The organism is Brevundimonas sp. (assembly GCF_003248455.1).
Classification (GTDB): domain Bacteria; phylum Pseudomonadota; class Alphaproteobacteria; order Caulobacterales; family Caulobacteraceae; genus Brevundimonas.
Genome location: NZ_QFNM01000003.1, coordinates 53428 through 110039 on the forward strand (window position 1 = coordinate 53428; position 56612 = coordinate 110039).

General features: G+C 66.6%; 54 protein-coding genes, 1 tRNA gene and 2 pseudogenes (2 of these 57 only partly in view). 25 read left to right on the forward strand and 32 right to left on the reverse strand.

Annotation, left to right across the window (positions count from 1 at the left end; genetic code table 11):
* Positions 1-264: the 3' portion of a PIN domain-containing protein gene (locus DI624_RS01540; RefSeq protein ID WP_291535609.1), read on the forward strand. Its footprint begins 108 nt before the window's first position; the window shows 264 of its 372 coding nt (coding positions 109-372); the start codon falls outside the window, past its left edge; it ends in the stop codon at positions 262-264.
* A gap of 6 nt (positions 265-270) precedes the next feature.
* On the opposite strand, the gene uvrC is transcribed toward DI624_RS01540, so the two are convergent.
* A complete protein-coding gene (gene uvrC, locus DI624_RS01545) occupies positions 271-2136 on the reverse strand; it encodes an excinuclease ABC subunit UvrC (RefSeq protein WP_291535610.1) in 1866 nt (621 codons plus the stop codon).
* Positions 2137-2371: 235 nt separating this feature from the next.
* Between uvrC and ligD the strand changes: the two genes are divergently transcribed.
* Positions 2372-4945 carry a DNA ligase D gene (ligD, locus tag DI624_RS01550; protein ID WP_367142068.1) on the forward strand — a complete coding sequence of 858 codons (2574 nt, stop codon included), beginning with the start codon at positions 2372-2374 and terminating at the stop codon, positions 4943-4945.
* Here ligD and DI624_RS01555 read toward each other — a convergent pair.
* Positions 4942-5790, reverse strand: coding sequence for a Ku protein (locus DI624_RS01555; protein WP_291535611.1), 849 nt, complete (start codon positions 5788-5790; stop codon positions 4942-4944). The genes ligD and DI624_RS01555 overlap by 4 nt on opposite strands.
* Before the next feature lie 15 nt (positions 5791-5805).
* Here DI624_RS01555 and DI624_RS01560 point away from each other — a divergent pair, with 15 nt between their 5' ends.
* The 6 genes from DI624_RS01560 (at position 5806) to DI624_RS01585 (ending at position 8694) form a co-directional block, all read left to right on the forward strand.
* A complete protein-coding gene (locus tag DI624_RS01560; RefSeq protein ID WP_291535612.1) occupies positions 5806-6024 on the forward strand; it encodes a hypothetical protein in 219 nt (72 codons plus the stop codon).
* Entirely contained in the window at positions 6017-6790 is a 774-nt protein-coding gene (locus DI624_RS01565) for an SDR family oxidoreductase (protein WP_291535613.1), read from the forward strand. The genes DI624_RS01560 and DI624_RS01565 overlap by 8 nt, the downstream gene beginning before the upstream one ends.
* A gap of 5 nt (positions 6791-6795) precedes the next feature.
* Positions 6796-7191 (forward strand): dihydroneopterin aldolase, encoded by a 396-nt coding sequence (gene folB, locus DI624_RS01570; protein ID WP_291535614.1) that lies wholly within the window; start codon positions 6796-6798, stop codon positions 7189-7191.
* Positions 7192-7282: 91 nt separating this feature from the next.
* Positions 7283-7936, forward strand: a complete 654-nt coding sequence (locus tag DI624_RS01575) for a hypothetical protein (protein ID WP_291535615.1) — start codon at positions 7283-7285, stop codon at positions 7934-7936.
* A gap of 11 nt (positions 7937-7947) precedes the next feature.
* Complete coding sequence (locus DI624_RS01580; protein WP_291535616.1) at positions 7948-8331, forward strand: hypothetical protein; 384 nt, start codon at positions 7948-7950, stop codon at positions 8329-8331.
* A gap of 78 nt (positions 8332-8409) precedes the next feature.
* Positions 8410-8694 carry a GNAT family N-acetyltransferase gene (locus tag DI624_RS01585; RefSeq protein WP_291535617.1) on the forward strand — a complete coding sequence of 95 codons (285 nt, stop codon included), beginning with the start codon at positions 8410-8412 and terminating at the stop codon, positions 8692-8694.
* A gap of 138 nt (positions 8695-8832) precedes the next feature.
* Here the strand turns inward: DI624_RS01585 and DI624_RS01590 are convergent, their stop codons facing one another.
* The 8 genes from DI624_RS01590 to msrA all read right to left on the reverse strand — a co-directional run bounded on the left by DI624_RS01590 (position 8833) and on the right by msrA (position 17052).
* On the reverse strand, positions 8833-9813 hold the full coding sequence (locus tag DI624_RS01590) for an SDR family oxidoreductase (RefSeq protein ID WP_291535618.1): 981 nt from the start codon (positions 9811-9813) through the stop codon (positions 8833-8835).
* Positions 9814-9878: 65 nt separating this feature from the next.
* A complete protein-coding gene (locus DI624_RS01595; protein ID WP_291535619.1) occupies positions 9879-10196 on the reverse strand; it encodes a hypothetical protein in 318 nt (105 codons plus the stop codon).
* A gap of 111 nt (positions 10197-10307) precedes the next feature.
* Positions 10308-12269 (reverse strand): glucans biosynthesis glucosyltransferase MdoH, encoded by a 1962-nt coding sequence (gene mdoH / locus DI624_RS01600; protein WP_291535620.1) that lies wholly within the window; start codon positions 12267-12269, stop codon positions 10308-10310.
* A gap of 151 nt (positions 12270-12420) precedes the next feature.
* A complete protein-coding gene (locus DI624_RS01605; protein ID WP_291535621.1) occupies positions 12421-14268 on the reverse strand; it encodes an acyltransferase family protein in 1848 nt (615 codons plus the stop codon).
* Positions 14269-14346: 78 nt separating this feature from the next.
* Complete coding sequence (locus tag DI624_RS01610; RefSeq protein ID WP_291535622.1) at positions 14347-14646, reverse strand: HigA family addiction module antitoxin; 300 nt, start codon at positions 14644-14646, stop codon at positions 14347-14349.
* Positions 14646-14933 (reverse strand): type II toxin-antitoxin system RelE/ParE family toxin, encoded by a 288-nt coding sequence (locus DI624_RS01615; protein WP_291535623.1) that lies wholly within the window; start codon positions 14931-14933, stop codon positions 14646-14648. Before DI624_RS01615 ends, DI624_RS01610 begins: the two co-directional genes overlap by 1 nt.
* A 71-nt stretch (positions 14934-15004) precedes the next feature.
* Positions 15005-16327: a VOC family protein gene (locus DI624_RS01620; RefSeq protein ID WP_291535624.1), complete on the reverse strand. Its 1323-nt coding sequence runs from the start codon at positions 16325-16327 to the stop codon at positions 15005-15007.
* A gap of 74 nt (positions 16328-16401) precedes the next feature.
* Entirely contained in the window at positions 16402-17052 is a 651-nt protein-coding gene (msrA, locus tag DI624_RS01625) for a peptide-methionine (S)-S-oxide reductase MsrA (protein ID WP_291535625.1), read from the reverse strand.
* Positions 17053-17192: 140 nt separating this feature from the next.
* On the opposite strand from msrA, the gene DI624_RS01630 reads away from it, so the two are divergent.
* The 8 genes from DI624_RS01630 (at position 17193) to DI624_RS01665 (ending at position 21108) form a co-directional block, all read left to right on the forward strand.
* Positions 17193-17282, forward strand: a tRNA-Ser gene (locus DI624_RS01630).
* A 184-nt stretch (positions 17283-17466) separates the two neighbouring features.
* On the forward strand, positions 17467-18657 hold the full coding sequence (locus DI624_RS01635) for a site-specific integrase (RefSeq protein ID WP_291535627.1): 1191 nt from the start codon (positions 17467-17469) through the stop codon (positions 18655-18657).
* Positions 18658-18659: 2 nt separating this feature from the next.
* The gene (locus DI624_RS01640) at positions 18660-18923 is read left to right on the forward strand and encodes a hypothetical protein (RefSeq protein ID WP_291535628.1); all 264 of its coding nucleotides are present in this window, start codon (positions 18660-18662) and stop codon (positions 18921-18923) included.
* 3 nt (positions 18924-18926) lie between these two features.
* Complete coding sequence (locus DI624_RS01645; RefSeq protein WP_291535629.1) at positions 18927-19292, forward strand: hypothetical protein; 366 nt, start codon at positions 18927-18929, stop codon at positions 19290-19292.
* A gap of 83 nt (positions 19293-19375) precedes the next feature.
* Positions 19376-19612, forward strand: a complete 237-nt coding sequence (locus DI624_RS01650) for a hypothetical protein (RefSeq protein WP_291535630.1) — start codon at positions 19376-19378, stop codon at positions 19610-19612.
* 2 nt (positions 19613-19614) lie between these two features.
* Positions 19615-20193 carry an SOS response-associated peptidase gene (locus DI624_RS01655; protein ID WP_291535632.1) on the forward strand — a complete coding sequence of 193 codons (579 nt, stop codon included), beginning with the start codon at positions 19615-19617 and terminating at the stop codon, positions 20191-20193.
* A gap of 89 nt (positions 20194-20282) precedes the next feature.
* Entirely contained in the window at positions 20283-20621 is a 339-nt protein-coding gene (locus tag DI624_RS01660) for a DUF4258 domain-containing protein (protein ID WP_291535634.1), read from the forward strand.
* A 1-nt stretch (position 20622) separates the two neighbouring features.
* The gene (locus tag DI624_RS01665; protein ID WP_291535635.1) at positions 20623-21108 is read left to right on the forward strand and encodes a helix-turn-helix domain-containing protein; all 486 of its coding nucleotides are present in this window, start codon (positions 20623-20625) and stop codon (positions 21106-21108) included.
* An 85-nt stretch (positions 21109-21193) separates the two neighbouring features.
* Here the strand turns inward: DI624_RS01665 and DI624_RS01670 are convergent, their stop codons facing one another.
* From DI624_RS01670 to DI624_RS01680, 3 genes are read right to left on the reverse strand one after another with little or no spacing between them, the layout of a single operon-like run.
* Positions 21194-21391, reverse strand: a complete 198-nt coding sequence (locus DI624_RS01670; RefSeq protein WP_291535636.1) for a hypothetical protein — start codon at positions 21389-21391, stop codon at positions 21194-21196.
* The gene (locus tag DI624_RS01675; protein ID WP_291535637.1) at positions 21375-21737 is read right to left on the reverse strand and encodes a hypothetical protein; all 363 of its coding nucleotides are present in this window, start codon (positions 21735-21737) and stop codon (positions 21375-21377) included. The genes DI624_RS01670 and DI624_RS01675 overlap by 17 nt, the downstream gene beginning before the upstream one ends.
* On the reverse strand, positions 21734-22180 hold the full coding sequence (locus DI624_RS01680; protein ID WP_291535638.1) for a lysozyme: 447 nt from the start codon (positions 22178-22180) through the stop codon (positions 21734-21736). The genes DI624_RS01675 and DI624_RS01680 overlap by 4 nt, the downstream gene beginning before the upstream one ends.
* Before the next feature lie 62 nt (positions 22181-22242).
* Here DI624_RS01680 and DI624_RS01685 point away from each other — a divergent pair, with 62 nt between their 5' ends.
* Together DI624_RS01685 and DI624_RS01690 are read left to right on the forward strand one after the other, a co-directional pair.
* On the forward strand, positions 22243-22401 hold the full coding sequence (locus tag DI624_RS01685; RefSeq protein ID WP_291535639.1) for a hypothetical protein: 159 nt from the start codon (positions 22243-22245) through the stop codon (positions 22399-22401).
* A gap of 11 nt (positions 22402-22412) precedes the next feature.
* The gene (locus DI624_RS01690) at positions 22413-22574 is read left to right on the forward strand and encodes a hypothetical protein (protein ID WP_291535641.1); all 162 of its coding nucleotides are present in this window, start codon (positions 22413-22415) and stop codon (positions 22572-22574) included.
* A 15-nt stretch (positions 22575-22589) separates the two neighbouring features.
* Here the strand turns inward: DI624_RS01690 and DI624_RS01695 are convergent, their stop codons facing one another.
* From DI624_RS01695 to DI624_RS01710, 4 genes are all read right to left on the reverse strand, one after another.
* On the reverse strand, positions 22590-22892 hold the full coding sequence (locus DI624_RS01695) for a hypothetical protein (protein WP_291535642.1): 303 nt from the start codon (positions 22890-22892) through the stop codon (positions 22590-22592).
* On the reverse strand, positions 22816-23832 hold the full coding sequence (locus tag DI624_RS01700) for a hypothetical protein (RefSeq protein WP_291535643.1): 1017 nt from the start codon (positions 23830-23832) through the stop codon (positions 22816-22818). Before DI624_RS01700 ends, DI624_RS01695 begins: the two co-directional genes overlap by 77 nt.
* Positions 23807-24382, reverse strand: a complete 576-nt coding sequence (locus DI624_RS01705) for a hypothetical protein (RefSeq protein ID WP_291535644.1) — start codon at positions 24380-24382, stop codon at positions 23807-23809. Before DI624_RS01705 ends, DI624_RS01700 begins: the two co-directional genes overlap by 26 nt.
* A gap of 144 nt (positions 24383-24526) precedes the next feature.
* Positions 24527-24889 (reverse strand): hypothetical protein, encoded by a 363-nt coding sequence (locus DI624_RS01710; protein ID WP_291535645.1) that lies wholly within the window; start codon positions 24887-24889, stop codon positions 24527-24529.
* A 535-nt stretch (positions 24890-25424) separates the two neighbouring features.
* On the opposite strand from DI624_RS01710, the gene DI624_RS01715 reads away from it, so the two are divergent.
* The 3 genes from DI624_RS01715 to DI624_RS01725 all read left to right on the forward strand — a co-directional run bounded on the left by DI624_RS01715 (position 25425) and on the right by DI624_RS01725 (position 27726).
* Positions 25425-25682, forward strand: a complete 258-nt coding sequence (locus DI624_RS01715) for a DUF3489 domain-containing protein (RefSeq protein WP_291535646.1) — start codon at positions 25425-25427, stop codon at positions 25680-25682.
* A gap of 154 nt (positions 25683-25836) precedes the next feature.
* Positions 25837-26154: a hypothetical protein gene (locus tag DI624_RS01720; RefSeq protein WP_291535648.1), complete on the forward strand. Its 318-nt coding sequence runs from the start codon at positions 25837-25839 to the stop codon at positions 26152-26154.
* 93 nt (positions 26155-26247) lie between these two features.
* Complete coding sequence (locus DI624_RS01725) at positions 26248-27726, forward strand: alginate export family protein (protein WP_291535650.1); 1479 nt, start codon at positions 26248-26250, stop codon at positions 27724-27726.
* Between the two features lie 155 nt (positions 27727-27881).
* On the opposite strand, the pseudogene DI624_RS01730 reads toward DI624_RS01725, so the two are convergent.
* Positions 27882-28010 (reverse strand): annotated as a pseudogene (locus DI624_RS01730) (IS6 family transposase); the annotation flags it as partial.
* A 71-nt stretch (positions 28011-28081) separates the two neighbouring features.
* Positions 28082-28774: an IS6 family transposase gene (locus DI624_RS01735; protein ID WP_291535651.1), complete on the reverse strand. Its 693-nt coding sequence runs from the start codon at positions 28772-28774 to the stop codon at positions 28082-28084.
* A gap of 82 nt (positions 28775-28856) precedes the next feature.
* Here DI624_RS01735 and DI624_RS16065 point away from each other — a divergent pair.
* A pseudogene (locus DI624_RS16065) lies at positions 28857-28916 on the forward strand (winged helix-turn-helix transcriptional regulator); the annotation flags it as partial.
* A 9-nt stretch (positions 28917-28925) separates the two neighbouring features.
* Positions 28926-29243 (forward strand): Lrp/AsnC family transcriptional regulator, encoded by a 318-nt coding sequence (locus DI624_RS01740; protein WP_291535652.1) that lies wholly within the window; start codon positions 28926-28928, stop codon positions 29241-29243.
* 48 nt (positions 29244-29291) lie between these two features.
* On the opposite strand, the gene DI624_RS01745 is transcribed toward DI624_RS01740, so the two are convergent.
* From DI624_RS01745 to DI624_RS01805, 13 genes are all read right to left on the reverse strand, one after another.
* The gene (locus DI624_RS01745; protein WP_291535654.1) at positions 29292-32282 is read right to left on the reverse strand and encodes a TonB-dependent receptor; all 2991 of its coding nucleotides are present in this window, start codon (positions 32280-32282) and stop codon (positions 29292-29294) included.
* A 72-nt stretch (positions 32283-32354) separates the two neighbouring features.
* Positions 32355-33347, reverse strand: a complete 993-nt coding sequence (locus tag DI624_RS01750; protein ID WP_291535656.1) for a FecR domain-containing protein — start codon at positions 33345-33347, stop codon at positions 32355-32357.
* 87 nt (positions 33348-33434) lie between these two features.
* Complete coding sequence (locus DI624_RS01755; protein ID WP_291535658.1) at positions 33435-33923, reverse strand: RNA polymerase sigma factor; 489 nt, start codon at positions 33921-33923, stop codon at positions 33435-33437.
* 135 nt (positions 33924-34058) lie between these two features.
* The gene (locus tag DI624_RS01760; protein ID WP_291535660.1) at positions 34059-36821 is read right to left on the reverse strand and encodes a TonB-dependent receptor; all 2763 of its coding nucleotides are present in this window, start codon (positions 36819-36821) and stop codon (positions 34059-34061) included.
* 140 nt (positions 36822-36961) lie between these two features.
* Positions 36962-38797 (reverse strand): Ca2+-dependent phosphoinositide-specific phospholipase C, encoded by a 1836-nt coding sequence (locus DI624_RS01765; protein ID WP_291535662.1) that lies wholly within the window; start codon positions 38795-38797, stop codon positions 36962-36964.
* A gap of 126 nt (positions 38798-38923) precedes the next feature.
* On the reverse strand, positions 38924-39694 hold the full coding sequence (locus DI624_RS01770) for a phosphatase PAP2 family protein (protein WP_291535663.1): 771 nt from the start codon (positions 39692-39694) through the stop codon (positions 38924-38926).
* Between the two features lie 23 nt (positions 39695-39717).
* A complete protein-coding gene (locus tag DI624_RS01775) occupies positions 39718-41289 on the reverse strand; it encodes an alkaline phosphatase D family protein (protein WP_291535664.1) in 1572 nt (523 codons plus the stop codon).
* Entirely contained in the window at positions 41286-42596 is a 1311-nt protein-coding gene (locus tag DI624_RS01780; protein ID WP_291535666.1) for a serine/threonine protein phosphatase, read from the reverse strand. Before DI624_RS01780 ends, DI624_RS01775 begins: the two co-directional genes overlap by 4 nt.
* Before the next feature lie 58 nt (positions 42597-42654).
* Complete coding sequence (locus tag DI624_RS01785) at positions 42655-44880, reverse strand: TonB-dependent receptor (protein WP_291535667.1); 2226 nt, start codon at positions 44878-44880, stop codon at positions 42655-42657.
* 268 nt (positions 44881-45148) lie between these two features.
* Positions 45149-46402 carry a TetR/AcrR family transcriptional regulator gene (locus DI624_RS01790; RefSeq protein WP_291535668.1) on the reverse strand — a complete coding sequence of 418 codons (1254 nt, stop codon included), beginning with the start codon at positions 46400-46402 and terminating at the stop codon, positions 45149-45151.
* Positions 46403-46669: 267 nt separating this feature from the next.
* On the reverse strand, positions 46670-49135 hold the full coding sequence (locus tag DI624_RS01795) for a TonB-dependent receptor (RefSeq protein WP_291535670.1): 2466 nt from the start codon (positions 49133-49135) through the stop codon (positions 46670-46672).
* Positions 49136-49890: 755 nt separating this feature from the next.
* A complete protein-coding gene (locus DI624_RS01800) occupies positions 49891-51777 on the reverse strand; it encodes a CocE/NonD family hydrolase (protein WP_291535672.1) in 1887 nt (628 codons plus the stop codon).
* A gap of 84 nt (positions 51778-51861) precedes the next feature.
* Entirely contained in the window at positions 51862-55056 is a 3195-nt protein-coding gene (locus tag DI624_RS01805) for a TonB-dependent receptor (protein WP_291535673.1), read from the reverse strand.
* 289 nt (positions 55057-55345) lie between these two features.
* Between DI624_RS01805 and DI624_RS01810 the strand changes: the two genes are divergently transcribed.
* On the forward strand, positions 55346-55858 hold the full coding sequence (locus DI624_RS01810; RefSeq protein WP_291535676.1) for a sigma-70 family RNA polymerase sigma factor: 513 nt from the start codon (positions 55346-55348) through the stop codon (positions 55856-55858).
* A protein-coding gene (locus DI624_RS01815; RefSeq protein ID WP_291535677.1) for a FecR domain-containing protein crosses the window boundary here: on the forward strand, positions 55855-56612 show its 5' portion. It continues 286 nt past the right edge of the window; 758 of the gene's 1044 nt are visible here — the first part of the coding sequence; it begins with the start codon at positions 55855-55857; its stop codon lies off the right edge, out of view. Before DI624_RS01810 ends, DI624_RS01815 begins: the two co-directional genes overlap by 4 nt.

A 56612-nucleotide genomic window follows, 5' to 3' on the forward strand; every position in this document is an offset into this window, starting at 1 on the left:
GAGCTCGAGGCGGGCTTTCTGGACGGAGAGGCCGAGCTGCGACGCGCGCGTCTGGCCGCTCTGCTTGCGACGATCAGCTACAGGGCGTTCGATGATCGGGACGCCGCCGCCTACGGGCGCATCATCGCGCACACCGGCTATTCCCGGCGCAAGGTGCTGGACCGGATGATCGCCGCCCAGGCTTTGGTCGACGAAGCGACCCTCGTGACGCGAAATGGCGAGGACTTCCGCGACATTCCGGGCCTGACGCTGTTGGAATGGTGACACGGCTCACGTCTTCCTGAAGAAGGCGTGGATGCGTTCGGCCAGGGGCTGGCTGACGCCGTCGACCTTGACCAGATCGGCGACGGAGGCGCGGCTGACGCCCTTTGCGGAGCCGAAGGCGTGCAGCAGGGCCTTCTTGCGGCCGGGGCCGACGCCTTCGATCTCGTCCAGGGGGTTCCGCCTGATGTCCATCGAGCGGCGCTTGGCGTGAGCGCCGTTGGCGAAGCGGTGGGCCTCGTCGCGCAGCCGCTGCAGATAGTAGAGGGCCGGCGATTTCAGCGGCAGCATGAAAGGCGGCTTGCCCGGCATGAAGAACTTCTCCATCCCCGCGTCCCGATCCGGTCCCTTGGCGACGCCGACCACGGCGATGTCGTCGACGCCCATCTCGGCCATGACGGCCAAGACCTCGGCCAGCTGACCCGCGCCGCCGTCGATAAGCAGCAGGTCGGGGCGGACGACATCTTCGCCCTCTTCCTCGTCCTTGACCAGACGGGCGAAGCGGCGGCGCATCACCTCGCGCATCATGCCGTAGTCGTCGCCGGGCGTCAGGTCCTCGCCCCGGATGTTGAACTTGCGATACTGCGACTTCTGGAAGCCTTCCGGCCCCGCCACGACCATGCCGCCGACCGCGTTCGTCCCCTGGATGTGGGCGTTGTCGTAGATCTCGATCCGTTCGGGCCGGGCCTCCAGGCCGAAGGCTTCGCACACTTCGTCCAGGATCTTCCCTTGCGCCGAGCTTTCGGCCAGGCGGCGGCCCAGGGCCTCCTTCGCATTGGTCAGGGCGTGGTCGACCAGGGCCAGTTTCTCGCCGCGCTGGGGACGGGCGATCTCGACCTTGCGGTCCGCCTTCATCGAAAAGGCCTCCTCCAGCAGTTCCAGCTCGTGCGGGCGGACGTTGGACAGGATCAAGCGCGGGATCGGCTTGTCCTCGTAGAACTGGCCCAGGAAGGCGGCCAGGATCTCGGGGTCCGTATCGGTCTTGTCCACGCGCGGGAAATAGGCGCGGCCGCCCCAGTTCTGGCCGGCGCGATAGAAGAAGACCTGGACGCAGGCCTGGCCGCCGTCGGAATGCAGGGCGAAGACGTCGCCTTCGGCCACGCTGTCGGCGCTGACGGAGTTCTCCATGGCGATGGCCGACAGGGCGCGGATGCGGTCGCGCACGCGGGCGGCCTGTTCGAAGTCCATCGCGTCGGACGCGGCCTGCATCTCCTTGGACAGGCGGCCGATGACCGCGCGCGACTTGCCGCGCAGGAACTGCTCGGCCTCGTTCACCAGTTCGCCATAGTCCTCGAGCGAGATCAGGCCCGTGCAGGGCGCCGAGCAGCGCTTGATCTGATGCAGCATGCAGGGGCGGGTGCGGGTCTCGTAGACGCTGTCCGAACAGGAGCGCAGCAGAAAGGCCTTCTGCAGCGTGTTCAGCGTGCGGTTGACCGCCCAGGTCGAGGCGAAGGGGCCGAAATACTGGCCGGGCGTCGTGTGGGCGCCGCGATGCTTGCGGATTTGGGGCGCGCGGTGGTCGCTGCGGATCATCAGTTCGGCGAAGGACTTGTCGTCGCGCAGCACGACATTGTAGCGCGGCTTCAGCTTCTTGATGAAGTTGGATTCCAGCAGCAGGGCCTCGGTCTCGGACGCCGTGACCACCAGCTCCATCGACCGGGTCTGGGCCACCATCAGGCCGATGCGCTGGGTGTGGAAGCGTCCTTGCGCATACTGGAGGATGCGCTTCTTCAGGCTGCGGGCCTTGCCGACATAGAGGCAGGTCCCGTCCTCGCCGTACATGCGATAGACGCCGGGCTTGTCGGGCGCCCGGCGCGCCTCGTCGGCGATCAGCGCGGCGGCCGTCAGTTTCGAATCGGGGGTCTCCGCGTTCATCGGTCGGGATATAGGGTCAGGAGCGCCGGACCAGAAGGAGGGTGCAAGGCGGTCGCCGCCAAGCGCCCTGCCGGGAAGCGGACTCCACGCCTTGGCGTGATCCAAGTCCCTGTGTGGATGTCGGCAATGCCTGGGCTGACGCCGAACGGTTCGGGCTGAGTCTCCGTCGAACGCAAGACAGGCCGTCGCGGATCGTCTTTCGTCGCATGACGTTTCGCTGGTTCAAGGGAGCGGGATGCGGATGCGCGGCGAACTGGAGACCTATCGGGGCAAGCGGCGGTTCGGGGAGACGCCGGAGCCGAAGGGGCGCAAGGGGGCGGCCAGGGCGGGGGGCGGGCGCTATCTGATCCAGCGGCACGCGGCGACGCGGCTGCACTACGATTTCCGCATCGAGGCGGACGGGGTGCTGAAGTCCTGGGCGGTGACAAAGGCGCCGTCGCGCGATCCCCATGTGAAGCGGCTGGCGGTCGAGGTCGAGGACCACCCGCTGGACTATGGCGACTTCGAAGGGACCATCCCCGCCGGCAACTATGGCGCGGGGACGGTGCAGATGTGGGACACGGGGACATGGGCCCCGCAAGAGCCGGACCTGGCCGCCGCCTTCGCCCGGGGCCAAATCAAGATGGTGCTGGACGGCGAGCGGCTGAAGGGCAAATGGGCGCTTATCCGGCTGAAGACCGACCGGGGCCGGCCGTCCAAGCGCAACAACTGGCTGCTGATCAAGGAGAAGGACGAATTCGCCGTCGAGGGCGAGGGGGACGCCAATATGGAGATCGACGCCTCGATCACGACCGGGCGGACGATGGCCCAGATCGCCGAGGGACGAAAACAGTGGACGTCGTCCAAGCCCACGGGGCGGAAGGCGCCGCCCAAACCCAAGGCGACGAAGGCCCAGAAGTCCGACGCCGAACGGCCGCGCGCCTTCGTGCCGATCCAGCTGTGCAAGACGGCCGACCATCCGCCTAGCGACGCCGGCTGGGCGCACGAGATCAAGTTCGACGGCTATCGCATCCAGATCGCCACGGGGGGCGGCCAGGCGACGCTGAGGACGCGCAAGGGTCTGGACTGGACCGAACGGTTCCCCGAACTGGCGGCCGACGCCGCGCGCTGGCCCGATGCGGTGATCGACGGCGAGGTGTGCGCCCTGGCCGAGGATTCCAGCCCGGACTTTTCTGCCCTGCAGACGGCCCTGTCGGACGGCGAGACCGAAGCCTTGGTCTATTTCGCGTTCGACCTGCTGTTCGAAGGAAGCGAGGACCTGCGCGACCTGCCGCTGTCGCATCGCAAGGCGCGGCTGGAAGCTTATGTTCAGCGGATCGCCAAGGGGGCGGCGAAACGGGTGCGCTATGTCGACCATTTCGCTTCCAGCGGCAGGGCGGTGCTGGAAAGCGCGTGCCGGATGGATCTGGAGGGGGTGATCTCCAAACGGCTGGACGCGCCCTATCGCGCCGGGCGCTCGACCACCTGGGTCAAGTCCAAGTGCCGGGGGCGCGATGAGGTGGTGATCGGGGGCTGGACCACGGACGGATCGCGGTTCCGCTCGCTGCTGGTGGGCATCAAGGAAGGGCAGGGGCTGCGGTCGCTGGGGCGGGTCGGGACCGGCTACGCCCAGCCGCTGGTCAAGACCCTGATCCCGGCGCTGGCGGCGGTGGAGACAGACCGCAGCCCCTTCGTCGGCAAGGATGCCCCCAAACGCGCCACCCGAGGCGAGACCATCCATTGGACCCGGCCCGTGCTGGTCGCCGAGATCGAGCACGGCGGCTATACCGACGGCGGATCGCTGCGCCAGGCGGCGTTCAAGGGGCTGCGCGAGGACAAGGCGGCCGCCGAGGTCGACGCCCCGCCCCAGCCGCCCAGCAGCACGATCAAGGCGGGGGCCAAGACGGGCGGCGCGAACGGCCGGTCCGGCAAGGTGGTGGTGGCCGGGGTGACGATCTCCAATCCCGACAAGGTGCTGTGGCCCGCCCACGACGGGGCCGACCCGATCACCAAGGCGGACCTGGCGCGCTATTACGAGGCGGCGGCCGAACGCATCCTGCCCCATGTGGCGGACCGGCCGCTGTCGATCATCCGCGCGCCGGAGGGGATAGGGGGCGAGCAGTTCTTCCAGCGCCACGCCATGCCGGGGTCGAACCCGCGGCTGAAGCTGATCGACGTGCACGAGCGCAAACCCTATGTCGCCGTGGTCGATGTCGGGGGACTGGTCGCGGTGGGGCAGTCAGGGGGGCTGGAGCTGCACCCGTGGGGCTGCGCTCCGGGCGATCCCGAGACGCCGGACCAGATCACCTTCGACCTGGACCCCGACGTGGGGCTGGACTTCGGGGACGTGATCGCCGCGTCCAAGGTGGTGAAGACGCGGCTGGAGGCGCTGGGTCTGAACCCCTTCGTCAAGACCACGGGGGGCAAGGGGCTGCACGTCGTGGTCCCGATCAAGGCCGACAAACGCAGCGCCGTGACCTGGGAGCAGAACAAGGCCTTCGCCAAGGCCGTGTCCGAGGCCGTTCGCGCCGAGGCCCCGGACCGGTTCACCACCACCCTGGCCAAGAAGGCGCGGGGCGGTAAGATCTTTCTGGACTATCTGCGCAACGGGCGGATGGCGACGGCGGCCGCCCCCTGGTCGCCGCGCGCCCGGCCCGGCGCGGGCGTGGCCTTTCCGCTGGCCTGGGGGCAGGTGAAGACGGGGCTGGACCCGCGCGCGTTCAACATGCTCACCGCGCCCGCCCTGCTGAGGAAGGCCGATCCCTGGGCGGATTTCCGCCAAGGCGCCGTCAGCCTGAAGCCGGCGCTGAAGACGATGGGGGTGAGTTAGGCCGCCTTCTTCTTGGCGGGCGTTTTCTTCTTGGGCGCGGCCTTCTTCGCCGGCGCCTTCTTGCCCCCGGCCGAGCCCTGCAGGCTGTTGCGCAGGGCCTGCATCAGGTCCACGACATTGGTGTCGTCCGGCTCTTCGACCTCGACCACCCCCTTGCCGCCCTTCTGCTTGGCCTTGATCAGGTCGCGCAGGGCGTCGTCGTAGCGGTCCTTGAACTGGGAGGGATCGAAGGGGGCTTCCTTCTGGGCGATGATGCGGGTGGCGATCTCGACCATGTCCTTGTCGGCCTTCACCGCCGGGATGTCGTCGAAATAGTCGTCGGCGTCGCGCACCTCGTCATGGGCGCGCAGGGACCAGGCGACCAGGCCTTTGCCCCGCACCTCCATGGCCAGCTGCCGCTCGCGCCCGCGCAGGACCAGGCTGCCGATGGCAACCTTGCCCGCCGCCTTCATGGCGTCGCGAATGACGGCGAAGGCTTCGACCCCCACCCCCTTCTCGGGCACGATGAAGAAGGGGTCGTCCCAGTACAGACGGTCGATGTCGGCCTCGTCCACGAAGCTGTCGATGGCGATGGTGTGGGTGGTCTCCAGCCTGACCTTGTCGAAGTCGGCGTCGTCGAACAGGACGTATTCGTCCTTGGACACCTCATAGCCCTTGACCAGATCGGACCGCTCGACCGGCCCGGTGTCGGGATCGGTCGGCACCATGCGGATGCGGTTGTTGGTCTCGGGATTGATCAGGTTGAAGCTGACATGGGCGTTCGACGCCGTAGCCGTGTAGAGCCCAACCGGGCAGGTCACGAGCGACAGCTTCAGATGTCCATGCCAGGTAGGGCGGGCGGCCACGGCGAGGTCTCCGTCATGCGTTTCGCCCTGCAGAACGACGGGCGCCGCGGAAATGTTGCAGCGGCCGCCGAACGGTCTTGCGCTCGACCGATGTATGCCCGCTTGAACCCCGCTTCGTCCCGCTCTAACCAAGGGACGGAACAGGAGCATACCATGCTGGCGCTCGGCATCATCTTCGGCTTCATCGCCGTCATCGCGGCTTTCAATGTGTTCGAGTTCGGTCGGGTTGACTGAACCGGCGCAGACGCAGTTCCAGTCTGGGGGGCGCGGGGTCGCCCTGGTCACGGGCGGGGCGCGCAGGATCGGGCGGGCCATCTGTCTGAAGCTGGCCGCGGCCGGGTTCGACGTGGCGATCCATCATCATGCGTCGGGCGACGCGGCGCGCGGCCTGGCCGAGGAAATCTCCGGTCTCGGGCGGCGCGCCTGTCTGTTGCAGGCGGACCTCGCGGACGAGGCCAGGGTGCGGGCGCTGATGCCGGCTGCGGTCGAGGCGCTGGGGCCGGTAAGCGTGCTGGTCAACAACGCCTCGGTGTTCCAGGACGACCGGATCGGCGGGCTGACGCGCGAAAGCTGGGACGCCCATATCGAGACCAATCTGAGGGCGCCCATCGTCCTGGCCGAGGCTTTCGCCGCCCAGGCTGTCGAGGGGGCCATCGTCAATCTGCTGGACCAGAAGGTGCTGAAGCCGGACCCGCGCTTCTTCTCCTACAGCCTGTCGCGCAACGGGCTGTGGTGGGCGACGCGGACCCTGGCCCAGGCGCTGGCGCCGGGCATCCGGGTCAACGGGGTGGGGCCGGGACCGACCCTGCCGTCCGTCCACCAGACGCCCGAGGAATTCGCCGCCGAGGCGCGCGCCACCCTGCTGGAGACGCCCGGCAGCCCGGAAGAGGTGGCCGAAGCGGTGCTGTGGCTGATTGACGCCCGCATGGTCACAGGCCAGATGATCGCCGTCGACGGGGGCCAGCATCTGGCCTGGCGCACCCCCGACATCCAGGAGTAGGCCGCGTGGTCCAGTCGTCGCAGGTTTCGCCCTTCCCGGCGGACGAGCCGCGTTTCGAACGGTTGAGCGTCTTCGTGCGCGGGCTGGAGGTCGAGGCGGGCATCGGGGTCTATGACCACGAACACGGGCGGCTGCAGCGGCTGACGATCGACGTGACGCTGGAGCTGGAGCCGCGATCCATCGAGCGGCTGGGCGACACCATCGACTATGAGACCGTGGCCAATGCGGCGCGCGCCATCGCCGAACAGGGGCACGTCGGCCTGGTGGAGACCTTCGCCGAACGGCTGGCGCGGGCCTGCCTGGCGGACGGACGGGTGCGGCGCGCGACGGTGCGGATCGAAAAGCCCGGCGCCCTGGCCGCCGTGATCGCCCCCGGCTGCGAGATCGTGCTGGCGCGGTGAGGCGTAAAGCCCGGTTGCGTCCAGGCGGCCCCGCCGCCATTGTCGCGGGGTTGAGTCCAGCCGCAGGCGCGGCGCGAGAGAAGCGTTGTTCATGGCCGAGCCCGGCGATCCCAAGACCCCTGCCGACGCGCAGGACGAGCACGATCACGACGCCCATGTCGGTTTCGTCTCGCCCGCCTCGCTGGCCGGGCGGGCGCGCGCGCCGGAGCCGAGGCCCGAACCGGAGGTCCATGAGCCGGACCTGTTCGATCCGCCGCCGCTGTCCGACGCGTCGGGGCCGTTCGACCGCAACGAGGGGGTGCAGCCGGTCGCCCGCTTCGCCCCCCCTTCGTTCGCCCACGCCGCCGGGTCGCACGCGGCGATGCGCGACCGACTGAGCGGCGGCGAACGGGGCGACATCGCACGGGCGCCGGGGCCGGTGGCGCCGATGCGGCTGTATGCGGTCTATGTGCTGATCCTGCTGGCGACGCCGACGCTTGGACTGTCGTGCCTCGCGGCCCTGCTGGCGGTGATGCGGCGCGACCCGCCTGTCGACGCGCTGGAGGCCAGCCATGCGCTGTATCAGCGGCGCACCCTGCTGGGCGCGGTCGCGGCCGCCGTGGTCGGGGCGGTTCTGGTGATCGTCAATATCGGCGTCGTGGTCCTGTTCGCCGCGGCGGTCTGGATCCTGGCGCGTGGCGCTTACGGCGTGTTGAAACTGAAGAGCGGCCAGGCCGTTCCCAATCCCCGAAGCTGGCTGTTCTGAGAGGCACGATCATGACCAACGCCCCCGATTTCACCGCCGGCCGCGAACCGGAAGGCAAGGTGGGCGCTCTGATCGCCTGGGCGCTGTTCATCCTTTCGATCCCCAGCGCGAACGTGCTGGTGTTGATCGGCCTGGTCGTGTCCTATGTCTCGCGCGGGACGGCGACCGGGGTGGCGCGCCAGCACATCGACGCCCAGATCGCCCTGTTCTGGTCCGTGTTCTGGTGGACCATCGCGGCCTGGGTCGGGATCGCGGTCAGCGCCTTGGCCTCGGTGGTGCTGATCGGCATACCCTTTCTGCTGCTGTTCCTGCTCCTGTGGTTCCTGCTCAGCGTCTGGTTCACGATCAAGAGCGTGATCGGCCTGATCAATCTGTTGCAGAACAAGCCGGTCTGACGGCGATCCAACCGGCCGATCCGGTGCGGCTGGAACGCGGAAGGCCCGTCGGCGGTTGATCCGTCGAAGGAGAGACGCATGGGACAGTTCAGGGATGCTGAGGGCGAAAACCGTTTCGAGCAGACGTTCGACGGCGACAATGGCTCCGGCCTTGTTTGGGCCGACTACGCCGTGCGCGGCGACGTGCGGATGATCCTGCACGTCGAGGCCGACCAGGCCCTGCGCGGATCGGGCGCGGCCGGGCGGTTCATGCAGGCCCTGGCCGAACACGCCCGCGAGACCGGGCTGAAGCTGTTTCCGCAATGCAGCTACGCCGTCGCCTGGCACAAGCGGCACCCCGACTACGACGACGTGCTGGCGTAGGCTGCAGCCAACCCCATCATCATCGCGGTCGCGGCGTGGATGCCGCCTTCCGGTGTCTTGCGCGGCGTCCCATCGGATGGAGCGGGCGTATGGATCCTAGGCGCAAGGCCTAGATGACGGGTTCAGATCGGGGCCCCCCTAGCCCCCCGAATAGCCGCCGATGATGGGCAGGATTTCCCCGGTGATGAAACTGGACATCTGGGGCGAGGCCAGGAAGACGTAGGCGGGGGCGATCTCCTCGGGCTGGGCCGGGCGTTTCATCACCGTCTTGGCGCCGAACTGTGAGACCGTCTCGGCGTCCTTGTCGGCGGGGTTCAACGGGGTCCAGACCGGGCCGGGGGCGACCACGTTCACCCGGATGCCGCGCGGCGCCAGATGCGTGCCCAGCGAGCGGGCGTAGGCGTGGATGCCGCCCTTGGTCAGGGAGTAGTCCAGCAGGTCCTTGTTGCCCTGAAGCCCGGTGACGGAGCCGGTCATGACGATGGCGCCGCCGGTCTTCATGTGCGGGACCGCCGCCTTGGTCATGTTGAAATAGCCGTAGAGGTTGGTCTTCAGCGTGCGGTCGAAATGGTCGTAGGTCAGGTCCTCGAAGGCGGCGACGTGCTCCTGGAAGGCGGCGTTGGGGACCAGAACGTCCAGGCGGCCGAAGGCGTCCAGCGTGGCCTTGACGGCGGCCTCGGCGAAGGCGGGGTCGGACACGTCGCCCTTCAGCACCAGGGCGCGGCGGCCCTCGGCCTCGACGGCGGCCTTGGTCGTTTCGGCGTCGGCCTCCTCGTCCAGATGGCAGATGACGACATCGCAGCCCTCGCGCGCGAACAGGACGGCGACCGCGCGGCCGATGCCGGAATCGGCGCCGGTGATCAGGGCGGCGAACCCGTCCAGCTTGCCGGATCCCTTCCAGAAGGGGGCGTCATAGAGGGGCGCAGGGTCCAGGGCCGCCTCGTCGCCGGGCTTGGTCTGGTGCTGTTGGGGAAAGGGCGGTTCGGGATAGGGGCGGGCGCCGGCCTGGACCGCGCCCGAGGACTCTGCGTCGCCCGAACGGGCGTCCTTGGCGTCGATGTCGCGCTGGATGGCGCGTTCGTGGTCGGCGACGGCGTCGGCGCGGGCGGTGTCGGTCATCGAAAGCTCCTGAAGACTGGTCTTCAGAAAGCGGGCGAGGCGGACAGGCGTTCCCGTCGGGACGATCAGCTGACGCGGTGGATGATGGTCCGGAGGGTTTCGGCGCGGTTGGGCAGGTCGGCCGCCAGGCGCGAGGCCAGTTCACGCGCGCCGACCGGATAGGCGTCGCCGCCGTCGGCGATGGCCCTGGCCTTGGACGCGGCGTCCAGCAGCAGCTTCTCCAGCGCCTCGACCTCTTCCAGCGCCAGGGCGTGGGCTTCGAGCTGGAGACGCTTGACGCGCTCGGCCGTGGTCTCGGGCGCCTTCATCAGATTGTAGATTTCGGCCTCGGCCGCCACGAGCCGCAGATCGGGCTTGGCCTCGGGACCATCGGACTTGGCCATGAATCATATCTCCCCGAAAGATCAGGAGCCCAAGGTGATGCGAAGTTGCGTTCGCGTCGAGCGTGACCGTAACGGTTGTGGCGGCACTGTGGCCGCCACGCATCGGTGGAACTACAGTTCCGGCGCGCGGGCCGGAACCATGGCGGGGGCGGCGACGGGCGCCAGGACGCCCCCGGCGACCGCCCGCAGCGGCGAACGGGGCGTATGCAGGACGGCCGGCGAGACGCTGACGCCGTCCTGGGCCGGCGTGACCAGGAAGCCCTTCCGGGCCAGGGCGTCGCCCGAGCGGACGCGCGAGGTCCACACGGCGATCGGCGCGGCCAGCAGCAGCGGCAGGACGATCGGGGCGAACCAGGTGGCCAGGTCGGGGCGCACGCACAGCGGAACGATGAAGCCGACCCCGGCGATCATCTGCCAGCGCATGGCGCGCAAGGCGTCCGACCAGGCCAGGCCGTCGGCCTCGCGCTGCTGGGTCGACCAGCCGGTGTCGTGCCCCGACAGGATCTGGATGAAGGCCTTGGTGTTGGCGACCATCAGTATGGGGGCCAGGATGGCGGACAGGGCGATCTCGGCCGCCATGCCTCGGGCGATGGCGCGGCGGCCGCCGAAGGCGCGCAACTCAGCCGGGCGGCTGAGCACCAGGGCCGCGCCCATGAACTTGGGCCCGATCAGCAGGATGCCCGACAGGAAGGAGGCCAGCATGAAGGGCGTGAACTGCGGGTTCAGGATGTAGAAGAAGCTGGACCAGTCCACCGGATAGAACATCTGGATGAACAGGCCGGTCATCAGCGAGGCCAGCCACAGGGGCGAGGACAGATAGGCCATGCAGCCCATCAGCAGCTGAAGGCGGCTCATCGGCGACAGGCCCTTGGCCGTGATCAGGCCCAGGTGTTGCAGATTGCCCTGGAACCAGCGGTGGTCGCGGCGGATGAAGTCGGTGATCGAGGGCGGGGTCTCTTCCCACGATCCGTCCAGCGAGGCGGTGACGTGGACGGCCCAGCCGGCGCGGCGCATCAGGGCGGCCTCGACGACGTCATGGCTCATGATATGGCCGCCGAAGGGCTTGCGGCCCTTCAGATGCGGCAGGCCGCAGCAGGCGGCGAAGGCGCGCGTGCGGATGATGGCGTTGTGGCCCCAATAGCTGGATTCCGAACCGGTCCAGTAGGCCAAGCCCGCCGCGGCGACGCGGCCGTACAGGCGCACCGAATATTGGGACACGCGCGCGAAGATGGTGCGGGCCTTGATGATGACCGGGGCTGTCTGGATCAGGCCGACGCCCGGATTGCGCTCCATGGCGTCCACCATGCGCAGCAGGGTCTCGCCGGCCATGGTGCTGTCGGCGTCCAGAACGATCATGTTCTCGTAGGCGCCGCCGAAACGGCGGACCCATTCGGCGAGATTGCCGGCCTTGCGCTCGGCGTTGTCGGTGCGGCGGCGGTAGTAGGCCTTGGAGTTGGCGGCGAGGCGGAAGGCCTGGAAGGCCGAACGCTCGGACGCGGCGGCCTCGTCCTTGGTCGAGTCGCTGAGCACGAAGATGTCGAAGGCCGAGGACACCCCGAGACGGGCCAGCGCCTGGTCGATCATGCCAAGGCGCGCGAAGGAGGCGCGGGCGTCCTCGTTGTACAGCGGCATCAGCAGGGCCGTGCGCGTGCGCGGCGTCGCCGGATGGGGCGAGAAGGCCAGATCCTGCTGGTCCTTGCCGCGCATCATGACGAACAGGCCCATCAGGCCGCTGACGAACCAGCAGGAGATGGCGGTGATCAGCACCATGAACAGGCTGAAGGCCACGATCTCGGTCCCGTCCCACCCCTTGCGGGCGTACAGGTAGAAGGGGGTGATGGCCGACAGGCCGGTCAGGACCGCCGTGCCCGCCAGCAGCGCCAGGCGACGCAGGGCCACCGTGCGCGGCGAGGTCGCGGGCGTCCGTTCGGCCACGGCCTCGGGCGCGGTCAGCGACTGAACCGGCATGGCCAGGGGCGCCGCGTCGGGCAGCCAGGACCAGGACGGCCCGTGGCCCGTTTCGATCGTCTCGATGTCAGCCTGTTCGACAGGCCGGATCGCCAGCTTGTTCATGCCGCTCTGGACGCCCCCGTGTTGACCGACCGTCTTTCCGAAGGCAGGAAAGGCGCGGAGTGCTGCGCTGCAACACGTTCCCCATACTCGATCACATTCGCGCGATTTTCAATCACGCAATGTTGATACCGGCGATTATTTTCAGGATTTCCTAGGCCGGCACGTCCAAGACGGCCGAAGCCGGGCGGGGCGGCGGCGACTCTGTGGCGTGAGCCAGCAGTTTACGGTCCAGAACCCAGGCCGCAACCCCGACCCAGCCCACCAGGACGAGGGCGTAGAGCCGTTCCCACCAGCCGACGTTGGCGTCGTTGACCGCACCCGGCAGGACCAGGTGTTTGGTCAGGACCGTCAGCACGGCCATGACCACGAAGGTCGCCGCCAGAAAGACCTTCAGCCGGGGCATGTCGCGCCGACGGTGCAGTCCCCACAGAAGAAGCAGCGGCGCCAGTTGGATGCCCAGGGCCAGATTGATCACCATGTGGCGCGGATCGGGCCAGGGATAGAGGGTCGATCCCGCCATGCCCGTCCCCGCCAGAACGAAGACGACGACGATCACCCAGCCGGCGACGCGCGCGCCGGTCAGGGCGTAGACGGCCAGGCCGAAGCCGATCCCCCCCAGGCCCGCCATGATCCCGGCGACGAAGACCCCGCCGTTGAAGATGATCGGGGCGCTGGCCGAGGCGCCGCCCAGTTCGCTGAGATACTGGGTGGCGTTGTCGAAGCCGGGATAGGCGGCGATGGCGGCGGCGACCACCGTCAGGGCCAGCAGCGGCGCCGCCACCCCCACGCCCAGCAGGCGGCGGCGACGGTGGTACCTCTGGGTCGGCCTCAGCAAGGCCTTCAGGTCCAGCGGCCAGGGCCGGCCGTCCAGCGGCTTCAGCCCCCACAGCGGCCGGATGGCGGGGATGCGGCGCACCACCTCATAGACCGCAAGACTGCCCAGAAAGGTGACGGCGACCAGGAACAAGGCTTCCAGCCAGGCAGGCAGGGCGGCGGGGCGGACGATCCAGACGGCGGCGACCAGGATGGTCTGATGCGCCAGATAAAGCGGGAAGGTGGCCTGGGTCAGATAGTTCAGCACCGGCCCGCCCCGCGCCCGCAGATGCCGCGAGCCGAAGCCCAGGATGGCGACGATGGTCGCCCATTGGTCGACGCCGTAGACGACGGCCTTGGGTATGCCCCAGAAGGCCCGCCCGCCCGGATGCCAGACCTGGACCATCATGACCGGCAGGGCGACGGCGGCCAGGCCCAGGGCGAGCCAGCGATACCGCTCCATGTCCCGCCAAAGGCTTTCGCGGCCCACGATGGAAAAGCCGAAGACGAAGGCGGCCAGGGACAGGGCGTGATTGTACCAGTCCCAGTGCAGGACGTTGGTGATGCCGAACCACGGAAACAGTCCGATGCGGATGGCGATCAGATAGAGGATCGGCAGGACCAGCAGGCGCGGCCCGGCAAGGTTTTTCTGGAGCCAGTCCCCCAGCCGGTCGATCAGGCCGGGCCGGCGCCACAGCAGGATGGTCACGGCGCTGTAGGCGGCGATATAGACGATGAACCACAGGTGATTGACCGGCACCCCGTCGGCCAGGCCGCCGAGGCTGAACTCGCGCCCCATCCAGGCCAGATAGCCGGACAGCCCGTTCGGCCAGCCGCCCTTGTCCATGGCCTCGATCCACGACTGGATCGGCACCAGGACCACCGCCCCGAACAGCAGGGGCGGAACCAGCCGCTCGAAGCGGGCGCGGGCCACCTGGCGCGGGGTGCGGCGCAGGGTCATGAAGCGCAAGGCCGCGCCCGACACCAGAAACAGCAGCGTCAGCCGCCAGGGATTGGTGATCAGGATCGCCTCGCGCATCCACGCGAAGGTGTGGGCGCTGTGGATGTGCCAGTCATAGACGCCGTAAACCAGGCCGACGTGATACAGGATCAGCAGGCAAAAGGCGCCGACGCGGATCCAGTCGAGATCGTAACGGCGCTGGGTCGAGGAGGCGGACGGGTTCACGGCCGCGTCTATGATCCCGCCCGAACGGTCAGGCAAGACGACGGATGGTCTCGGGGGACGCGAGCGGCGGGAAGGCGTTCAGGCAGCGGCCAGCGGACGAACCCGGATATCCTGTTCATGGGCGCGGGCCTTGGACAGATCGTGGCGGGCCTGCATCCGCATCAGGGTGTCGGCGCTGACGCCGAACAGTTTCTCGAAACGGATCGCCATTTCGGCGGAAACGCCCGATCGGCCGTTCAGCAGGCTGCTGGCGGCCTGGCGAGTGACGCCCAGGGCCTCGGCCAGGGCGGTGACGCCAAGTCCCTTGGGCGTCACGATTTCATCGCGCAACCAAGGACCGGGGTGAACGGCGAAGGTCTGATGAAGACGAATGGCCATCAGTGATAATCCTCCAAATCCATATCCTCGATCTCGAGGGACGAGGTGACGCGAAAGGTCAGCCGCCAGTTGCGTGTCAGGGTCAGCGCCCAGACGCCCGCGCGGTCGCCAGTCAGCCGATGCGCGCCGAAATTCGGCGGAATCAGCAACTCGTCTTCCGTGGCGATGGCGTCGACATAGGCCAGAATATTGGTCAGACGCCCGGGGAGGGCGGCCGGCAGGCCCTTGGTCCGGCCTGTTTCGGCGAACTGGCGCAACGCCTTGTGCCTGATGCTGGCGATCTCCACCGGCCCAGTGTCGCGTCAAGAATGACAAGTGTCAAGCGACGGTTTACGTATCTGGGTCGCGAGATCGAAAATCACACCGTCTCGGCCACGCCCAGCGCCTTCAGGGTCGTGGCGATGGAGGCGTCCTGTTCGGTGCGGTACAGGGCCATTTCGTCCAAGACGGGGCGGCCCAGGGCGGTTTCGAAGGCGGCGCGGGCGGGATCGGCGGCGTAGGCGCTCTGGCGGGCCTCGGCACCCAGGTTGGACTGGAAGATGCCGGCGGCGCTGACGGGCAGGAAATCCTCGTAGGTGATCGGTTCGGCGACGACATGGCCCCGGGCGATCAGGGCGTCCAGATCGGCGGTCTCGACCCGCATCGCCAGACCCTGGGGCGTCGCGCGATAGCGGAACCAGGCCAGTTCGCCTCGGCGCAGCGCGTCCCAGTCGTCGGGCAGGGCCGAGAAGTCGCCCGTCGCCAGGGCCTGGTCGTAGAGAGCGCGGCCGGCGGGCGTCAGGGCGCAGCCGCGCTGCTCGATCTCGCCGAAGCGGGCGGTGTGGGTCCCGGCGGTGGTCCCGTCCTCGCCCGGGAAGGCGATGGCTTCCTCCAGCGCCTTGAAACTTGTCTGGCGCAACAGGATGGGGCAGGCGCGGGCGGGCGGCCCCTCTATGGTTTCCTTGGGCGTGATGCCGCGCGCGGGCATGGCCGCCTGGGCCGCGTCGATGTCCAGGGTGCGCGGCGTCAGATGGTTGATGTGCGGCCCCTTGAAGCTGACCACGTCGGCGATCAGACGGTGGGCGGCGACCAGGCGGTCGTAGGTCGCCGCGCTGACCGTGGCTTCCGCGTGCCAGCGGAAGGTTTCCAACAGTTCGGCGACGAAGCGGTCGGCCTGATCCTCGTCCAGCCCGCCCTGGGCCTCGGCCGTCGCGATCAGATCGCGGGCTGCGGCGGTGAAGATGTCGCGTCGGGCCAGGGTTTCGGCCGCCTCGGCCCGCAGCGCCTCGTCCTCGATCAGCTCCAGCCGCAGCAGGGAGCAGAAGACCCGGAACGGATTGCGCGCCAGGGCCGCCGGATCGACCGGGCGGAAGGCGGTGGAATGGACCGGCACGCCGGCCGGGGCCAGGTTGTAGTAGCTGACGGGCGCCATCCCCATGACGGCGAAGGCGCGGGCGATGGTCGCCAGTTCCTCCGCCGCGCCGACGCGGATGGCGCCGTGGCGCTCCTCCGACAGCCGGGCCAGTTCCCCCGACGCCGCCAGCCGGTCCGCTCGGGCCGCATCCACCTTCAACACCTGCGCATTGATGTCGGCCACCAGGGTCAGCAGGTCGCCGTATTGCGGCACCTCGGCCCGGTACATGGCGGACAGGGCGGCCGAGAACCGGCTGCGGATCTCGTCAGGATGGACGAAGGCGGACATGGCTGCTCCCGATTTTTCGTCGGTCATAGGCCGACGCAGCCGCGTGCGAAAGCCGGCGGCCGCGCATCCGGGCTTCAGGCCGCGACGCCCACGCCGATAGGGCAAACCACGCCCGTTCCGCCGATGCCGCAGTATCCGGCCGGATTCTTGGCCAGATATCCCTGGTGATAGCCCTCGGCGTAGAAGTACTCGCCGGCTGGCGCGATCTCGGTGGTGATGGTCCCGCGCCCGGCCTGGGTCAGGGCGGCCTGATAGGCGTCGCGCGATCTTTCCGCCTCGGCCTGCTGTTCGGCGTTCAGCGTATAGATGGCCGAGCGGTAGGTGGTGCCTACGTCGTTACCCTGGCGCATCCCCTGCGTCGGGTCGTGGTTCTCCCAGAAGATCTTCAGCAGTTCGGCGTAGGTGACGACGGACGGGTCGAACACCACCTTGACCACCTCCGTATGGCCGGTGCGGCCCGTGCAGGTCTCCTCATAGGTCGGATTGGGCGTGATCCCGCCGGAATAGCCGGCCGACGTGACCCACACGCCCGGCGTCTGCCAGAAGATGCGCTCCACCCCCCAGAAACAGCCCATGCCGAAGATGGCCGTCTGGAACCCCTCGGGATAGGGGCCTTTCAGCGGATTCCCGCTGACGAAATGGGTCGCGTCGGTGGCCAGCGGCTCGGCGCGGCCAGGCAGGGCAGTCTCGGGCGTGGGCAGTTCGGCGCTTTTCTTGAACAGCATTTTGCGGATCCCTCGTCGGAAAATGGCTTTGATCGCCATATGGGGACGCGACAGGCGCTTGCCGAGGGGGCGAGGGTGTTCTATCAGGCCCGCCTCCCGCCGGATCGACCTCCGGCGGCGCGCACGAACTGGCGTGAAACGGACAGGTGGCGGAGTGGTCGATCGCGCACGCTTGGAAAGCGTGTGTAGGTGAAAGCCTACCGAGGGTTCGAATCCCTCTCTGTCCGCCACACCTACGCCCTCCAATGTCACCGCTTGCCAACCCAACGCCCCGTTGCGCAAGGATTTGCGCCTCAAGCCCGTCATCGCTGGACGGGACGCGAACTGCTCATCTTAGGGCGGGACTTAGGGCGAGCTTAGGGTGGCGACCACATCTGTCGTCGGCGTATGTTCTCCTTACGTTCTGGAGAAGCCATGGCGCGCGACGTGAACAGACTGAACGGCAAGAAGGTGCCGGGGATGCGGGAGCCTGGGCTCTTTGCTGATGGGGCGGGACTCTATCTGCGGATAGATCAGACCGGCTCGCGTCGCTGGGTCTACATCTTTTACTGGGGCGGCCGCCGTCGAGAGATGGGGCTTGGAAGCCTGGAAGTTGTGAAACTGACTGACGCCCGCGCTGCCGCCGACAAGGTGCGGGCGGAAATCAAGGCGGGGATCGACCCTATCGAAGCGCGGCGCAAGGCCAACGCTCCAAAACCTGACACGACCTTTTCGGCTGTGGCCGCCGATCTGATGGATGGCCTGGAGAAGGGCTGGAAGTCCCCGAAACAGCGGCCGCAGTGGGAAGCATCCCTGACACAGCATGCGCCGGCCATATGGAAGGCCGAGGTCAGCACTGTTGATACCGAAATGGTCCTGAAGGCCCTGCGTGAAATCTGGACGTCAAAGCCGGAGACGGCCCGCCGTGTTAGGTCCCGCATCGAAATGGTCCTGGATGCCGCCACGGTGCGCGGCCTTCGCTCTGGCGAGAATCCGGCGCGCTGGCGTGGCCACATGGCGCGGATGCTGCCGAAGGTCAGGAAAGAGCAGGGCCACCATGCAGCGATGGCCTATCAGGACGTTCCGGCCTTCCTGGAACAGCTTTCCGGCCGCCACAGCATATCGGCTGATGCCCTGAGGTTTCTGGTCCTGACCGGCGCCCGCTCCGGTGAGGTGCGAGGCGCGACCTGGGAGGAGATTAAGGGATCGACTTGGATCATCCCCGCCGAACGCATGAAGGCCGGGCGAGAGCATCGCGTCCCGCTGTCGTCCGCCGCCGTTGGGGTGTTGAATGCGATTGACGCCGATGTGCGCCAAGGCCTGATCTTTCCCGGCTTGAAAGGACCGCTCTCCGACATGGCGCTGGCGATGGTCATGCGGAAAATGGGGATTAAGGACGCTACGCCACACGGCTTTCGATCCGCGTTTCGGGATTGGGCTGGGGACTGCACGAACTATCCGCGCGAACTCCTGGAGGAGGCTTTGGCGCACCAGGTCGGGTCCGCAGTTGAGCGGGCCTATCGCCGGGGTTCCGCTGTCGAGAAACGCCGGCCGCTCATGGAAACATGGGCTGATCACTGCATGGGCGTCACCCGCGCCGACAATGTCTATCCGCTGAAGGCCTGACCATGACCCAGCCCCTTTCAACTGAAGAACTGATGCGCTTGGAGGCCGAACTGGCCGAGTGCACCGCGCCGCTGCCTGGCAAACGACACCCCAGGCCGCACCCTAGCCTGCCCGAGGTGCTGGCGCCCGGATCGAACGTCGCCTACCCCTCGTCGGAAGAGAACGCCCGCCTGGTCCAGCAGGCTTTGGCGCTGGGTCTTGGCCACTTCGCCCGGATGTCGTTCGACGACACGCACAGACTGGCGGCCAGGATGCAGCGGCGATGAGATATGACGGATGACAGTCTCGGGCGGATGATCGCCAACGGCCGCCAGGTTCGATGGCTGTGCATGATCTGCGAACAGACCGGCCAGGTCGATCTGAACGCCGTCCTGGCCGCCAAGGGACCGGACTTCAGTTTCGCAAATCGGCGCCCGCCTTGCCGTTATTGCCCCGGCCGCGTTCGTTTCGTCGACAAAACCAGCATTTGGCCCCGGCGGCTCGACACCATCTCGTCCAAAGACCCCGACTGGTGGGCGTTCGAAGAGGCTGAAAAGAAGCGGCTCACGGCTCTGGGGTGGAGGCTTGCCGTGGGCAGCTGGATCGACCCTGAAGGCCTGACGCCGACAGAGCGGCGGGCGCGCAAGGGCGACTGAGCCGTCATGACGCCGGCTGCCACAGCGGCCCGACTCCACAATCCGGCCGGGCCGTGTCAGGTTGCGACGGGAAGGACTGGACCATGGCGACACGGAAAACCCTCATCAGATCGCGCGCCGGCGTGAAGTTGCAGCGCATCGAACATCTGGCCCGCCAGCAGGTCGTCCAGGCGTCGTGGCTGGTCTCGACGCTGCGCCGGAACCAGCCGCGCAGTTTCGCTAACGAGACCGAGGCCGAGGATGCCTACGACATTGAGGTCATCGCCTCGCTGACCGATCCCGTTGTCATCGACATGCAGCGGCGCGGGCTGATCGACTAGGCATGTGCAACAACTACGCCTCGCACGTCCCCGCGAATCGGATCGCCGAGGCCTTCAGCGACACGGGCTTTCCGCTGCGCTTCGACGGCGGGGCCATCCCGAACCTCGAGCCGCGCGACGACATTCGCATCGGCGACACCGCGCCGATCATCGTGCGATCCGATGACGGCCCGTTGTTGCGTCAGATGCCATGGGCCTGGAGGTCGCTGCAGGGCCGCCCGGTCTTCAACTTCAGGTCCGACGATCGATCCTTCGCCAACTCGGCGCGCTGCCTGATACCGGCCGATGGCTTCTACGAGTTCACCGACGCCGAGCCGGGCCAGAAGCGCAAGACCAAATGGCTGTTCACGCTGGCGGGCGAGCCGTGGTTCTGGATCGCCGGCATCGTCAAGAACGACGCCTGGGCCATGCTGACGACGGCCCCAGGCCCCGACATCGCGCCCTATCATGATCGGCAGATCGTCTTGCTGCAGCGCGGCCAGGCGATGGACTGGCTGGACCTGACACGCCCCGAAGACGAACTGTTGCAGCCAGCCCCGGCCGGGACGCTGACGGCCGCGAAGGTGTTTCCCTTGGCCTAACCGTCGCTGTTCTGCCACGCTTTATGAAGGATGGTTCATGGAACCGCTGGGCGCTTGCGGTCTTAAGCACCTATCAATATGATAGGCGCATGGCAGAGAAGCCGAGACAGAACGTTGTCGATCTTGGGCTAGTGCGGGAAACCGGTCGGCTAGCCCAACTCGTCCGCGAGATCGCCGCAGACACCGAGAAAGTGTTCTTCACCGATCATGCTGTCAGGCGAATGTGGGAGCGCGGGATTTCCGATGCGGAAGTCTACAAGGTCCTGCGGCTTGGCCATATCCACGGGCAACCGTGGATCGAAGACGGCGGAGACAAGGCCTGCAAGGTGGTGATGCCACGGCGCGGCGAACGAACGACAGGAGTGATCACGATCATCGTGGAGCCTGACGGCGAACTGGTGATCAAGACGGTAGAATGGGAGGACTGAGATGAGCGAAGATATGCATTTTGCCCGGTCGGGCTGTGCGCTCCAGGAACCTTTCCGTTACCTGGCCTGCGGCCTGGACAACGTATTTCTTACCAGCGGCTACGTGCGCAAGGAGCGCGGCGGTCAGTGGGTAACGGCAGTGGAAGATGCTGATGGCTTGCACAAGGCCATCGCCAAGCATTTGGTTTTGCGCCGGAAAGAGTTGAGCGGCCGCGAGGTCCGGTTTCTGCGCAAACATCTGGAGCTGACGCAGGCGGAACTCGGCAAGCTGTTCGGGGTGACCGACCAGACTGTGGCGCGATATGAGAAAGAGGAGACGGCCTTCGAAGGCGCCGCTGACATGCTGCTCCGGTTGCTAGTAGCCGGCCATGCAATCGGCGCTCTCGATCCCATCAAGCTGGTCGAAGAAATCCGCGAAAGCGACGACGTCGCAGAGGATCGCCTTGTGCTCGAACACGAAGACGACGTTTGGAAGATCGCCGCCTGAAACGGCGAAAGGCCGCCCCGGTCTCCCGGAGCGGCCTCGATAGCGGAGCCTGAGGCTCGACGCTGTTTTGCATGTAGGGAACCAACTACCCCGGCCGAGGTCGGATTTCCGGCGGCGGACAACTGAGGCCCTTCATCCCCATGACGTCGAAGAACCGGCACAGCCGCCCGACCGTGGCCCATCCTTCCTCGCCCCAGGCCTCCACGGCGTTGTCGTAGCGCTCGCCCGCGATCCGGCTCGTCAGCACCTCGTCAGGCGGGACCGGCTTAGGCTGGACCTGCAAGTCCGTCGCAGGCGGGAAGGCTGCGCCCGGCGTCCCGCAACTGGCGACAGCGACGCTTAAGCTCGCGATCATCAGGGAGGCTGTCAGGAATCGCTTCAGCGGCATGGTCTCTCTCCTCTTGCCGGTTGCGGATGGTGGTGGTGTCGGTCTGCCGCTCGCCAGCGGCCGTTTCCCGCGCGCTGGAGGCCTTCGCTTCGATCTTGTGGGCTTGGGCCGCCTGGCGGTCGCGTTCGCCCTGTGCGGCCCTGTGGGCGCAATAGCCGCCGAACAGCAGGAAGGCGGCCAGGACGCCGATGGTGATCCAGGCGGTCGGGGTGAGGGTGCGGAGGAAGCGGAGGGCGATCAATCCGGCCTCCCATACAGAGCGGCCTCGGCGGTTCGGCGCCGGGTCAGGCCCGCCATGATCTTTCCGGCCGCCTTGTTCCATCGCGCGAACTGGGCCTGAGCGCCTAGGTAATCACCGGCGTTGTGCAAACGACGAAGCGTGGAGGTTTCGAGGTTTCGCTCCCCCACGTTGAAGGCGAAGCTGACCAGAGCATCGAACTGGTTCTGCGTCGTGACCGGGGTCAGGCGGTTCACGGCCTTTTCAAACCTGGCCAGATCGGCCGTCAGGTAGGCGTCGGATTGCGCCTGGGTGATTTTCAGCCCGCGCTTGACCTCAGGACCGGTGTGACCGACGCCGATGGTCCACGGATCGCCACCCGTCGCTGGGTCTGCATAGGCGGTCAGCCGCTCGCCTTCGAACGACTTGATAAGCGCGCGGCCCGCCGCGCTGGTCTTTCGAGCCATGGTCAGTCTCCAGATTGTCGAGGGGGATGCGAACGGCGGTCGTTTGTGCTTAGGTCGTCGCCATGCCGATGCAGCACGACAACGGAAGCCCGCTCTGGGGCGCGCCCGAGCCGAAATGGCCGCGCAAGGTGCGGGTCGTCGCCCTGGTCGCGGTCAGCCTCGCCCTATGGGCGGTCATCGCGGGCGGGGTCTATCTGCTGACGCGGCTGCTGGCGGGCTGAGGCGGACACTGGTGCGCGATCCAGGCCAGGCCTATATGGCCGGCATGATCGTTGAACTTCTCTTCTTCGCACACCGCCACGCCCGCGTGTTGATCATCGCCGCAGCTGTCGGGGCGGTATTCAGCCTCGTCTCGGGCGGCGAGGCTGTGGCTCACCATATTCACTGGCGTTGAGGCTAACCGGGTTCGTCAGCTGGTCAGGCCGTTGTAGGCGACGGTCAGGATGGCGGCGGCGACCAGCACCATGGCCCCGCTGATGACGGCGACCCTGACGCCATCGCGAGGCTGCGGCGAAGTTGGAGTGTCAAGCAATCCGGCGGGCGGCAGCTTCATGGCCGTGCGCAGGGCCAGCCGTTCGGGGAGCAGCAGGAACAGCAGGCGGATCGCGGTGACGCTCCAGGGCGGCGGGCTGCGATCACGCTGAACGAAGTCCAGGACGATCAAGGCGAAGGCCACCGACACGAGCGCCCCCAGCGGGAGAAGGGGCGACATATGCTCGACCTTGACCAGGCGGCCTGGAAATATCGTGGTCGCCCCCCGCACCATCAGGAAGACGGCGATCAGGAAGATCACCCCGCGCAGGAACCAGCTGCCGGAAATCCGGGTGTGATAGGTGGGGCCGAGCAACCGGAACACCACAGTCATCACTCCACCAGCCGACAGGAACAGCATGCGCGGGGATTACGTCTGTCCCTGCCGGCAGATTGGCCAGGATCTCGCCCGCATGGACATATGCGAGGCCCCCGCCGAAGTTGGTCACGCCGCTGGAGAAGCCGGGAATTCGGATCGCCGACTTGATGGCCGAGAAGATCGACGAGCCTATGCCGCCGCCTGATCCCGATCCCGAGCCGCCAAACAGCATGTCCGCCAGAGGCTCAGTGATGCCGCGCCGCACCGAGATCGACAGCAGGTCCGCCAGGATTTGCTTAGCCACAGACGAGAAGGTCTCGCCTAGGCTCTTGGTATTCATGATGGCGTCGACGATGCCGCTGTTGAGCGCGTCGAGGCCGCGGGCGCCGACGTTCTCATAGGCCTCGCGGATTTCGTCGGCTGTCTTTAGGCTTTCGTCTCGCCAAGCCTGGAGTGGCGAGAGATTGTTGCGGATCACCGCGTTGCGCTCGCCTTGGTCGATGCGGCCATTCAAGCGCTGCTGGGCTGTCAGAAGGTCATCTTCGGAAACCTGAAGCAGGCGCTGGCGGGCTCGGAAGATTTCCTGCTCGACGCGCTCGGTCCGGCGGGCTTCGCGCTCGGCGGCACGCTGGGCGCTGTTGTCGGTGCGGGTGCGGCCGGGCGGGATGGTCAGTTCGGAGTTATACGACGGCCGGCGGCGAGAGGGGCGCGTGTTGTAAGCTTCTGCGGCCATCCGTTGCCGCAGCAGCGCAGGGTCGTCCTCGTCGTCTTGCGGATTAGCGAGCGCGAGGCCGTTTCGCATCACTTGGCCAGAAGCCGTATTGGTGGCGACCCGGTAGACGTTGCGGGCATAGGTGAATGGGTTGACCCTCTTCGTGGCCCTCGCCGTAGGACTGCGCGCAATCGAACGGGCAGTCTTCGGGCGGCTGGTTCGCCCAGCCGATGCCGGCGATGCCGTGCTTGACGCCCAGTTGGCGCCACTTGAGCTGGATGCGAACCGGATCAGGCGTCGCGTCGGTGCCGTACAGTTCCAGCTGCGTGCCGACTGGCTGGGCCATGGCCTGGGCGTAGTGGTCCGAGGCCTCGCGGTCGGCCTTGTATTCCTCGGGGTTCCATTCGAGCTTGCGGACTTCGTCGTCCAACTTGCCGAGGATGTGCCCCTTGGCCTTCAAGCCTTTGCGGAAGGCGCTGATCTGATCGTTCAGGGCTTTGCGCTTCAGGTTCCACTGGACCTGGTCGTGTGCGGCCATGCGGATTTCGTCATGGCTCGGCAGGCCGTTGTCCTGAGGCTCGTTCGGGATGCTCCCGACCGTGCCTTGGATGGGCTCGTACGCGTCGTTGTCGTTGGCCATCTGGCCCTCCATCAAGACCGCTCAACGGGGCGGTCGGTCCCGTTGGTCAGCGCTCTCGCGGGTGCGAGGCGAAGGAGATCAGGCCTGCGACGCCATGGGCGAAGGCCTGGAATGCAATGTGGAGCTGTCCGAGAAGGTCGCCGATCATCGGTCGCCTCCCGCCATGATGCGGCGGAACAGGGCGTCGACCGCCGGCTCAGGGTGTAGGCGCTTCGGCTCTTCGAAAGTGGTCTCGGTCGCCAGCCAAGCGGTCAGGTCACGGCGCTGGACCTTGCGGAACATGCGATGGTCGAAACCGAAGCGGTTTGGGCAGATCACCTCCATGAGGTGGACGCCACAGATCGCGCCCCAACGTGCCTCGTGAAGCACCGAGTGGATCGTGTAGACGCGCCCGTCTTCCAAAAGGCCCGTCAGCCACTTTTGCTTGAGTTGGAAATCAGCGGGCTCAAGGCCCTCGGTTCCGATGAAAACGACCACGTCGCCCGGCTTGAAGTCACAGTAGGTCATGCGACCCTCGCTAGGCTGGAGGCCGGCCGTAGCATCCGGCTACGGAGGCCAGCGAGGACGACCGGGATGCGCGCGGCTAGTTCGGCCAGTTCGGTCTCACAGGCCGTGAACTCGGCGGGAGAGATCACGCCGTCGGCTGCCGCCCGCTCGATGGCGGTCAGGGCGTCAGCAGCCTCGCGGACCAGACCGCAGGCGTGGTGATGGGCGCGGGTGATGCAGAGACCATAACGGCTCTCCTTCCGTTAGGCAGGCGCCAACGCGTGCAAAAGCACGTGCGGCGAACGCCGTGGGTTTTGGGAAAGTCGCTGAATGCTCTGTCCGGGTCGTCGACCCTGTGCGCTGACAGCTCGGCTATTGCCGTGGGCATCAGGTGGGAGAGGAGGGCACGGACGACAAGGGCTCCGGTCACGAAAATCTTCGGCCTGAATCCACTGGACTAGCGCTTCGATCGGAGCACTAGTGATCACGTTCCGCCCGGCCAAGCCGGGCTCGGCTCAGTAGGGCGCTCCGCCCTGATCAAGCCCTGAGGAACACCATGTCCAAGTCGAAGCCAGCTGCGCCGAAACCAGCACAACCGACGCCCAAGGTCACCAAACTCGATCAGCTGATCGCGCTTCTGAAAGCGCCGGATGGCGCGACGATGGAGGAGATGGTCGCCGCCACCGGCTGGCAGGCGCATTCGATCCGCGGCGCCATGGCCGGCGCACTTCGCAAGAAGGGCCTCGCCGCCACGAGCGCCAAGACGGACCACGTCCGTCGCTGGCGCCTGACTGAAGCGGGCGGCGCCCAATGAGCGAGATCAAGGCGCTGATCCGATCGCTGGAAGATCAGAACATCGACGGTCTGCGAGCGATCTGGCGAGAACAGTTCGAGGAGGGGCCGCCGCCCCTCCGATCCCCCAACGTCCTGCGCTACGTGCTGGCCGAGCGCATCCAGACCTGGCCCTCTTGGCCACCGGCATCCTGGTGCTCGGTTTCCTACTTTCGGGAGCCCAGGCGACCCTGCCGGCCATCGCGGCGAAATTCTATCCTACAGAGGGCCGTGCGACGGGCGTGGCCTGGGTGCTCGGCATCGGCCGCTTCGGCGGCATAGCCGGGGCGCTCGCAGGGGGAACCCTCCTGCAGTTGGGGTGGAGTTTCGCCACCATCCTCGCCGCACTCGCCATCCCGGCGGTCCTCGCGGCCCTGGCGATCGGAATTCACGTGTTCCGCGCCCGCGCCGCGTCCAGGGCGCCGATGGCTCCCGTCGCCGCATCCAATCCCTGATCGACCCCGCCGCCGCCGGTCCTCCGGCGGCGGCTCACATCACGCAAGCGCGCGAGCCTGGAACAACCAGGCCGCCACCGGAGGAATATCGTCATGCTGCTCTCATCCGCGGCCGCCGCTGTGCTGGCCGCTTCCCTTCCGACCGCCGACGGCGAGGCGCCGGTCTCAACGACCGCCATCCAGACCGCCCCGCCTCAGTCGGCTCCGCCGCTCAGCGGCCAGTCTCCCGCCCAGGCCGCCGCGCCGTCTGCCGCCCCCCAGCCGATCGCCTTCAAGCCGTTGAACTATGAAGACGACTGGTCGCGCTTCAGGGATCCGGCCAGGCGCATCTCGCGCTGGGCCGATCTGAAATACATCCCGCTGGTCGACACGGCTTGGCTGAGCCTGGGCGGCGAGGGCCGCTGGCGCGCCGAATATCGCGGCAACGAGCGGTTCGGTCGCGGGCTTCAGGATAGCGACGGCAATCTGCAACAGCGCCTGCGCCTCTGGGGCGATCTGCACCTGACGCCGAACGTGCGCGTCTTCGCCGAGGTCCAGGACGGCCGCACCCACGGCCTCGACAGCGGCGAGCCCTTCATCGAGGAAAGCCGCGCCGACCTGCACCAGGCCTTCGTCGAGACCAGTCACACCGTCGGCGACGGATCGTTGAAGGTGCGGGTCGGTCGTCAGGAGTTCGGCGTCGGCCTGTTCCGTATCTTCGAACCGCGCGAGGGCACCAACGCCCGCACCGCCTTCGACATGGCGAGGGTGATGTACGACCGGCCGACCGGATGGTCCGGCGGCGTCTTCGCCGGCTACGCCCTGCGCGAAAGCAAGGCCTCGTTCGACGATGCGACCAACTACGACTACCGCCTCTACGGCGCCACGGCGTCGCGACACCTGGGAACCGGCCCCAATGCGCCGAAGCTCGAGTTGCTCTACGCCAACACCGATCGGCTGGGTATCGTGTTCGACACCGGCCTGGCCGGACGAGACGACCGTGACACCTTCTCGGTGAGACTTGATGGCCGCCGCGCACCCTGGGATTACGACGTCGAAGGCGTGATCCAGCGGGGCGATTTCCGGGGGCTGAACGTCGAGGCCTGGTACGTCTCGGGAGCGGTCGGCCGGACATTCAACCATCGCTGGGCTCCCCGCCTCGCCCTGCGCATCGACGCCGCCTCGGGCGACAAGGACCGCACGGACGGCGAGGTGAACACCTACAACCAGCTCTACCAGCCCCCGATCTCCCTGAGGACCGATCTCGGCCTGAGCAATCTGGTGAGCGTGCAGCCCCAGGTGACCTTCCGTCTTCTCCCGAAAACGACGGTAGGGCTCGTTACGGCCGGCCTTTGGCGTCAGAGCAAGGAGGACGGGGTCTATCTTCTGCCGGGCATCTTGCTTCGCTCGGGTGTCGAGGGCGATTCCGCCTACGTCGGATGGCGCTATGCGGGTTTCGCGACCTACGCGGTCAACCCCTTCGTCAGCGTCACCGGCGTGGCGAACTACACCGTCTCGGGCGACTTCCTCAAGGAAAGCGGCGTGGCCGAGGATCAATCCTACCTCGGCTTGATCGTGACGGCGAAGTTCTGACACGGGCGCGGCGGAACTGACAACTTAACTTGGTTTTGGCCGCAGAATGCTCTTCGCCTTACCCGCTTTCAGGCCGTCTGGGTCGCAGCCGCCCAAGCGGCCTCGGCGTGGCCTCGCAGAATACGAGGGCCAGGTCGCGAGATCAGGTGGGGCTGGAGGTTAAAGGCGTTGTAGATCGGACCGTGGACGGAGAGGAATCTCTGGGCTGAACCCTGCGATTTGAACCTCTACTGCTTCTGCTCCCGTCATCGGATCACGAGGTGAGAGTTCTCGGCCCGATTATTCTCCCGCATCCCGCCAGGTAGACCTGTCAGGTTAACCCGCGCAGCGCACAACTTGCCCTACCCAGATCAGCTCAGGCGGTGGCCGCCGCCCAAGCGGCATGGGCCTGCGCCCGGAAGAGGCGCAGGGTGCGTCGGCTGGTGAGGTGTCGCTGGATGTAAAAGGTGTTGTAGACGGCGGCGTGGGTGGTGAGGAAGCGCTGGGCTGAGGCCTGGGATTTGAACAGCTGCTGCTGTCGCTCTCGTCGCCGGATCGGCAGATGCGAATTCTCCGCCCGATTGTTCTCTCGCAGCCGGCCCGGACTGTGGAGATGGCGTAAGCAGAGCTGATCTAAGGCCGCCGAATAAGAGCCGAGGCCATCGGTTACGATTTTCTCGGGCTCAACGGGCTGATTTCGCAGAAGGCGCCTGAGCAGCTTCAACGCCGCCTCCGTGTCTCGCCTATGTTGAACGACGATGTCCAACACCTCGCCCTCGTCATCGACGGCGCGCCACAGGAACATCCGCTTTCCGCCGATCGAGCAGACCACTTCATCGAGATGCCAGCGTGGAGAAGGGGAGGGACGTAGCCTTTTCAGCCGCCGGGCGATCTGGGGTCCGAACTTGATGGTCCAGCAGCGGATGGTCTCGTAGCTGACGTCGATCCTGCGTGTCGCCATCAGCTCTTCGACATCGCGCAGGCTGAGGCTGAAGCGGAAGTACAACCACACAGCCTGACGGATCACCGCCGCCGAGAAGCGGTGGCGCTTAAAGGATAGTGGTTTCACGAATTACGATCCCCGATCAGGCCTTTAGGCGGGCTGAAGTGGAGACAAGTTAGCGTTAGACTGACAGCACCCCCAGACCGAGTTGGCCGAGCGCGTCGGCAGTTCTGCGGCCTCGTGCTGGCGACGTGTGCGGGCGCTGGAAGCGGGGGGCGTGCTCGGGCGAACCGTGCGGCTGGTCGATCGCAACCAGGTCGGCTGTCCCGTCGACGTGATCTGCCAGGTTCGGCTGAAGTCGCACGAGGAACAATTGGGCGCAGCCTTCGAGCGGTTCGTGCGACACCAGCCCAACATCCTGGATTGCTATTCGATGTCCGGCGACTGGGACTATCTTCTGCGGGTCGTGGCCGCCGATATCGCCGACTACGAGCAGTTTCTGATGCGCGTCTTGTTGCGGCACGAGGCGGTCGCCACCGCGAGTTCTCATTTCGCCCTGTCGTGCGTGAAGTCCGACACGGCCCTGCCGGTCTGAAGACGCATTTGGAGTTGGGCGTCCCCGATCAGATGAGGACAGTCCGGGTCACCAGTTGAGTTCCAGGCCGAAGGAAACCTGCCGGCCGGCCGAACCGATCTGAAGCAGACGCGCGTGCGCGCCTTCGTAGGCCAGGTCGCGGGTGTCGGTCAGGTTGGCGGCGGCGAGCGTCAGGCGCGTGCGGGCGTCGATGCGGTAGGTCGCCTGAGCGTCCAGATAGCCGGCGGAGCCGAGGACGAAGGCCGATACGCCCCCGCCTTGCAGGTCGGCTTCCGAGCGGAAGGCGGATCGCCAGGACCAGGACAGGTTCAGCGCGAACGGACCCCGCTCCAGATAGGGATTGATCGACCAGGCCAGGTCCGACACGCCGGTCAGCCGTTCGCCGTCCGCCAGCCGGCTGTCGGTCCAAGTGGCGCTGGCCCAGACGCCCAGGCCGCCGCCCAGCCGGCGATGCACGCCCGCCTCCAGACCGTCGATCTGAGCTCGTCCAACGTTGCGCGGACGCGACATCACGACAGGGGCCTGAACTGCGGCGCCGGCGCGGGTCTCGAACGTCAGCGTCTCGGTCGCCGAAGTCGCCTGAATGAAGTCGTCGATGGTCTTGTGAAACAGGGCGATGCTGAAACTGGTCTGTCGGGTGGTGACTTCGTAGGATAGATCCAGATTGGTCGAGACATAGGGAGTGAGGTCGGGATTGCCGCCGACCCCGCTGAAGATCACGCCGGGTTCGGGGGCGTCGACGGCCGCCTGTCCGCGCTCATAGATGGCCGAGACGAGCACGCTGGCCGGCACCGTCGATGCGCGCAGGTCGGCCAGGGACGGATGCGTGATGGTGCGCGATGCGGCGAACCGGAGGACAGCGCCGTTCGAGACATCAATGGCCAGATTGAGGCTGGGCAGCAGTACCGCATCGCCGCCGTCGTGGGCCCGGGGCATGATCTGCGCCGCCCCATCGACGCCGACCATGCGTGCGCCCTCGACATGGGCGCCCGTTCCCGCCAGCCGCAGGCCGGCGTTGCCGAAATAGGCCAGGCCGGCGGCGGCGCCGTCGAAGTCCACGCGGACATAAGCCGCCGCGACCCGTTCCTCGACGCGGTACGAATTCTGCAAATCCGAGCCGGTGGGAATCAGGTCGTCGGGCCGAAACACCACGTCGTCGCGTTCGCCGGCGAGGGTGAAGGCGGCGCGCAACCTTTCGAAGTCCGGGGTGGTCCAGGGGCCTGGGCGGATGGCGATCAGGTCTGAGAAGACATCGCCAGGCGTGAAGCCGTCGTAGAGGTCGGCGATGTCTGAGGCGCTGTCGCGCAGGACGGCCCGTCGGTCGCGCCGCCGATAGTCGCGACTGCGGACGCTGAACCGGGCGCCCGTCTGAACGGCTGTCAGCCGCAATCCGCTCCAGGTCCGATCGAGCTTGCGGCGCGCGTCCAGAAAGGCGGTGAAATCGGCGTCGCGGGATTCCACCGCCCGGATGGCCAATTGCGCCAGCGTCAGACGACTGGGATCGCGCAGGGCGAAGTCGGTGCTCAGCCGGGCGGCGCGACGCGTGGATGCCGCATCGTTCAGATCGAAGATGTAGGATACGCCCAATGGCGACTGGGCGGATAGCCGCTCCAGCGGCGTTTCCAAGACGGAACGGGCGCTGGAGACGCTGAGGCGCGGGGTCACTCTCCAGGCTCCGTGTTGGAGTTCCGCGCCCACGGAGCTGGCGACGTTCAGATGGCACTGGTCGGAGAACTCGGTGTTGTTGTCGACCCGCCCGCTCGCGATCCGGCCGGCCGTCACGACGCCGCTCCGGACCGCCAGCACGGCGCCGGGCGCCGCCAGCTTTTCTCCTAACCCAAAGACCAGCCGATCTTCGCGAATGGCGTTGTCGAACGTCGAGATCAATGTATCGAAATCCAGCCGAAGGACGGGCGAAACCCGCCAATCGGCGCCCACGAAGCCGCTGCGACGCCGCCGGTCCTCGTTCTCGACGGTGGTGCGTACATCGTCGGGAACCGCAAGGGTTCGGCCGCCGATCTCCACTTCGCTATAGCGCATGACCTGGAACCGGTCATAGCGAACGGATCGGGCCTCCTGGGACAGGCCGGCGACCACGCCCATGTCGCCGCTGGCCGAAATCCACCTTCCGGTCGCGGACAGATCGGGGCTGATCCGCCCTTTCCGCGCCGCCGTCTCCCCGCCGAGCCGCAGCGTCAGAAATGGGTCGCCGTCCAGACCGCCGGTCGTCTCGATGTCGATGTTGGCGCCGATGCCCCCCTCGGGCAGATCGGCCGTGGCGGACTTGATCAGGCGGGCGCCGGCAAGCAGGTCGACGGACAGGGCGCGGAAGCGGAACTGTCGTCCGCTCTGGGTCGAGTTGCGGATATTTTCGTTGAACGCCATCGGCGCGCCGTTCAGCGTCACCGATTGGAACAGAGGGCCGAGGCCGCGCACGCTGACGAACTGGCCCTCGCCGACTTCGCGTTCGATCGCGACGCCCGGCACGCGCTGAAGCGCTTCGGCCAGATTGGCGGAGGGCAGGTCGCCGATCCGTTCGGACGACAGGCCATCGGAAATGACGTCCGCATCGCGTTTGCGGCGCAGCGCCTCGTCGATCTGGTCGGACAGGCGGGCGACGACCTCGACGGGTTCGAGTTCCGTCGTTTCGGGTGGGGGCGGCCCGGCCCGTCGGGCGGTCGGGGCGACAGCCCAGATGCGCACGCCCCGCGACCCGACGAAGCGATAGCGCAGGTCGGTCCCCTCCAGCATCCGCGCCAGGGCGGCGCGCCAACTCATCCGTCCGTTGACCGCGCGCGTCCGCACGTCCCGACCGGGACGCTGCATAAAGGCCAGTTCGCACCCGGCCTCCAGGCACAGGCGCAACAGGGCCGAGGCGGCGTCCTGGCTGGCGATGTCGAAGGTCTGAACATGCGACACGGACTGCGCCAGGCCCGGCTGGGCGAGGGCCGACATCACGGCGGCGGTTGCGACGCCGCAGATGATGCGCCGGGGCTTGCGTCGCGCGCCGGCGGGCAGCGATGCAGCGAGCGGTTTCAAACAGCGAGCCTCGGGGAGATGTTCCGTGAAGCCCTTAGCGCAGTCCCATGACAGGTCTGCGATACGGTCGCCTCAGTCGGCGCGGATCAGCCGCCGGCCATCAGGAGCTTTATCGATCTGAATTGGCAGCAGGGCCGCCAGCCGGTCCTCCAGCGCGCCTTCGCCCTCCAGCGGCAGGACCACCGTGACGCGCATACGCCCCAGCAAAGGATCGGCCAGGACCAGGGACTGATCGGAATACCGTGCGACGGCGGCGACGACGGCCGACAGGGGCGCGTCCTGGAACACTAGCCGGCGATTGCGCCAGGCCGTCGCCGTCTCGACGTCGACGGCGGCCTTGCGGACGCCTGGCTTGCCTGGTTGGAAGTCCGCGCGTTCGCCCGGCGACAGCATCAGGGCGTCGCTCAGCGCGTTCCTGTCGGTCGCATCGCGCGTCGCCACCGCGACCCGCCCCTGCAAAAGCGAGATCTGCGCGCCATCGCCGGTCAGGGCGGTGACGAAGCGCGTGCCGGTCACGATCACCCGGCGGTCCCCGACCGCCACCTGGAAGGGACGGGCGGCGTCATGGGCCACCTCGAAATAGGCCGCGCCTCGCTCCAGCGTCGTGCGGCGTGCATCGTCCGCCAGGGCCACGCGGATGGCGGAACCGGCGTCCAGCGTAACGCGCGTCCCGTCGTCGAGGGCGACGTCGGTGATCCGGCCGGGTGCGGCCTCGTAAATCCGGCTCCGTTCCGCGCCGTTCAACATCGGGACCAACATGACGGCGACGGCGACGGCCGCTGCGGCGAAGCCTGACGCCGCCAACAAGGGGCGGCGCGTCACCGACTTGCGCTCGGTGCGGCGCAGCGCCGCCAGGTCGCCGGCGAAGGCGCCGCGCAAAGGTTCCAGCGCCGCCTGGTCTGCTTTGGCCCGTTCGTACTGACGCAGGTGATCGGGGTCGGACTCCAGCCAAGCCAGCAGCGCCGCCTGCTCGCGCGCGCCTGCGCCCGGCCGCGCCATGCGGGCCAGCCACGCCTCGGCCGTCCTGGGACGGGCGAGGGTCAGGATGTTCAGACGCTCCAGCATCAGCGTGGCGAATTCCTTTCAAACGGGCCGGGCGAGTCGTCTTTGCGGCCCGCCTCAAAAAGCACAACGATCCAGATGCGGGACACCTCAGCCGCCCCGCGATTTCTTCAGCTGACGGAGGGCTTCGGCGATGTGTTTCTCCACCATGCTGACCGATACGCCCAGTCGTCCGGCGATCTGGCGATAGGTCAGGTTTTCGAACCGATGCAGCAGAAAGGCGTCGCGGGTCTTGGGCGGCAGGGCGCGGATCACGGCGGCGGCCGCCGCCAGGTCCTGGCGGCGAATCAGGCCGGTCTCGGCGTCGGGCGTCTCGCTGGCGACGGCGCGCTGCCCGTTGTCCAGATCATGGATGTCATGGGCGCTGCGTCGCGCGGTCTCGCGTCCGTCGGCCTTCCAGCGGTCCGACTGGATGTTGCGGGCGATGACGAACAGCAGGGGGCGGGCGTCGGCGCTATTAAGGTCGTGACCGGCGCGGTGGAAGCGCGCGAAGGCCTCCTGGGCCGCATCCTCGGCGTCGCCGGCGCCGCGCGTCTTGCGCAGCAGATAGGCGATCAGGTCGGCGCGCAGCCGGATCACCGCGGCCTCGGCGAGGTCCGGCGCAGGCGCAAAGACGCCCCCTCCTGAAAGGGAGGAGGCGTTTCGGCGAGGCGAACGCGCGGGGATCACGCGCTCGCCCGACAGTTTGGGCCGAAGATCAGGTCCACGAACGGATCAGAACTCCATCCGCAGGCCCAGATTGATCCGGCGTCCCGACAATTCGTACATCGTGGGGAAGGACGGATCCATCGTGTAGCCCTTTGTCGCCTCGTCGGTGACGTTGATGCCTTCCAGGTTGATCTGGATGGCGTCGGTCACGCGATAGCTGGCCGACAGATCGACCTGGCCATAGCCCTCGCGCCAGATCGGATACATTTCGTAGCCGATGGCTTCGACGTATTTGTCCTTGAAGTTGTAGGACGCCCGCGCCTGGAACCTGGTGTTCTCGTAGAAGAGGGTGACGTTGTAGGTGTTGTCGGCCAAGCCGATCGGCGGAGTGGGGATGCCCAGTTTGGACGTGCCGGTCAGCGAACTGTCCAGCACGGTGTAGTTGGCGTTGATCCCGAACCCTTCCAGCGGCGCGTAGAACTGGCCGAACGGCACGACGGCGACCAGTTCGACCCCGCTGACGTCATAGGAGCCGGGCTCGTTGATCGGTTGATAGACGTCGAAGGTATAGACGCCGTCGATGGTGCCGTTGGCGTTGTATTTGGTCACGTTCGGCACCGTGCCCGTCAGGGCCTGGCGCACCACGCCCTCGATCTCCTTCCAGAAGTACGAGACCGCCAGCAGTCCGCCGTCGCCCAGATATTGCTCCAGCCCGACTTCCCACTGCTTGGCGTAGGTCGGCTTCAGGTTGGGGTTGCCGTCGGTGAAGCGGAACGAGTTGAAGCTGGCCGTGCGCTTGTAGGCCAAGTCGGTCAGGGCCGGGCGGATCAGGGTCTCCGACGCCGCCGCGCGCAAGATCAGGCGGTCGGTCAGTTCGGCCGTGACATTCAGGCTGGGCAGCACCTTGTCGTAGCTGCCGTCGCTGGATACCGGATCGGGCGTATAGCCGGTCGTGCCGTTCGGGTTTTGAATCTGATGATAGCCCGACGAGGTGATCGAGGTGTCGACATAACGCGCCCCGCCGTTGACCGAGACCGGCACCGGACCGATGTCGAAATTCAGGTCGGCCATGGCGTACAGCGACAGAACCTCTTCCGACACTTCGTAGTAGTCGCCAGGGGCGAACGGGGTGAAGAAGCCGTCGTAGCGGAAGGTGCGACGCGCATAGTCGTTCGACACCTGGCTCCAGTTCAGATCGCGGACGCTGAAGGCCCCGCCCGGAACCAGGTCGCCGATCGGCGTCAGTTCGCTTTGCGACATCGGACGGTTCAGATAGTCGACGCGGCCCGGCCCGGTCCCTTGGATGTTCAAGGCGCCGTACTGCCGCTCCTTGGACTTGTCCGTGTAACGCGCGCCGAACTGCACGCTGGTCAGGGCCGGAAAAAAGTCCAGTCCCAGATATTTGGTGAAATCGATCTGGGCGGCGTATTTGTCGTCGGTGATCTGCTCCAGCGTCGTTTCATAGGCTTCGAACAGATAGCTCTGGGGCGAGTCGTACATGTCGATCGAGGCAGGGTTGGCGCTCTTGACCGTTTCGCCGCCGTCTGCGGTCCAGCGGGTGCGCGACGGCGCATAGGCGACATGCTTCAGGTTGGCGTAGTCCAGCGTCTTCTCGGCGCCGGAATAGCCGGCCAGGGCGTGCAGCTTCCAGCTGTCGCCGCTCCAGTTCAGCTCCGCCCCGAACTGGCGATAGTCGGTCTCGTTGATCTGCTCCTTGCTGAGCATCTCGTGCTGGGTGAGGGTGTAGGAGACGTCGCGCAGCACCACCATGCCGTGGTCGGCCAGCGTGGTGTCGTCGTACTCGTGGATGGTCTCCAGCGTCGAACGGCTGGACGCCGAATAGGCCGCCGCATCGTACTGGTCCTCGGTGGTCTCGTAGCGGCCGATCAGGGCGTCGAACGCCAGGCTGAAGCTGGACGATGGCCGGTATTGCAGCGACAGGGCGCCGCCCCATTGATCCTGAGTGTTCAGATAGGCGCGGTCGCCCACCTTATCCTGGAAGATGATGCGATCGGTCTCGTTCGTGTCCGCGCGATTGCGGACGATCACGCCGGCGTCGCGGGCCAGGACGGCGGCGGCCTGCGTTCCGCGCGCGCCTGTCGATGTCGCCAAAAAACGGCTCATCGGACGGAAGTTGATGCCCGATTCCGAATCCGTTCGGTTGGTCCGACGCGCCGTGGAAAACGACAACAGCGCGCCCCAGTCGCCCCAGGTGTCGCTGGCCAGGAAGGACAGTTTCGGGTCGGTCTTTTCCGAGATGGAGTTGTAGGCGCCCTCGACGGCCGCGACTACGCGCCGGCCATCGTAATCGAACGGACGCGCGGTCGAGATGTTGACCGAACCGGCGATGCCGCCTTCCTCGTCCGCCGCGCGGGGCGACTTCTGGACCGTGACCTGCTGGATGATTTCCGAGGCGAAGATGTCGAACTCGACATCGCGACCGCCGCTGCCGGAGGCGGTCGCCAGGCCGTTGATGGTGACGAAGGTGAATTCGCTGGGCAGGCCGCGCACCGAAACACGCTGGCCCAAGCCCTTGTTGCGCTCGATGGTCACACCGGGGATGCGCTGAAGCGCTTCCGCCAGGTTCTGCTCGGGGAAGTTGGCGACGTCCGTCGCCACGATCGAGTCGGAAAAGCCGATCGTCCTGCGCTTGATGTCGACGGCTTCTTCCAGGCTGCGGCGATAGCTGCCGGTGACGATGATCTCGTCGACCTGGGATACATCGGCCGGAATCCGAGCCTGGACCTGATCGGTCGCCTGCGCTGCGGCCGCGAACGGCGAGGCGGCGGCGACGACCAGCGCCGTCGTGCCGAGAATTTGGTTCTTCATTTGGACTACCCCCAGAGAGCTTGACGTGTCTCACCCGCGAAACACGTCGACCGAACCTGGCGTCACGCCGGCCGATCTACCGCCCTCAACGACGGCGTCACCTCGCCCCTCAGCGTGTGACAGAGGATTTCATTCAATGTTCACGGCGCTGTCGCGTTCGGCCCGGCGCCCACCTCCGCATCGGCCCTGACGAGCGCCGCCTGCACCTCGACCCGCGCCGCCTCCATGTCGCGACGGAAAGTCTCAGAGCGGTGTTCGGCGCCGTAGATGACCGCGCCCGAGAGGATGCCGGCCTCGGCCGCGCTGTAGCTGTGCGAGCCGCAGATGAAGCGGCTTTCGGCGAATTCGCGCCCACGCGCATAAAGGGCGTCCGCGCGTTGCGGCGCCAGTTCGGCCAGGATCATGGCGGTATGCATCCCGTGTGCAGAGTGGCCCGACGGATAGTCGGGATTGCCCGCCAGATGATCGCTCTTGGCCTCGCAGATCGGCTGGTCGCCGTCGATGTAGGGGCGCTTGGTTCCCCAATAGTCCTTGGCCGCGCCCACGACCGAACGGTCGTCGCCCGCGCGATCCAGCAGGGCCGTCAGCACCGGGGCCCGTTCCGGCGTCAGGCGCACGCCCAGGGCTTGGGCGAAATGATCGTATTGATCGCCGGACACATCGGCCGTCGCCAAGTCCCACCGCGCCGTGCCCTGCAAGGCGCGGGTCTCGCGGAAGACCTCGGCGTCGGCGCGGGCGCGGGGCGAACCCGGCAGGGGCGGCGGGGCCAGCACCGTCGTCAGGTTCGGCCGATCCGCCGGCGCCAGATAGCCGCGCACGGGTGCGTCGGTCGCCATCTCGACCGCCAGCCCGCCGCAGCGCGCCGCAGCCCGTATCGGATTGCACGCCGCCGCCTGGGCGCCCGGCAGACGGACCTCATAGGCGGGAAAACGCGGATCGGCCCAGTAATAGTCGGTCGAGACATATTGCGCCCCGCTGGTGAAGGCGGCGGAGCGTCGCGTCACGTCGCCGCTCCTGGCCTCGACCGTGTCGGCGTCGGCGCGGGTGCGCACGATGAAGCCCTGGCGCACGGCCGCGCGGATTCGATCCTGCTGGCCCACAGGGTCGTTCAGCGTCAGATAGGCGGCGGCGGGACTGGCCTCGTCGGCGTTGACGAACAGGACCCGTCCCTGGAGGGACGGCCGTCCCGCCGCATAGCCGCCCGCCTTTTCGGGCCCTTCGTCCAGGGCGAAGAAGACCCTGCCGCGCGCCTCGCCCATCGTCGGCCAACCGCCCGCCAGCACGCCTTCGCGCAGTGTTGCATGGTCGCCGCGCACCTGGTCCGGCGTTATCAGGCGAGAGGCGTCGAAGACCGAGCGGATTTCGGCGTCCAGCGTGTCCCAAGCCGCTGCGTCGAAATTCAGCGGCGTCACCCCGCCCGGCATCGAGGCCGCGCCGGCCTTGGCGTTCAGCATGATCAGGATGGGCGCGTGGTCGGGATGGGCGGTCGACCAGTCCCGAATCTGGATCAGGCAGGTCACGAAGGTCAGGCAGGAGCTGCGGAAATCCACGTCCGGCATATGAAGCACCTTCATCCCCGGCCGCGCCATGGCGTCCTGGAAAGCCTGGCTTGTCGGAACGCCCGATCGTGCGCCGCCCAGGGCCGAGGCCGGTCGGGCATAGCGCCCGCCATGCGGATCGTTCAGCACGTCGATCTCCAGCTGGCGCGCGCCGGCCTCCAACTGCTCGACCAGCGGGCGGTGTGCGTAATCCAGTCCCGCCGCGCCGGGATCGACCGCCGTCAACGCCGCCAGTTCCGCCTCGGGAATGGCCAGCTTGTAGCTGTTGTGGGTGCCGACCACGGCGATGTCGTTCATTCGCAACGACCGATCCATCCACGCCCGCGCGCAGGCGTCGCCGCCCGCTGCGCCGACATCGGCCGCCGCCGGTTGGCACGACGACGCGCCCAGGACCAGGGCGATGACAAGAGCGCTCATGATCGATCTCCAGGAAGACGCGGCCGGACATCGGGCGTCCCTCAGACAACGACCGTGAACCACGCTTCCTCAACAGCCGCGTGACAGGGCGCCGCCAAGATCAGCCCCGGTCGACGCGAGTCGCGTCTAGCGGCTCGTCTGACGCGCCTTGGCCAGTTCGCGCCGGGCGATGGCGAAGTCGGCCTGGAAAGCCGGGTCGGCCTTGAGAGCGGCGAACAGGGCGGCGCCGACGATGCGGCCGGCCTCGACGTCGCTGGCGTAGTGGACGCCGCAGATCGCCCGGCTGTCGCCATAGGCCAGGCCGCGCGCCAGGATCTGGTCGGCCCGGTCCGGCGCCATTTCCGACAGGACCAACGCCCAGGCCCAGCCCAGGGCGGCGTGGCCTGACGGATAGGAACCGCTGGCGGCCAGCCATGGTTCGGGCGGGACACAGATCCGGGCGGGCTCGGTCACGAAGGGGCGGGGGCGGATGAAGCCGCGCTTGGCGGGCGTCTGCACCGTTTCCAGATCGCCGAGCATTCGGCCGAGCAGCCGGGTCAGGACCGGCATCCGCTCAGGCGCGAAGGCGACGCCCAAGGCTTCGTCGAAGACGCGAGGCGCGCTGGGAGTCTCGATCTCATTGTCGGCGCGGGCCTGGTGCCATCGCGGCGTGCCTTGAAGCTCGCGCGTCGCGCGATAGGCGGCGATGTCGCCCTGTTCACGCAGAGAACCGGCCGCCGGCGGCGGCGGCAGGAAGGCGGCGGCGTTCGGCGCGGCCTCCTTGGGCAGATAACCGTGCGGATGGTCGCGAAAGCCCGTCCAGAAGGCCGGGGCGGGGGAGGGCGCAGAAGCGCAGCCGACAAGGGCGAACGCCAGGGCGGTCGCCGCGAGGCGACCGCCGATACGATGTGGGGGCATGGTGACTTCAGGTTCTGCGGGGTTCAGGCGATCTGGGCGCCGGGTCGGCCGTCCTCGACGACCCATGTGTTCAGGGTGGAGAGGGTCGCCTTCGGATCGCGGACGTCGCTGATGGCCTGATAGCGCGTGGTCGTTCGGTCGGGCGTGACGTCCATGGACATATAGCCCCGCACGCGGCTGTCGAAGAACTTGATGTGCGGATTGGCCGGCATGGCCGACATCAGCCCGGCGTAAGGCGGGCCGCCCGAGGTGATCGAGGTGCCGACGAATTCGGTGGCCACGACGGGCGAGGTCTCGTCGCGGCTGTCCAGCAGCACGTCGTTGGTCCAGAAGGAGTGATAGTCGCCCGCCAGAACCACCGGATTGCGCGGCTTGATCGCGTGCAGCGCCTGCGTCATGCGATCGCGGGCGGCGGGGAAGCCGTCCCAGGTGTCGGTCCAATAGCGGGTCTCGCCGTTCGGGTTCTCGAACCGCAGGCCGGCCATGACCAGGTCCTGACCCAGGATGTTCCAGCGCGCCTCGGCGCCGGCCAAACCGTCATACAGCCAGCGCTCCTGCTCGAAGCCCAGGAAGGTGCGCGAAGGGTCGGCGCGGTCGAGGCACTGGGCGTCGGTCACGATCTGGCCCTTGGCGCCGCCCTCGTCCACGCAGGCCCCGCGCGACCGATACTGGCGGCCGTCCAGCATGAAGAACTCGGCCAGCTTGCCATAGCGGACGCGCTTGTGGATCGGCATCTGCAGCCGGGCGTCGACCTGCGTCCGCCGGATCGGCATGGCCTCGTAGAAGGCGCGGTAGCCGGCGGCGCGGCGTTGCAGGAACGCCCTTGGCGCATCGTCTCCATCGGTCCAGACGCCGGAATAGTTGTTCAGCACCTCGTGGTCGTCCCAAACGACCAGGCACGGCGCGGCGGCGTGGAGCCGTTGCAGGTCGGCATCGGTCCGGTGCAGCGCATAGCGATTGCGGTAGCCGGCCAGCGTCGTGGCGTCCTCGAAGCCGTAGTTGCGCACATTGTTCGCCGCGCGGTCGCCGCGACGGCTGTATTCGTAGATGTAGTCGCCGAGAAACAGGGTCAGGTCCGGGGCCTCGTCGGCCATGTGCCCATAGGCGCTGAAATAGCCGACCTCCCAGTTCGAGCAGGAGGCGACGGCGAGGCGCAGCCGATCCACCTCTGCGTTCGGCGCCGGGGCCGTGCGCGCCAGACCGACCGGGCTCTGCTGGCCGGCGGCGGTGAAGCGATACCAGTAGGGTCGGCCGGGGTTCAGTCCCTGGACCTCGATGTGCACGGCGTGCGCGGTCGCCGCGTCCGCCGTCGTGCGGCCCGCGGCGGCGATGTGGATGAAGCGCTCGTCCCTGGCGACTTCCCACAAGACGTCTATGGGCGCGGACAGGCCGCCCAGGCCATCGGGCGCGATCGGGTCCGCCGCCAGCCGGGTCCACAGGACAAAGCCGTCGGGCCACGGATCGCCGCTGGCCACGCCCAGCGGAAACAGATAGGCGCCGCCGGCGTTCGCCCTGCCGAACCGAAGCACGACGGGGGCGGCGACGAGACCGCCGATCAGGGCGCGGCGGGAGAAGCCGGCGTTCAAGACGCTCATCTATCTGCGCTCCCGGCAGCGGCGCCCGGACCGAAGCGGGCGCGGAAATCGTCAAGACGGATGACGAAATCGTCGCTGGCGACGAAATCGGCGTCGGTCATCTGCGGCTGTTCATTGGGCTTGTAGCGGTGGGCGTATTCTGGCTGGTCAGACGCATACTGACGATAGTGGGTCGAATAGGCGCGCACCCGCACCGTCGGCGTGTCGCCGGTGATGTCGAAGGTCATCAGCCGCATCCAGCCGTCGCCGATCCCCGGCGCGCGATCCGGCGCCAAGCCCGCGTCCAGCGCGGTCTGATTGCGGTCCTGATAGTCCGACAGCAACTGATAGACGGCGCCGCCCTGGCGGTTCGCGTCCGTGCGGAAGGCCTGGCCGTTGTGGTGGCCGCTCAGCACCATGAAAATCTGCGGATTGCGGGCGATCAGCTTGTCCCACACCCCTTGGGCGTCGTTATCGAACGGGTCCAGCGCGTGCAGATCGACCACCGGATGGGCGCGGCGCTGACCGGTCTTGTCGATGAAATCATGGGTGGTGATCAGGGTCGGCAGGCCCGGATGGGCGTGGATGACCGTTTCGGCCCATTTCAGGCTGGCGTCAGACGGGGCCATCTGCAAGCCGACGTGCAGGAAGCGATAGCCGCCTGCCTCGAAAACCTGGGCGCTGTCGGCGCCGCCGTCGTGAGAGGCCACATACCAGGGGCGGTCCTTGAAGAACTTGGTTCCCGCACCGAAGGCCTGGTTCCAGGCGGTCAGGCCGCCGATGTGGATCATGCCCAGGCGGCGCAGGTCGCCGGGCGGCGCGGTCAGGTCCTGAGGCCACTGCTCTTCCCACCACTGACCGTCGTAGTCGTGATTGCCCGACACGACCGAGAAGGGCAGGACGCCGTCGATGCGGTCGTATGCGGCGATGGACGCCGGAATCTCGACCGTCCGCACGCCCTCGGCCATCTTCTCCAGATTGGCGCCGCCAGGCGCCGGGCGTGGACGAAAGCCTCGCGCGGCATGCTCGGGGTCGATGGCCAGGACCGGGTGCTGCCACACGTCGCCGACGGCGGTGGCGAAGACGATGTCGCCGCCGCGAGAGACCGCGTGGTCCGCGATGAACTGCAACTGTTCGGTCATCATGTCGCGCGCGTCGAAGGGAAAGCCCGCCGCGCGCTGATGGGTGAAGTCCGCATAGTTTTGGGTGTCGGGAATGACGGCGATGGTGAACCGGCCCGTCGCGGGCTGGGCCAGGGCTGCGCCCGAGGCCAGGGCGATCCCGCCCGCCAGAAGGGCGCAGGTCAGGCGTTTCCAAAGGGTTTGCACGGCGTGTTCTCCCGGCGAAAGGATGGGCTTCGGCCTGAAGACCGAAGCCCGGGTTGGATCAGTAACGATAGCTCAGGCGCACGCCCCAGGTGCGCGGTGGGTTGGGCGAGCCCGTCGCCGCTGAGATGAAGCGGTTGCGCGATTCCTCGGAGTAGGAATCCGTCAGATTGTTCACATAGACGCCGAACGCATAGTTCCCGTTCATCGGCCGCACCGTCACCCCGGCGTTGACCAGCCAATAGGAGTCGATGATCGAGTTGGACGAGGTGGAGAACTTCTCGTCGCGGAAGGCGTAGTTGGTCTGGGCCTCCACGCCCCAGTCGCCCATCTGCCAGTCATAGGCGATCGAACCCTTGTAGTCCCATTTGGGGAAGGGCAGCCGCTCGCCGGCGCGGTCGCTGTAGACGATGGTGTTGTACTGGCCCGTCACCGGGTCCTTGGCCGCCTCGGTCGCGGTGGCGTTGACGAAGAAGAACTCGTCGTATTCGCCGTATTTGTAGGCCAGGGCCTGGGTTATGGTCAGGTTGGGGATGGGCCGCCACACCGCTTCGATCTCCGCGCCCTGGATGTGGGACTTGGGCACGTTGATCATCCGGCCCACGCGGCCGGTCTGGGTATAGAGCACGCCCTGAAGTTGCTGGTCGCGGTAGTCGTAGTAGAAGGCGGCGGCGTTGAATTGCAGTTTGCGGTCGAAGAAGCTGGACTTCACGCCGGTCTCATAGGCGATCAGTTCTTCGAACTTGAACGGCTCCAGCTGGTCCGGCAGGCCGCTGTTGTAGGTGGTGAAACCGCCCGACTTCACCCCGCGCGAGACGTTGGCGTAGGTCAGGATGTCGTCACTGATCATGTATTCGACACCCAGTTTCCCGGTCCATTCGCGCATCGATTGAGACTTGGAGGCGGTGGCCCGGACCGAGGGGTTGGGGGCCAGGATCTCGGTCTTGAAGTCGTTCAACTCGCGGGTCTCGTCCTCGTAGCGCAGGCCGCCGACCAGGGTCAGGCGGTCTGTCAGCTTGTAGTCCAGATTGCCGAACACGCCGGTCGTCTCGACCTTCTGACCGTAGGTGGTGCTCATGTACGAGCCCAAATTCCGGGCTTGCGAGAAGTCGGAGTAGAAACCGCCGTCCACGCTTTCGTTGGAGTGATAGACGCCCGCCAGCCACTGGGCGCGACCGCCGGTCGGCGAGGCCAGGCGGACCTCCTGCGACGAGGTCTCGATGTCGTTGAAGAAGAAGGTGCCGGCCTCGTTGGACGCGGTGGCGTCCCAGTCGTTGAACTCGTTGCGGTCGAACGTCTCGTAGCTGGCGATGGCCGTCAGGGTCGCCCAGGTGAGGTCCTGGTTCAGGCGCAGGCTGACGCCCTTGCCCTCGTTGTCGCGGAATGGCTTGGCGTTCGGCGAGGTGCCGATAAGCTGGGCGAAATAGGGGCTGATGCCCCAGCCGGTGATGCGGTGAGACGTATCGATCGGATAGACCCGGCCGCCGCTCGAGGTGAAGGGGCTGGTGATCAGGCGCAGGCCCCGGCCATCCGACTGGTCGCGGCTGTAGTGCAGGTTCAGGTCGATGTCGGTCTGGGCCGTCGGGGTCCAGTTGACGCGCAGGCGGGCGGCCTTGGTGTCCTTGTCGCCCAGACGTTCGCCAGTGTCGCGATTGTACTGCCAGGCGCCGCCCGATTCCGCCGCCACTGACAGACGCGCCGTCAGGTTTTCGGCGACCGGGCCAGACAGGTAACCCTCCAGCTTGGCCGCGTCATAGCTGCCGTAGCTAAGGTTCAGGCCGGCGGCGACATGGTCCGTCGGGGCGTTGGTGATGACGCTGACGGCGCCGCCGGTGGTGTTTCGGCCGTAAAGCGTGCCCTGCGGCCCGCGCAGCACCTCAATGCGGGCGATGTCGTACAGCAGGCCTTGCGTCATGACGCCGTAAGGATAGGCGACCTCGTCGACGTAGATTCCCACGGTCGAGGTGTTGTTGGCGGCGTAGTCGGTCAGGCCGACGCCGCGAATGCGGAATTGCGGTTGGCCGCCGCCCAGCTGGCTATCGACCTCCAGGCTAGGAACCGTGTTCTCCAGGTCGTTGACGGTCTGGATGTTGCGGTCGTCCAACGCCTCGCCAGAGATGACGGTCAGGGCCAGGCCGACCTTCTGAGAGGATTCGGCGCGGCGCTGGGCCGTGACGATGACGTCGTCGACCGATGCGGTCGCGGCCTCGGACTGGGTTTGAGCGAAGGCGGGCATGGCCGCCATGGCCAGGACGACGCCGGAAGCGCCGAGAAGAAGACGTTGCATGTTCGATCCTTCGGGCGACGCGCGGGGAACCCCCTCCCTCGCGCGCCGAAGCGTTGCTGGGCATTGCCGAACAGGTGTCTCTCACATCGCGGCGGGCGAGCACGGGCGCAGGGGAAGAACGCCAAGGCCGCTGATCGCCGCGTCAGAAAAACAACTGTTCGACAACAATGGGCCATTAGGCCGCAGGCGCTATGCTTTTGTGACGCTTATCAGAACTGTTTCTGTCAAGGACAGCTGCCGAATGGGGCGCTCTAGGGTAACGGGTGTTCTATCGCGCTCGGCGCGCAACGAGTTTGGTTGCCGCCGCCTGGAGTTCGGCGGACGTGACCTCTTGGCCCGTCGCGGCGGCGGTCAAGGCGCTGCCTTTGACCCACAGGGCGAAACGGGTCGCCGCAAGGCGCGTCAGGTCGAAGTCGACGGGCCACACACCCTCGCTGTTGTAATAGGTGCCGCCGCCCTCGGGACCGCGCAGCAGCATGACGAGGTCCTGCAATGAAGGATCGCGACGGGCCTCGATGCATATGCTTGCGATCAAACGTGCGTAGCGAACGTAGAAACCCTCGCCGTTTGGCCCGATCGCGAGGGTCGGCGCCATGATGCGCGACCAGCTGTCCAGATCGGCGACCGCGGGGTCGCCTTCAGGGCGCTGGCCCGCCAGATAGCGCGGCATGTCGCGAAACACGCTGTGCCAGATCGCATCCAGAACGAAGCGTCGCATATCCGGCCAGTGATAGGCGATGGTCGAGGTGGACGTGCCGGCGACGACGCTGACCGAGCGATTGGTGATCGCCGTCACGCCGCGTGCGAGAATCTGATCGGCGGCGATATCCAGAAGCTTCAGCCGCATGGAGTCCGACGCCAAGCCCGCGGCAGGCGCCTGGGGCAGAACCAGATTTTCGCGGTACCAGAAGGTGACGGTCGCGGGTCCATCCCTCTGGCCCAGCGCATGGTCTATCAGGCCCGCCAATCCCTCCGCCAGGATGAGGTCGTAGTCGGCGCGCCCCAGGAGCGCGCCGGCATAGAACTGTTCCATCGTCAGCATCCCGACCAGAGGCTCCGCGACCCGAGCCAGCCGGTCGTCGACGGCCAGATGGCTGCGCCAAGCCTCGCGCCGAAGCGCATCCCATCGCACCAGCAGGTCGCGACGCGCCGTGTCCGGCTCGGCGTCGAGCAGCAACGATTCCCAAATGCGCACAAAACCGGCGTCGGAGGCGGCGCGGAGACGCAGATAGTGCTGGATCAGACTCAGCAGATTATCGCGTGCGAGGGTAAGGCCGGATACGGCGTTGAAGAACCGGGCGTGGAACGCCGCGTCCAGCCGCATGGCTTCCTCGCCCACAGCCTGAACCAGCCCCGACTTGGCGCCGAACAGATTGACGATGACGGTGGTGCTCTTGCCCAGGGCCTGCGCCAGATCGCGCAGCGTCAGACTATGCAGCCCATTTGCCGCGGCCTGAGCGATCGCCGCATCGACGACCTGTTGGGCGTCGACCGAGCGGCTTGTCGTCTGGATTTGGAGCATGGGCCTCAATGCAGCGACCACGGCCGGCTGTCGAGGGCGCGAATGCGTGTTCGCCGGCGAACCAACCGGGGCGGAAACGGCAGAGGCCCGCCTCGCTTCAGAGGTTGGTCACACGTCGAGAGCCGCGACGTTGGCGCTGACCCTGATGCCCAGGCTGGAGCGCCGGTCGGCTCGTGGGTCCTATTGGACGGGAACGGCGTCCTCGCAAGGGTCAGCAGCCGGGTCTAGATTGGGGGCCGAGCCCGCAAGTCCTGCGTCGGCGGCGTCTCAAAGGCGGAAGCGCAAGGCCAGCGAGTAGAGCGTCTCTTCCCGGCGGACGTCGCGGGGATAGACGCCGTCGCCGTAGTCGAAGAAGGATCGAAACGGTTCGCCTAGCAGGTTGGAAGCATCGAAGGCGATCGTGACCCGCTGGGTCGGCGAGTAACTCGCCGAAAAATCGAGCCGTTTCACGTCGTCCACATATTCGCCGGCCACGCCGTTCCCGTATTTGGTGCGGACATTGTAGGCGAGGCGGGCGTTGAACGGGCCGTTCTCGTACATGCCGACGACGTTGTACGAATACTTCGACACGAACTGCAGGTCGCCGTCGATGGCCGTGCCATTCAGCTGGAGGCCGAAATGACGCGCCCAGCCGGGCGCGAACTCGTAGTCGAGGAAGGTGGTGAAGGCCGCCTCGACCCCCTGCAGCACGGCGGCGTCCAAGTTCTGGGGCCGGGTGATGCGCAGGTCGCCATAGACCGGATCGACCACATCGACCGTCTCGTTGACGATGAAGCCGTCGATCTCGCGCCGGAAGACGCCCAGGGTCGCCCAGCCGCTGTCGGAGAAATAGTACTCCACTGTGGCGTCGTAGTTGGCGGACTTGATCGGCTGCAGGTCGATGTTCCCGCCGCTGGCGGTGCGCAGGCCCGACGAGTCCGGGTTGGGCGAGACGAACAGGCCAGGATTCAGCTGACCGAAGGCCGGGCGGGTGCGGGTCTGATTGGCGGCGAGGCGGAGTTGCACAGCGTCGCTGAGCGGGAATTTCACGTTCAGGCTGGGCAGAAGGTCGGTGTAGCGGCTGGTGCGCTGGACCGGGGTGAAGACTTCGGCGCCCCCGGCGGTGTCGCGGGTCGTGCCGTCGACGGCGACCTCGGTGGCGACGATGCGCAGGCCGGCGTCGCCCTCGACCGGCAGGCCGAACAGGGTGAAGGCGAAGTCGGTCTGGCCATAGCCGGTCCAGGCCTTTTCGTTCGCTTCGAAGGCCTGTTCGGGAATGACCGGCGGGTCGCCGGGCGCGAAGCCGGCGATGGCGCGCAACTGTTCGATATTGTCGCGCAGGCTGTCGTAGGTCGGAACCACCCAGGTCCGCATCGTCTGAACGTCGCTGCCGTTGAAGCCTTCAGGAGCCAGGGTCAGTTCGACCGGCATGTCCGCCAGCGGAATACGCCGATCCTCCTGGTTCAGATAGCGTTCCCCGTTCTCGTAGGATGCGTTGCGGTCGACGTAGCGGACGCCGAACCGGGTTTCGGGGAACAGGCTGGAGCCGGTGTCGAGCTTCAGGTCGATCCGGGCCTGGACATCGTCGCCCCGGCCCTGGAACCGCCGGTCGAACAGGCCCCGATAGATGAAGTTGGCCGGATTTGCGGTGTCGAAGTCGCGGAAGGAGAACTCCAACCCGCCGTCTTCGCGCGGCACGTCGAAGTCGATGTCGGCGATCGGCGTGGAGGCGAAGGCTGTGTCCAGATTGTGGATGGAGTTGGTGTAGGTGGTGTCGGTCCGCGCCAGATCGAACGACCATTCGGCGGGCCCGGCCGTGTAGACACCGCCGATGGCGTATTGCCAGGTGTCGGTCTTGCCGAAGGCGGCGCTCTGGAACTGTTCGGGACGCAGGCCGTCGGCGGCGGTCAGGCTCTGGACATCGCCGCCCGGGCGCAGGACGACGTTTTCGAAGCGGGTGCCCTCTGCGTACAGGGGCGTGATGAACTGGCGATCGTAGATCTCGCCGCGATAGCCCTGATAGAGGCCGTCGAAATAGAATTCCAGATCGTCGCTGGGCCGCCATTGCAGGGCGATGTTGGCCGAGGGCCGCCAGCGGTCGCCGGCGCCGTAGAAGACGCCGACCGCGTCGGGGAAGCGGACCCCGGCCAAGGCGGGATCGGCGGTCTGGTCGGCGATGGTTCCGACCACCCCGGAATCCCAGCGCACGGAATCGAGGTAGCGCAGGCTGGTGTAGGACAGGTTCACCAAGGCTCCGACCTCGCCGACAGGGGTGGTCCAGCGGTTGCTGACCAGGATGTCGCCGTTGGGGTCGTATCGTTCGGACTGGGTGGCGTAGGTTCCGCGCACTGAACCGGCGATCTCGAGCCCGTCGAAATCGAACGGGCGGCGCGAGCGGACGTTGATCAGGCCGGCGATGCCGCTTTCAAGCCGCCAGGCGGAGGAGGACTTGAAGACCTCCAGCGCGGCGACGGAAGCCGCTGGAAAGTCCTGAAGCGCCACGCCGCGGCCTTCGGCGGTGAAGATGTCGCGGCCGTTGTAGGTGGTGGAGACGTCGGGCAGGCCGCGGACCAGGACGCGCGCCGCCTCGCCGCCGCCGCGCTCGACCTGGACGCCGGTGACGCGGGCCAGGGATTCGGAGGCGTTGCTGTCGGGCAGTTTGCCGATGTCCTCGGCGACGACGACATCGACGACCTCGTCGGCGTTGCGCTTGATGTTGCGAGCCGTCGTCAGACTGTCCCGCGAGCCCGTCACGACGACATCGGCGACGCGTCTAGGAGTCCTTGCCTGGGCGGGGGACGTTATCGAAACCCTTCGCTCGACCTCTGTTTCGTTCTCTGGAACTTGGGATGAGCTTTCCGCATTCTGACCCAGTGCGGCGTGCGGTAGAAATAGAGGGCTGAAGGCGGCTGAACAACAGAACAGCAGGCGGCGAAATGACATATTTCCCCTAGGCGTAGCGTAACGATAACGACTTAAGTCATCGTGCAGCGGCGTCGTTCCATCGAAAATCGCCGTTGTGTTTACAATGTCGGAAAGATGTTCTGATTGGGACTGAAATGTGGGCAATATTCTTCTAGGATTGTTGGTGTTCTTCCCATTCTCATCGGCGTCACCTCTGCGCCTAACGCTGGTTGGATTCTCGTATAAGTTGTCCGAGTGATCCGTCGGTGGTGTCACCCTGAACTTGTGGCGATCGGGCAGGGGCGGGTCATGTGGGGCTCACCGCCTCCGGGAAGCGTCAGGCGATCAGCGGCCCAACTCTCGGGCCCGGCATCTGATCGTTTCGTAGCTGGCTTCAATTCAGCGCGGAGCGAGCCATTCCCCACGTCGCGCAAGCTCAGGCCGAAGCGGAAATAGAGCCATGCCGCGTGGCGAATGACGCCCGCGGGAATCGATGGTGCTGAGCGAGGAGGCTTGAAAAGCCTCCTCGCTCAGCCTTGTACGCCCGCCTTCAGTAGGGACAGGTTTGCGTTAGACCAACGGCATCAGCTTAAGGGGGCGCAGGGTCAATTCAGCACTGGCAGTTCGATATAGGAGGCGTCGTCTCCGGCGTGGTGGATGGCGTTATCGGCGACGACGCCCACGCTTTCCGTCTCGTTCGGACCGCCCGTGTTCAGGTTGCGCACGAATTTGGGGAAGTTGGAGCTTGTCACCTCCACCCGGATGCGGTGGCCGGGCTGAAAGGTGTTGCTGATCGTCATCGGCGTGGGCTGGATCGTCGCCACCTGGCCGGGCGTGAGGGGCGTGGGACGGTCATAGCCGTCTCGATAGCGGGCCCGCATGATGGTGTCGCCCAGGATGTAGGCCGCGCCGTCCGGCGCCACGTCGATCAGCTTGACCGCGAAGTCGGTGTCGGCGGCCGAGGACGAGACCTTCAGCACCGCATCGATGAAGCCCGTCACCTGCATAGGCTGGGTCAAGGGCTCGGACGTATAGACCAGCACGTCGTTTCGCGCCTCGATCTGGCGCTGGTCGAAGGCGCCGGCTGTCACCAGGCCGCCGTTGCAGCAGTCGCCGCCGCCGATGGTCTGGACGGGATTCATCGGGTCGTAGCGATAGCGGTCGGGCTGTTCGCCGGCGGGCGGCACCTCGAACGAAAGGCGGCCGTCGCCGTTCAGGCTGTTTGCTGCTCCGCCAGAGCGCAGATACATCCGAACCGTCTGGACCCCCGCCGGGGGCCATTGGGCGGCGGTGCGCCAGACGTTTTCGCCCATGTTGAAATACTGGACGTGCGGCGTGCTGGCCGGGAAAGCCTGGCGCTCGCCCTTCAGCCAGCGGTCGAACCAGGCGTGGATCAGGGCGTCGCTGTCGAAACTGGCGTCGCCCAGCGCTCGGTCGCCCGACCGATAGTTCGGTCCCAACCCGGCGAAGGCGCAGTGATTGTTCGGCCCCACAACCACATACTGGTTCTCGGCGGCCTCGCGATCCTGGGTGGTGGCGCGGGCGTGGTTGAACAGCGCCATGTTCGGCCCGATGGAGACGTCGTACCAGCTGTTGAACCACAACGACGGCACGCCCCAGCCCATGTCGTCATGATAAAGGCCGCCTTGGCGCCAGGCCGGATCGGCGGGCGTGCGAGCGATCAAATGCTCGAATGTGGCGGGCGGCTCGCCCAGGTCCGACAGCATCTGGTCTACGGGCAGGTGGCGAATTTGGCTGGGCCAGTTCACCTCCGGCTTCTTCGCGTCCAGGTCATTGTAGCGGACGAGGCGCGCGCGTGTTTCCTGGTCGATGTCAACCGGGATTTGCGCGCGCAGCGGATTATCGACGCCGTACAACCACACGAAGAACAGGCTGCGCGGCACGCCGCCGGTGTACCAGTTGCCCTGTTCCTGGAAGCGGCCGACCTTGCCGATGCCGGCGCCGGACGCCTGTGGAACCATGGCGGCGTGGGCGGGGTGATTCTGGGCGGCCAGCGCCAGTTGCCATTCGGCCGAGGAAGAGCAGCCCAGGGTGCCGACCTTGCCGTTCGACCAGGGCTGGGCGGCGATCCACGTCAGGGCGTCGTAGCCGTCGGTCTGAGGATAGCCCAGAATCTGGTAGTCGCCGCCAGAGAAATACCGTCCGCGCTCGTTCTGGATGACGAAGGCGTAACCCCGGCTGATCCAGGTCAGGGCCGTGCGGGTGGTGCGGGCGTTGTTCGCCAATTCGTTATAGGGTGTCCGCACGAAGACGGTCGGCAGAGGGCCGGGCGCATTCTTGGGACGGTAGACGTTCGTGGCCAGGCCGACGCCGTCGCGCATCGGGACCATCACCGCCATCCGCACGTCGGCGATTCGCGAAAGCTCGGTCTGGGCTGCGGCGTCGCTGTAGCGGCCATAGTCCTGGGCCGTCGCCGCCATGGGCGCCAGAGCGATCACGCCAGCGACTACGGCGGCGATTATCCGATCCATCGTGAACTCCTGTGCTTGGATGATCACTCTAACTCGGGAAATGCGTCAGACCAGCCTTTGCCGTTCTGACGCTCCCGCCGCCCGTCAGAAGCGGAAACGGGCGCCGACGCGAAATGACCGTCCTAGAAGGTCATATTGCGTGGACGTGCCGAAGCCAGCGTAAGACCCAGGAATATATTCTGGATCCTGGTCAAACAGATTCTCGACGACGCCGAACAGGGTGATTTTTCTGCCGGCCATCTCGATGTCGAAATTCTCGGCGAGCTCCACATAGGTGACGGCGTCGAAATGGTTCAGTTCGTCGGCCAGACCCAACTGGCTGGTCGGCGCGTAGTTGCTGACCTTTCCGCTGCCCAGGTATCGAACGGTCAGGGTCGTCCGGCTCGGCCCATAGCTGTAGGTCCCTGAGAAAAGGCCGTTCCATTTCATGCTGCCTGCCAGATTCAGACGATCGGTGATCGCGCCTGCGAGTTCAGTTTCATCCTTGAGGCGCTGAGTGGCCAGCAGACGCAGATCGATCGAGCCGTTCCAGGATGGAAAGATGTCGGCGAGCGCGGTGCGATACGACAGCTCGTAGTCGACGCCTTCCACGGCCTGTATCTGGGCGTTGACGCCGCCAGTGTAGATTGTCGCGTCCACGAGATCGGAACGGCCGGGCGCCCGGATGATGGAATTGCAGGATGCGGGGTCGCGTGGGACCCCGACGCCGTAGCACTGGTTGATAAGTTGCTGTGCGCCGATCGCCACGATCGCGTCGGCGATTTCGATGTTGTAATAATCTGCCGAAGCGCTGAACCCGGCCAACCAGGCTGGTCGATAGACCACCCCGCCGGTCCAGGTTTCGGCGACTTCCGGCTTGAGGTTCGGATTCCCCCCGCTGATGCCGATGGTCGAGACCGTCGGACTACCGGGTTGGCTAGGGTCGCTGTAGTTGTTCTGAAACGCCGTCCCGGCCGCGAACAGATCGCTCAGGTTGGGCGCGCGAATATCGCGCGACCGCGTCCCCCTCAGACGCAGTTCCTCATTGATGTCCCAGGTCAGTCCCGCCTTCCAGGTCGTCACCGCGCCGCTGGTGGAATAGTCCGTGCGCCGGACGGCTCCGTTGAAGTCGAGGGAACTGGCGAATGGCGCATCCTTCAGCAGCGGGACCAGGGTTTCCACGAAGAACTCGTTCACATCGTACTTGCCCTGAGATGTCCCGAAATTGCCGGTGAACCAAGCCGATTTCAGGGATTGAGCGTCCGCCTTGGCCGTGAATTGTTCCTTGCGCCATTCGAAACCGGCCGCGAACGAGACCGGCCCCGCCCACAACGAGAAGGGTTCGTACTGGGCGTCGATCGCCCAGACGTCCTGCTGGATGTCCAAATCCTGACGCGCCCCCAGACCTTCGTTCAGACCCATGACCCAAGCGATGGAGGCCTGCCCCGGAGCGCCAATGCCGAAGATGTTCATCGGCACACATCCATTGGCCGGGGTAGTGAGTTGCGATCGACAAATAGGCTGTCCGACCGCCACGCCGGCCACGCCGCCGACCGCAGGGTTGGCGATGACGTCGATCGCTTGGTTGTAGCGCTCGACGAGGGGGTTGTTGCTGCGCGTGTACCAGACGTCGCTCTGTCCGCGCTGGTAATAGGTCCGCCACCGGCCCGTCTCGAGGAAGGTCCCGTCCAACGCCGCCATATAGCGCTCCTGACGACGATAGTAGCCTGCCTCGCCGCCATGGCCGCCCGGCGTCACCAGATCGTAGTTGAGCCGTCCCATGGTGAAACTTGAGATGGCGTTGGCGGTCATCGCCTGCTGGATCTGGAGCGGCAGGAAGGGGTTGTCGCTGCGGACAGTGATGTTGGCCTGACGCGCGTAGGGCGACGACCAGTTGCTGCCGTCGGATCCAGCATAGCTCGCCTCGAAGGTCGCCTTGATATCGTTGGTCAGGTTGTAGGTGACATGGCCAAAGGTGCTCCAGTACTTCTGTTCGGGCAGCAGGGGCCAGATGCGCGCGGTATCCTCGACTGTCCCGCCAGCCTGAAGATCCCCGTTCTGGATTGGCCCGAAGGTGAACTGACCGATCTGGCCGTTCTCGCCGAAAAGCGTGCCGCGCAGCGGTCCACTGGTGATCAGACCGCCTGGGGAAGCGCGACCATAGCCGGCGTCATAGCGCACGATCTGGCCAGGTTGGCCATTCGTAGCGGTCCAGGCCGGGTTGGACAGCAGCCGATAGCCCGGCCGGTACCAGTCCCGGCTCAACGGCGTATCGACGCCGTCGCCAGAGAAATACTGTCCGCTCAGCAGGACATGCCCCCGGCCGCCGGCGAAGCGGGCGCCATAGGCCAGGTCGCCGTTGAAGCTTTCGGCGTCGCTACGGTCGGTGACGCCATAGTTGACCGAGCCCTTGAGGCCCGTGAAGCTGTTGTCGAGGATGAAGTTGACGACACCTGCGACCGCGTCGGAACCATAGGCCGCCGAGGCGCCTCCAGTCACAACGTCGACCCGTTGCAAGAGGTTGGTCGGCAGCAGATTGATATCTACCGCCGAGTTCAATCCTGCGGACACGACTCGCCGTCCATCCAGCAGAACCAGGGTGCGGGTCGCGCCCAGACCGCGCGCATTGAGCAGATTGGCTCCGCCGCCCGTGCTCGTGGCGCTGTAGACTGTGGTTCGGGGAGATGTCGGCTGCCCCATCTGCGGCAATTGATTGATGTAGTCCGCCACGTTCGCTGGAGCGCGCCGCTGGATGTCCTCGGCGCCGAGGACCGTCGTCGAGGTCGGCGCTTCATAGCCGTTACGGATGATACGGGAGCCGGTTACGACGATTTCCTCCACGGCAGAGACTTCGTCCTGCGGCTCGAGAGGCGCGTCCTGCGTCTGCAGCCCCGGACCGGCTTCGGCGTAAGGGGCCGGTGTTGAATAGTTTGTAGCCGATATGGGGGTCAGTGCCCCGCCGCCCGTCGCGGGGCGGGCGGGGCGCAGGGTGACCACAGACCCGGCTCCGGTCTCGGCGCTAAGACCTGTTCCCTTCAGCAGAGCCGACAGGGCGGCGCTAGGTTCGCGGTTGCCGCGGATGCCCTGCGTCCGCTTGCCGGCGACGAGTATGCTGGAGAACATAATCTCCTGATTGGCTTGACGGGCGAAAGCATTGAGCGCCGGGCCGAGATCTCCGGCCTGGATGTCGAAGTGTTTCGTCTGCTGAACCTGCGCCGCGACTGGCGTCGCCGCGAGCAAAAGAGCGATCGCAGCCACCGAGCAGCCGCCACCGAACGTGAATCGTTCCCTGTTACGCATAGCATCCCCCTGATCGCCCCGAGTATCGCGGCTTTTCGACTCGGGGGACGCAACGGATGCAAAATCCCGCCAACAATTATGGGCAATTCCGCCTGAACCGTCACCGAATCGCCAAAGTGTGATTGATCGGCATCGACTTGACGGCGCGTTGGACGGGTCATGGGCCCGCACCGACGATCAATGGTCCGTCCAGTCGTTGCGAACACGGGCTGATCGGACATTCGGCCGTGTAATTTTTCTTTACGGTATCTCCCAGCGCGCGCGTCTTACGGGGGCAAGGGGAACTCCAATGCCGTCAACGGCTGAACATCCACGGCTGGAAGAGGTTGTATCCGCCTTTCGCGGCCCGCTGCTGCGCTTCTTTCAGAGACGTGTGCGCGGAAGCCAAGAAGCGGAGGATTTGACGCAGGAAGTCTTCGGCCGGTTGATACGGCAGGACCTCGGCGGCATCGGCAATATGAATGGCTATGTCTTCCAGGTCGCCGCTAATGTGCTGCGCGACGAAGCCCGGCGCGCGAGCGTCCGCAGCGGCATGCTGGCCGGATCGACCGATGTGGATGTGGAGGATGAACGGGGCTTCTCCCCCGAGAGGGTTCTGCAGAATAAGGAGGCGCTGCAGGCGATGGTGAGCGCCCTCTATGAACTGTCCGTTCCGGTGCGCACCGTATTCAGCCAATACCATCTGGATGGAGTCGCCCAGGTCGAGATCGCCCGGCGCATGGGAATGTCGTTGAGCACGGTCGAGAAACACATGGCCAAGGCTAACGCCCATCTCCTTTATCGTCTGCGAGGGCTCCTGTGAGAGATCGCGACAACATCGAGGCCATAGCCGCCGCCTGGGATGCGCGGCTGCGCGCTGGAACGGGCGATCGCGATGGCGATCGGGCCGCTTTTCAAGCCTGGCTTGCTGAATCGCCCGATCATCGAAAGGCCCACGACCGCCTTCAAGGCGCCCTCTTCGCGTTGCGCACACAGGGTGATCTGCCCGAATTGAGGGCCTTGAGAGACGAAGCCCGGAACCGGACCGAAAAACTCCGCCAACGTCGCATCGCCGTCGGGTTCTGGTCATTAGCGGCATCGCTCCTTCTGGCCCTCGCGATCACGCTGCCTACCGAACGCGGGGCCGAGGTGTCGGCCATGGCCCAAGGTGCGAAAATCTATCGGACGGCGCTCAATGAACGCACCCGCGTGATTTTGGCGGATGGATCTGAGGTCACTCTCGATTCCGATACCCGGATCGCCGCCCACTTCAAGGCGGCGCGGCGGGAGATCACGCTTCTTTCGGGTCGCGCGTTGTTCCGGGTGGAGAAGGACCCGTCGCGGCCCTTCGTCGTGAGGGCAGGCGACCGTACCGTGACGGCTCTGGGGACGGTGTTCGACGTGGCGCTCGACGACCGCGATCTCAGAGTGACGTTGGCCGAAGGCCGCGTGGCCGTGCGATCCACCCGGCTCGGCCATGAATCGGTTCGCATCATGCAACCGAGCCAACAATTGGCGGGATCGACAGGAAACCCTGCGATGGTTGTTCAAACCGTCGACACCGCCCGTGCCCTCGG

Excerpts from the sequence above, each read along its gene's own strand:
- DI624_RS01610 (WP_291535622.1), bottom strand. The coding sequence starts at position 14,646 with ATGGCCATTCGTCTTCATCAGACCTTCGCCGTTCACCCCGGTCCTTGG.
- DI624_RS01655 (WP_291535632.1), top strand. The coding sequence starts at position 19,615 with ATGTGCAACAACTACGCCTCGCACGTCCCCGCGAATCGGATCGCCGAG.
- DI624_RS01580 (WP_291535616.1), top strand. The coding sequence starts at position 7,948 with ATGACCAACGCCCCCGATTTCACCGCCGGCCGCGAACCGGAAGGCAAG.
- uvrC (WP_291535610.1), bottom strand. The coding sequence starts at position 2,136 with ATGAACGCGGAGACCCCCGATTCGAAACTGACGGCCGCCGCGCTGATC.
- DI624_RS01695 (WP_291535642.1), bottom strand. The coding sequence starts at position 22,892 with ATGTCGCCCCTTCTCCCGCTGGGGGCGCTCGTGTCGGTGGCCTTCGCC.
- DI624_RS01665 (WP_291535635.1), top strand. The coding sequence starts at position 20,623 with ATGAGCGAAGATATGCATTTTGCCCGGTCGGGCTGTGCGCTCCAGGAA.
- DI624_RS01560 (WP_291535612.1), top strand. The coding sequence starts at position 5,806 with ATGCGTTTCGCCCTGCAGAACGACGGGCGCCGCGGAAATGTTGCAGCG.
- DI624_RS01710 (WP_291535645.1), bottom strand. The coding sequence starts at position 24,889 with ATGACCTACTGTGACTTCAAGCCGGGCGACGTGGTCGTTTTCATCGGA.
- DI624_RS01685 (WP_291535639.1), top strand. The coding sequence starts at position 22,243 with ATGCCGATGCAGCACGACAACGGAAGCCCGCTCTGGGGCGCGCCCGAG.
- DI624_RS01705 (WP_291535644.1), bottom strand. The coding sequence starts at position 24,382 with ATGGCCAACGACAACGACGCGTACGAGCCCATCCAAGGCACGGTCGGG.
- DI624_RS01785 (WP_291535667.1), bottom strand. The coding sequence starts at position 44,880 with ATGCAACGTCTTCTTCTCGGCGCTTCCGGCGTCGTCCTGGCCATGGCG.
- DI624_RS01635 (WP_291535627.1), top strand. The coding sequence starts at position 17,467 with ATGGCGCGCGACGTGAACAGACTGAACGGCAAGAAGGTGCCGGGGATG.
- DI624_RS01700 (WP_291535643.1), bottom strand. The coding sequence starts at position 23,832 with ATGCGAAACGGCCTCGCGCTCGCTAATCCGCAAGACGACGAGGACGAC.
- DI624_RS01660 (WP_291535634.1), top strand. The coding sequence starts at position 20,283 with ATGGCAGAGAAGCCGAGACAGAACGTTGTCGATCTTGGGCTAGTGCGG.
- DI624_RS01760 (WP_291535660.1), bottom strand. The coding sequence starts at position 36,821 with ATGAAGAACCAAATTCTCGGCACGACGGCGCTGGTCGTCGCCGCCGCC.
- DI624_RS01640 (WP_291535628.1), top strand. The coding sequence starts at position 18,660 with ATGACCCAGCCCCTTTCAACTGAAGAACTGATGCGCTTGGAGGCCGAA.
- DI624_RS01585 (WP_291535617.1), top strand. The coding sequence starts at position 8,410 with ATGGGACAGTTCAGGGATGCTGAGGGCGAAAACCGTTTCGAGCAGACG.
- DI624_RS01750 (WP_291535656.1), bottom strand. The coding sequence starts at position 33,347 with ATGCTGGAGCGTCTGAACATCCTGACCCTCGCCCGTCCCAGGACGGCC.
- DI624_RS01650 (WP_291535630.1), top strand. The coding sequence starts at position 19,376 with ATGGCGACACGGAAAACCCTCATCAGATCGCGCGCCGGCGTGAAGTTG.
- DI624_RS01775 (WP_291535664.1), bottom strand. The coding sequence starts at position 41,289 with ATGAGCGTCTTGAACGCCGGCTTCTCCCGCCGCGCCCTGATCGGCGGT.
- DI624_RS01620 (WP_291535624.1), bottom strand. The coding sequence starts at position 16,327 with ATGTCCGCCTTCGTCCATCCTGACGAGATCCGCAGCCGGTTCTCGGCC.
- DI624_RS01800 (WP_291535672.1), bottom strand. The coding sequence starts at position 51,777 with ATGGATCGGATAATCGCCGCCGTAGTCGCTGGCGTGATCGCTCTGGCG.
- DI624_RS01805 (WP_291535673.1), bottom strand. The coding sequence starts at position 55,056 with ATGCGTAACAGGGAACGATTCACGTTCGGTGGCGGCTGCTCGGTGGCT.
- DI624_RS01790 (WP_291535668.1), bottom strand. The coding sequence starts at position 46,402 with ATGCTCCAAATCCAGACGACAAGCCGCTCGGTCGACGCCCAACAGGTC.
- DI624_RS01715 (WP_291535646.1), top strand. The coding sequence starts at position 25,425 with ATGTCCAAGTCGAAGCCAGCTGCGCCGAAACCAGCACAACCGACGCCC.
- DI624_RS01770 (WP_291535663.1), bottom strand. The coding sequence starts at position 39,694 with ATGCCCCCACATCGTATCGGCGGTCGCCTCGCGGCGACCGCCCTGGCG.
- DI624_RS01590 (WP_291535618.1), bottom strand. The coding sequence starts at position 9,813 with ATGACCGACACCGCCCGCGCCGACGCCGTCGCCGACCACGAACGCGCC.
- DI624_RS01810 (WP_291535676.1), top strand. The coding sequence starts at position 55,346 with ATGCCGTCAACGGCTGAACATCCACGGCTGGAAGAGGTTGTATCCGCC.
- msrA (WP_291535625.1), bottom strand. The coding sequence starts at position 17,052 with ATGCTGTTCAAGAAAAGCGCCGAACTGCCCACGCCCGAGACTGCCCTG.
- DI624_RS01595 (WP_291535619.1), bottom strand. The coding sequence starts at position 10,196 with ATGGCCAAGTCCGATGGTCCCGAGGCCAAGCCCGATCTGCGGCTCGTG.
- DI624_RS01765 (WP_291535662.1), bottom strand. The coding sequence starts at position 38,797 with ATGAGCGCTCTTGTCATCGCCCTGGTCCTGGGCGCGTCGTCGTGCCAA.
- ligD (WP_367142068.1), top strand. The coding sequence starts at position 2,372 with ATGCGGATGCGCGGCGAACTGGAGACCTATCGGGGCAAGCGGCGGTTC.
- mdoH (WP_291535620.1), bottom strand. The coding sequence starts at position 12,269 with ATGAACAAGCTGGCGATCCGGCCTGTCGAACAGGCTGACATCGAGACG.
- DI624_RS01575 (WP_291535615.1), top strand. The coding sequence starts at position 7,283 with ATGGCCGAGCCCGGCGATCCCAAGACCCCTGCCGACGCGCAGGACGAG.
- DI624_RS01725 (WP_291535650.1), top strand. The coding sequence starts at position 26,248 with ATGCTGCTCTCATCCGCGGCCGCCGCTGTGCTGGCCGCTTCCCTTCCG.
- DI624_RS01680 (WP_291535638.1), bottom strand. The coding sequence starts at position 22,180 with ATGGCTCGAAAGACCAGCGCGGCGGGCCGCGCGCTTATCAAGTCGTTC.
- DI624_RS01645 (WP_291535629.1), top strand. The coding sequence starts at position 18,927 with ATGACGGATGACAGTCTCGGGCGGATGATCGCCAACGGCCGCCAGGTT.